Origin of the sequence: Albidovulum sediminicola (genome assembly GCF_025751575.1) — a bacterium.
GTDB classification, from domain to species: domain Bacteria; phylum Pseudomonadota; class Alphaproteobacteria; order Rhodobacterales; family Rhodobacteraceae; genus Albidovulum; species Albidovulum sediminicola.
In genome coordinates this window covers 1-57,671 of the sequence record NZ_JAOWLA010000015.1, presented here as the reverse complement: position 1 = coordinate 57,671, position 57,671 = coordinate 1, and the positions used below count along the sequence as shown (strand labels likewise).

Here is a 57,671-nt window from a genome sequence, read left to right as displayed (position 1 = left end):
GGACGACGTTGGCCGCCGATGTGGCCGAGCCCGGCAATGGCCTGCCGCAGGAGTTGCGCGCGCGGCTTTTCTACCTGTCCGAGTTCACCGCCCATCATTCGCGCAAGGTGCTGGCTGGCGAAGCGGACGCGGGCGCGCTGATCGCGATCAACACAGCCGTCATGCGCGGCCTGGCCGGTGAGGAGGCGAAGGCGTGAGCGGACTTGTCCTGAAACTCGCCCCGCATGAACGGCTCCTGATCAACGGCGCGGTGATCGAGAACGGCGACCGCCGGTCCCGGCTCGCGATCCTGTCGCCCAACGCGAACATCCTGCGCCTGCGCGACGCAATCCATCCCGAAGAGGCGAATACCCCCGTCCGGCGGGCGTGCTACATCGCGCAACTCGTGCTTTCGGGCGATGCGGACCCGGTGCAGGCGCGCCAGCAGATCCTGCGCGGCATCGAACAGCTCAGCCAGGCGCTCCGCGACGAAGACAGCCGCATCCAGCTTTCGACGGCGACCGAGGCGGCGATCTCGGGCCAATTCTACGCCGCGCTCAAGGCCCTTCGCATGCTTCTGCCACGCGAAGCACGGCTGCTGGCAACACACACCACATGAGTTTCAGCCCGATCATACCGGCGGGTGGCCTCGTTGGTTGGCGGTTTCTCAACCGGACGCTGGAGCGGCAGCAGAGCGCCTTTTCGGACGACAAGACGCTCCAGCGCGAAGAGGCTTATTTCCGCGCGAATATCGGCAAGGTCCGCACCGCGGGGGAATTGGTCGCCGACCGCCGGCTCCTGTCCTTTGCCCTCGACGCCTTCGGCCTTGGCGGCGATCTGGCCAACCGCGCTTTCGTTCGCAAGGTGCTCGAAAGCCGAAGTGGGGACAGCGGCGCGCTCGCCAACAAGCTTGCCGACAAGCGGTATCGAGAATTCGCCGGCGCCTTCGGTTTCGCGGAGCCGGGCGGTCCGCGCACCACCCTGTCCGCCCGCGTTGAAAGAATCGTGAACCAGTGGCGGCAGGAACGGTTCGAACAGGCCGTCGGCACGGTAGACGAGGATATGCGCATCGCCCTGAACGCACGCTCAGAAATCGCGCGGATCGCAGATCAAGCCGGCACCGATGACGGGCGGTGGTACGCCGTTCTGGGGTCCGCGCCGCTGCGCGCCTTCATTCAGGCGGCCCTAGCCCTGCCCTCGAGTTTCGCTTCGATCGACCTCGACAAGCAGGTGGAAACGCTGCGCGGCCGGCTACGCAGCACGGTGGGCGAAAGCGAAGTGTCCGCCCTTTCGAACCCCGCCAAGCTTGAGAAACTCACTCGCTCCTATTTTCTGCGAAGCGATGCCGCGCCGAGCGCCTCTTCTGGCACGACGGCACTGACGCTACTGAGCCAAGCCGCCGCAAGCAACCGGCTGTCACGGCGCTTCTAAGCCATCCGAACGCAATTGAGGCCCCTCAAGCCGCGGGACCCGTCGCGGGGGCGGCTCAGGTGGTCGCGGGGGCGGCTCAGGTGGTCTCGGCGGAGGCCAGGATGCCCGAAAGCCGGTCGAAGCTTGCCTCGACGCCGCCGGGCGCGGGTTCCGCAAGGAAGGCGTCCAGCGCAGGCCAGACCCGGACGGCCGCATCGACCTCAGCATCCGAACCCGGAAGGTAAAGGCCGGACTGGATCATCAGCTCGGTCCTGGCATAGGCCCCAAGCAAGCGCCTGACGCACCTGATCTGCGTGTTTTCCTCGGCCGTCGCCGCCCTTGGCAGAGAGCGCGAGACGGACCGAAGCAGATCGATCGCCGGAAACCGACCGCGTTCGGCAATCGCGCGATCAAGGACCACATGCCCGTCGAGCACCCCGCGGAGCAGGTCTGAGACAGGTTCCTCCATATCGGACCCGGCGACGAGAACGGTGAAAACGGCGGTGATGTCGCCCTGACCTTCCGTACCGGGACCCGCACGCTCCGCCAGCGCCATGACGGTCTGGGCGAGCGAGGGCGGATAGCCGCGAAAGCTCGGCGCCTCGCCCGCGGCGAGCGCGACCTCGCGGTGCGCATCGGCAAAGCGCGTGACCGAATCGGCCAGAAGAAGCACATGCTGCCCCTGCTCACGAAAATACTCCGCGACCGCCATCGCGGACCAGGCGCAGCGGCGGCGCATCAGGGGCGATTGGTCCGAGGTCGCGGCTACGATGACCGTGCGTGCCATGGCCTTTGCGCCAATGACCTCTTCGGCGAACTCGCGCAGTTCACGCCCGCGCTCGCCCACAAGCGCGAGGATGACGACATCGGCCTCAAGCCCCCGCGCAAGCATCCCCAGGAGGGAGGACTTGCCCACGCCAGAGCCCGCGAAAAGCCCGATCCGCTGCCCCCGCACGATCGGCAGGACCGTGTCGAAAGCAGCCGAGCCGGTGGCCAGACGTGCGCCCAGGCGGCGCCTTCGGACCGGGTCGGGCGGCGGCGGGCACAGGTCTTGCGGCAGAGGCCCGGGATAGATCCGCCGCCCGTCCAGGGGCCGGCCCAGCGGATCGATGATGCGCCCCAGCCAATCCGCGCCGGGCCGCAGCGCCGACGGCCCCTGGCACTCGACCGCGTCACCGATCCGCGCGCCGCCGATCGGACCCTCGGCCAGCACGGCGGCCCCCTGCGCGTTCAACCCGATGACCTCACCGCCGGTTCCCCCGGCCGAAAGCAGCCGGACGCGATCCCCGATCGCCAGCTGCCCCTCGCCGGCAAAGACGCGGATGATTCCCTGTTCGATCGCGGTGATCCGCCCGATGATCCGCATGGGGGCGCAGGTCGCTATTTCGGCGCACAAAGACTCCAGCCCGGCAAGAGACATTCCGTTCTCCCTTGGTTCTCCCTTACCGTTTCTAAAGGAATCGGGGTTAAGGCTTGATTGAAAGCGCGGAGGAGAAGCCCCGATGGTCCAACAACCCCAGATCCTGACAATCGCATCGGCACTGGCCCGCCACACGGCCATCCGGCAGGCGCTTGTGGCCCAGAACATCGCCAACGCCGACACGCCCGGCTATCGCGGCCGCGACCTGGAGGATTTTTCCACCCTCTTTGCCAGGGGGGGCGATGGGGCCATGCGGGCCAGCCGCCCGGGCCACATCGGGCAGTTCGCAAGCTTCGGCCTGACGGAACCCCAGCCGGTCGCCGGGGGGGGCAGCATGTCGCCCAACGGCAACGATGTCTCACTCGAGGATGAGATGGTTCGCGCTGCCGCCATCCGCCAGGACCACGATCTCGCGCTGTCGGTCTACCGGACTTCGCTGGGCGTGCTGCGCACCAGCCTTGGCCGCGCCTGAGGGGGACATCGATGTCTGACCTTTTGCAGGGTTTCGCCATTTCGGCGGACGGGTTGCGCGCGCAGGCCATGCGCCTGCGCCACCTGTCCGAAAACATCGCCAACGTCGATACGCCCGGATACCGGCGCAAGCTGACCACGTTCGAGCCTGCGGCACTGGATGGGGGCGCATCCGTCCGTCTGGGGCCGGAACGCCTCGACCCGGGCGAATTGCCCCGCATCTTCGCACCGGGCCACCCGATGGCGGACGCGACCGGCTACTACGACGGGTCGAATGTCAACATCGTGATCGAACTGGCCGACGCGCGCGAGGCACAGCGCAGTTACGAGGCCAACCTGCGCATGTTCGACCAGTCGCGGCAGATGGCGCGCGACCTGATCGAACTGCTCAAGCGATAGGAGCTGACATGATCAACGCAAGCTTTTCCGCTCTTCGGGCCTACACGGCCAGCAAGACCGCGACCCAGCCCGCCGCCAGCGCGGCCGAGGGCAGCCCGTCGCCAATGGCCCGCGCGCTCGGCAGCTTCGCCGACACGCTTGCCGCACAGGAGGCCACCGCGATGCAGGCGATGACGGGCGGCGCCGATCCCCATGCCCTGGTCGAGGCCCTGGCGCAGACGGAGCTCGCCGTCGAGACCGCGGTGACGCTGCGAAACAAGGTCGTCGAGGCCTATCAGGAAATCCTCCGGATGCCGGTGTAGCATGAGCGAGTCCCAGTTCTTCGACATCCTGCGCCAATGCCTGTGGGTCGCCACCGCGACCTCGGCGCCGCTCCTGGCGGTGGCGCTTGTGGTCGGGGTGGCCATCGGCCTCCTGCAGGCACTGACGGCCGTTCAGGAAACCACGCTGACCTTCGTGCCGAAGCTCGGCGCGATGCTGGCGGTGTTCTGGGTTGCCATGACCTTCATGTCCCACAGCATCGTCGATTTCTTCGTCGCCGGCGTGCTGCCCCTGATCGAGAGGTCCTGAGATGGACAACGCGGGCTACACGACCCTGAACCGGCAGGCGGGCTTGATGCAGGAAATGCGCGCCATCGCCAACAATATCGCGAATGTCTCCACCACCGGCTTTCGCAAGGAAGGCGTCGTCTTTGCCGAGCACCTGGCCCGGCTGGGCGCGGATGAACCGACACTTGCGATGGCCGACGGGGTCGCGCGCGTGACTGACCTGCGCAGTGGCCCCTTGCTGCCGACCGGCGGCGCGCTCGACCTCGCGATCGAGGGCGATGGCTTCTTTCTACTGGCGACCGCCGAGGGCGAAAGGCTGAGCCGCGCGGGCAGCTTCGCGCTCTCGCCAGAAGGGGAGCTGGTCGCCGCAGACGGCGCGCGGCTTCTCGACGCAGGGGGCGCCACAATCACGATCCCGCCCGGCGCCGGCCAGCCCGCCATAGCCCGGGACGGGACCCTGTCGGTGGGCGGCACGCCCGTCGCCCAGATCGGCCTCTATGCAACGGCGGACATGGCATCTCTGATCCATGACGGCGGCACCCGTTTTGCCGTCACCGGCCCGATGGAACCCGTTGAGGCACCGCGGATCCACCAGGGGTTCCTCGAAGGTTCGAACGTCGAACCGGTTCGGGAGATCGCCCGCATGATCGAGGTGCAGCGCGCCTACGAAATGGGCCAGGGCTTTCTTGACCGTGAAGACGGCCGCATCCGCGCCGTCATTGAAACCCTTGGACGCTAGGAGGTGAACCATGCGCGCCCTTGATATCGCCGCGACCGGGATGAGCGCCCAGCAGCTGCGGGTGGAGGTCATCTCGAACAACCTCGCGAACATGTCCACGACCGCCTACAACGCCCGCCGTGCGGAGTTCGCGGATCTGCACTACCAGCAGCTGACCCGGCCCGGAACGGTCAACGCCAACGACGGCACGGTCATCCCGACAGGGGTGCAGATCGGACTTGGCGTCCGCCCCGCAGCGGTCTCCGTCGATGTGGCGCAGGGGTCGCTTGCGCGCACGGGCGGCGACCTCGACCTCGCCATCGACGGCTCGGGCTATTTTGAGGTCACGCTCCCCTCCGGCCTGTCCGGCTACACCCGTGACGGCGCGCTGAAACGCTCCGCCGACGGGCTCGTCGTCACCTCGGATGGCTACCCCGTCGCACCGGGCATCACGATCCCGGACGAGGCGCGGACGATCTCCGTCAACCCCGCTGGTGAGGTCTATGCCTATTTCAACGACAGGGTTGAACCGGAGCTTCTCGGGCAGCTGACGCTTGCTGGCTTTGCAAACGAGAAGGGGTTGGAGGCGACGGGGTCGAACCTTTTCCTGGAAACGACGGCCTCCGGGCCCGCGACCATCGCAGCGCCAGGCGAAAACGGGCTGGGCGGCCTGCGCCAGGGATATCTTGAGGACAGTTCGGTCGATCCGGTGCGCGAGATCACCGAACTCATCAAGGCCCAGCGCGGGTACGAGCTGAATGCCAAGGTGATTTCCGCAGCGGACCAGATGCTGGGCGCGACCACGCAGGTGCGCTGATGCGGTGGATTCCGCTCGCCCTGGCCCTGGCCGCGTCGCCAGCGATTGCGGAAACCGCGATCGCGGCCCGGACCATCCCGGCCCGCACGATCCTGTCCCAGGCGGATCTCGCCGCCAGCCCGGACGAGGTTCCGGGCGGGGCAAGCCTCGAAACGGCCTTGGGGCTTGAAGCCCGCGTCACGATCTTCCAGGGACGACCCATCCTGCGCGCCAATCTGGTGCCGCCCGCCTTGGTGGAGCGCAATCAGACGGTGCGCCTGCTTTACCGGCGCGGCGGGCTGACCATTGTCGCGGACGGGCGCGCGCTCGACCGGGCCGCGGCGGGCGACAGCATCCGTGTGCTGGCCTCTGGCACCCGGACGACGGTGACGGGCCGCGTAATGGGCGACGGGTCGATACAGGTATCAACATCTGAATAGGGGGGCTGGATGCGCAGCCGGGCACTTCTGCTTATTCTCATCGCAACCACGGCCTGCGGGCGGCTTGAAAACGTCGGACGGGCGCCGGCCTTCAAGGCCTCTGACCGCGGGGAGGAATTCACCGCCATGGCCGGGACGGCCCTGCCCTATGCGCAACCGACCCAGGCATCGCTCTGGTCAAAGGGGCGCGGATCGCTTCTGGGCGACAGGCGCGCGGTGCAGCGCGGCGATATCCTCACCGTGGTGATTGAGATCGACGACCGGGCAGAGATCTCCAACAGTTCGGCCCGGTCGCGGGCCGGGGCCGAAAGCCTGGGCGTGCCCTCGCTCCTAGGGCTCCCACAAATTGTGGACCGGGCGCTGCCCGATGGCGCCAGCATGGCCGACGCGGCCTCCGCCAAGTCGCGGTCGTCCTACAGCGGCGACGGTTCGGTCTCCCGCAAGGAGAAGATGACGCTGCGCGTTGCCGCGACGGTGATCGAGGCCACGGCCAACGGCGTCCTGCGGATCGACGGATCGCAAGAGGTGCGTGTGAATTTCGAACTGCGCGAACTCCTAGTCAGCGGCTTCGTCCGGCCCGAGGACATTTCCCGACAGAACGAGATCACCTATGACAAGATCGCGGGCGCGCGCATCTCTTACGGCGGGCGGGGCCAGATCACGGATGTTCAGCAGCCGCGGATCGGCCAGCAGATCACCGACATCATCCTTCCGTTCTGAGGCCAGCGATGGGCAAGCTTCTTCCGCTGCTTCTGGTTCTGCTTGGCCTTGGGGGGGGCGTGGGCGCGGGCTGGGCCCTTCGCCCCGCCCCGGGGGCGGAGGCGGATGAGGCCTCCTGTGGCCCGCCCCCCGAGGCGGAGGCCCATGCGGCGGCGCCGGACGCGCCCAGCGAAGTCGAGTACGTGAAGCTGAACAACCAGTTCGTGGTGCCGGTCATGGAAGGCGGGGACATTCGGTCGCTCGTCATCTTGAGCCTGAGTATCGAGGCGGAAGCCGGACAGGCCCAGGCGATCTACGCCCGCGAACCGAAACTGCGCGATACGTTCCTGCGGGTCCTGTTCGACCATGCGAACACAGGTGGGTTCGACGGCTCCTTCACCGAAAGCGGAATGTTGGAGCACCTGCGCCGTGCGCTAAAGGACGCGGCGCGCGACATCATCGGGGCGCCGGCGCAGGACGTGCTGATCCTCGACATCATCCGCCAGAAGGCCTGAATGCGCGGCATCGCGCCGGCCTGCGGGCTCAACACCGGCCGCCATCCCCGATCGCCGGGCCTTGACATGGCGGCCACGACGCGCGACCCCGTCGCAAATGACAGGAGGCGCCGATGTCCGAAAAGCCCCAGAAGCCGAAACGTCCGCAGCAGGTCTATACGCTGCTGGTCCAGGTCGGGCGCAGGACCGGTGACGGCTTGCCCAAGGGCGCGAACGGCGCGGCCTTGATGGTCTATGCCTCGGGCGTGGATGAGGACGAGGCGGTTCGCGAAACCGTCGCGATCCTGAAGCAGGCCGACCTCAACCCGCTTGACGTGACCGGCTACGGCACCCTTGAGGAACGTATCGCGCAGGGGCATGAGATCGAGGCCGAAGAGCGTGCGCTGATGGACCGTGCGTTGGCGGAAAACGCGGTGATCGTCGCGCAGATGACGCCTTTCTTCGACAGCCCTCAAGGGCGGGGCTGACTCAGTCGGCAGGCCCAAGATCGACGGCCTCGGGGCGCGACGATTCTCACGCGGTTCCCGCGCGACCCGACGGTCCATCCTAAAGGAAGCGATCTCCCGCGTTCGCCGGCGCCTGCCCATCTTGGAACCGGGCTTTGTTCCCGGAACGGTCCCGGCCCAGAACCCCTCGAACGATAGCCGCCTAGGACCGGCCCGCGATCAGGGCAGCGACGATGGCCTGCGCCTCGGGCCCGTCCCAGACAGCATCGCCGATCAGGCGCGCGATCTCTCGCCCCTCGGGGTCGATCAGGACCGTGATCGGCAGGCCAAGGACGCCCATGGCGCGGGCGAACGCCTGGCGGGTGTCGCGCAGGATCGGCAGCCGGGTGATCCCCTCTTCCGCGAAGAGCTTCTGGATCGCCGGCACCGGATTTGGGCCCGTCGCCACGGTCACGACCGCGAAATCCTCGCCACCCAGGGCAGCCTCCAGCCGGTCAAGCGACCCCAGTTCGGCCCGGCAGGGCGCGCACCAGGTCGCCCAGAAGTTCAGGAGTACATAGCGGCCCGCGTATTCGGACAGGCCGTGCTCTGCCCCCTCGGCATCCAGCAAGACCGCCTCGGGAACCGGCTGCGGCGCGTCGGAAAACACGAGCTTTTGCATGTCACCTTGACGCAGCGCCTCCAAAGCCTCGGTGTCCGCCGTCTGGGCGTTTGCACCGAAGGCCAGCGCCGTGTAGAGGACGGCGGACAGAAACTTGCGCATGTTGCCTCCGAAAGGCCCGTTGACGATGACCGACAGCACGAAATCCTCCAACGCGATGTGGGGCGGGCGCTTCGCCGCCGGACCGGACGCGATCATGGAGGCGATCAATGCCTCCATCGGGTTCGACCAGCGGCTTTACGCCCAGGATATCCGGGGCAGCCGGGCCCATGCGGCGATGCTGGCCGCCCAAGGCATCATCACCTCTAAGGATGCGGAGGCGATTGGGGAAGGGCTGCTCACGGTCTTGTCAGAGATCGAGGGCGGAAACTTCGCCTTTTCGACCGCGCTGGAAGACATTCACATGAATGTCGAGGCGCGGCTGAAAGAAGTGATCGGCGAGCCCGCCGGACGGCTCCACACCGCGCGGTCGCGCAATGACCAGGTGGCGACGGATTTCCGGCTTTGGGTGCGCGACCAGGCGGACGCGGCGATCGCGGGCTTGAGCGCGCTGGTGCGCGCGCTGCTGGCGCAGGCGGAGGCCGGGGCAGACTGGGTGATGCCCGGATTCACCCACCTTCAAACCGCGCAGCCCGTCACCTGGGGCCACCACATGATGGCCTATGTCGAGATGTTCGCCCGCGACATCGGCCGCTTCACCGACGCCCGCGCCCGGATGAACGAATGCCCGCTGGGCGCGGCCGCGCTGGCCGGAACCTCGTTCCCGATCGACCGTCACGCGACGGCTGCCGCCCTTGGCTTCGACCGGCCGATGGCCAATTCTCTGGATGCCGTGTCGGACCGCGACTTCGCGCTGGAATTCCTCGCCGCCGCCTCGATCTGCGCTATGCACCTGTCGCGCTTCGCCGAGGAGCTGGTGATCTGGTCCTCGGCCCAGTTCCGCTTCGTGGCGCTGTCGGACCGGTTTTCGACCGGCTCCTCGATCATGCCGCAGAAGAAAAACCCCGACGCGGCGGAGCTGATCCGGGCGAAGATCGGGCGCATCATGGGTGCCAATGTCGCGCTGATGATGGTGATGAAGGGGCTGCCGCTCGCCTATTCCAAGGACATGCAGGAAGACAAGGAACAGGTCTTCGACGCCGCCGACAACCTGATGCTGGCCCTGGCCGCGATGGAAGGCATGGTGCGCGACATGACCGCGAACCGCGCCAATCTGGAACGCGCGGCGGCCTCGGGCTTTTCCACCGCGACCGACCTCGCCGACTGGCTTGTGCGCGAGCTTGGCCTGCCCTTCCGCGAGGCGCATCATGTCACCGGTGCGCTGGTGGCGCTCGCCGAGAAGAAGGGGTGCGACCTGCCGGAACTGACGCTCGCTGACATGCAGTCCGCCCACGCCGGGATCACCGAGGCGGTCTATTCCGTGCTGGGTGTCCACAACTCCGTCGCCAGCCGGCAAAGCTACGGCGGAACCGCGCCCGACCAGGTGCGCGCGCAGGTCGCCCGCTGGAAGGAGGCGCTGAAATGAGGACCCTCTGGGCGCTGGCAGCGCTTGCCCTCCTGGCCTCGTGCGGCGCCGACGGCCCCCCGCACCCGCCCGCGCCCATGTCGAGCGTTTCCGGCTAGGCCGGGCGCCTAGTCGAGCGTCCGGCGGAAGCGCATCAGCGCGAAGGCCGCAAAGCCGATCGCGAACAGCGTCAGCGCCGCCATCGGCTGCGCGACGGCGGCCATGTCGGCGCCCTTCAGCATCACCGCGCGTACGATGCGCAGGAAATGCGTGAGCGGGAATAACTCGCCCAGCGCCTGCGCCCAGCCGGGCATGCCCCGAAAGGGGAACATGAAACCCGACAGCAGGAGCGAGGGCAGGAAGTAGAAGAAGGTCAGCTGCATGGCCTGCATCTGCGTCCGCGCGACGGTCGAGAAGAGATACCCCAGGATCACCAGCGACGAGACAAAGATGAAGACGCCGCCCAGAAGAAGCGGCATTGGCCCCAGGAACGGCACGCCGAAGATCGCTTTGGCGGCGATCAGGACAACCGCGACCTGCACGGCGCCCACGCCCAGGTAGGGCAGGATCTTTCCCAGCATGATCTCAAGCGGGGTCGCGGGCATCGAAAGCAGGTTTTCCATCGTCCCTCGCTCCAGCTCTCGGGTGAGCGCCATGGCGGTCATCATCACCATGGTCATCTGCAAGATCACGCCCAAGAGGCCTGGCACGATGTTGTACTGCGTGACACCCTCAGGGTTGTAGCGGCGGTGCACCACGACCTCCAGCGCCTCGGCCGCGCTTTCCCGGGCCTGCGCCTCGATCCCCTTTTCCCGCAGCAGCGCCTCGGCGGCGACGGTCGAAAGGGTCGAGATCGCGCCGGAGGCGACCGAGGGGTCGGTGGCGTCGGCCTCGATCAGCAGGGTCGGATGGTCGCCCCGGTCCACCCGGCGCCCGAAGTCGGAGGGCAGCGTCACGACGAAGGACACGTCGCCCCGCGCGATCAGCGTCTTTGCCTCTGCGGCCGAGGCATCGGGATGGGTGAAGCGGTAATAGCCCGTCAGTTCCAGCGCCGTGACGATGGCCCGGCTGTAACGGTCCTGGGTGGGCGCGACCAGCGCGGCGGGCAGGCTTTTCGGATCGGCATTGATGGCAAAGCCGAAGAGCATGAGCTGCATAAGCGGGACGCCCAGCATCATCGCGAAGGTGATCCGGTCGCGCCGCATCTGGATCAGTTCCTTCGCCAGAAGCGCGCTGAGGCGGGTGAGGGAGAAGACCCAGGTCATCGCATATTGTCCCGCGCCGTGCCCATGAGCTGGATGAACACATCCTCAAGGCTGGTTTCGCTGGGGCTGAGCGTGCAGCCGGTTTCCGCCGCGACCGTTTCGGCGGCCCGGCGCAGCGCCACGGCATCGCGCCCGACGACGTGCAGCGTGTTGCCGAAGGGGGCAACCTGATCGACACCTGCCATCCCCCGGAACCGCTCCGCCGCCCGCGCGGTGTCCTTTCCGGACAGTACGAATGTCGTGAGCCCGGCGTCGCGCACCACCTCCGACACCGTCCCCCCGGCGACGAGCTTGCCGTAGGAGATGTAGTTGATCCGGTGGCAGCGCTCCGCCTCGTCCATGTAGTGGGTGGAGACGAGCACGGTCAGCCCCCCGGCGGCAAGCTGGTGGATCTCGTCCCAGAAATCGCGCCGTGCCTTGGGATCGACGCCTGCGGTGGGTTCATCGAGCATAAGGAGCCGGGGGCGGTGCATGATGCAGGCGGCCAGAGCGAGGCGCTGTTTCCAGCCGCCTGAGAGCGCGCCCGCAAGCTGGCCCCGCCGCGAGGTCAGACCCAGGTCGGCCAGCGTGCGCGCCACCGCGTCGCGGGCGGGCTTCAACCCGTAAAGCCCGGCGACGAAGCGCAGGTTCTCCTCAATCGTCAGATCCTCATAGAAGGAAAAGCGCTGGGTCATGTAGCCGACCTCGCGCTTGATGGCGCGGCCCTCGGTCAGGATGTCGTGGCCAAGCACCCGACCCTGCCCGGCGTCAGGGGTCAGCAGGCCGCACATCAGGCGGATCGTCGTGGTCTTGCCCGATCCGTTCGGACCCAGGAACCCCATGATCTCGCCCCGCGCGACCGAAAGAGACACGTCGTCCACGACGGCGCGCCCGCCGAAACGCTTCACCAGTCCGTGGACTTCGATGGCGGGGGCCTCGGTCATTGCCCCGAACCCGGCAGGCGCACATCGACGATCTGCCCGGGCTTCAGGCCGGCGCCATCGGCGGGCGCGGCCTCTACCAGGTAGACGAGTTTCTGGCGCGTCTCGCGGGAATAGATGACGGGCGGCGTGAACTCCGCGGTGTCGGCAACATAGGTGACGGTGGCAAGGGCCGGGCCGGGGCAGCCATCGCAGCGGATTTCGAGGCTGTCGCCGGGATGGATCAGCGCCACGAGGGGCTCAGGCACGTAAAGCCGCAGCTTGACCGCGCCGTCCGGCAGCAGCGACAGGACCGGGGCGGCGGGGCCCGCGATTTCGCCCGGCGTGCGAATCACGTCGGCCACCAGCCCCGGCGCGGGGGCCGTCAGGCGGCGCTTGGACAGTGTCCACTCCGCCCGCGACAGCGCAGCCTTCGCCCCATCGACCGTCGCCTGGGCAGCAGCGATCTGCTGGGCGCGGGCAGGCAGACGCGCGACGGCAAGGTCGGCCTCAGCCTGCGCGACGCGGGCGTGGGCAACCTCGGCCGCAGTGGCGGCATCGTCGCGCTGCGCCTCCGTCGCGGCCCCGCGCGCGGCGAGGTTTGCCAGCCGTTCGGCGGCGCGGTCGCTTTCGGCCGAGGACGCCCGCGCCGATGCAAGCGCGGCTTCCAGGACCCGGATCTCCTCGGGTCGCCGGCCTTCCTGGAGGTTGGCAAGCTCACTCTCGGCGCGCGCCAGCGCGGCCTTGGCCTCCGCCAAGGCAATCTCCGCATCCTGCCGCTCCAGATCCGCCAACACGGTCCCGGCCGCCACGCGATCGCCACGCCGGACCGGGATCGCCGCGATCTCCGCCGTCGCGACCGGGGCGATCAGGACGTACTCGCCTTCCACATAACCGGTCGCGAAGGGCGGCGGCGGGGTGCAGGCCGTGAAAAGCGAGGCGACAAGGGGGATCGAGCACAGGATCATGGCGCTGGCCTTTCGGCAAGGATGGCACGCAGGTGCAGGGTGAGCCGGTCGGCGATCTTTTCCGCCTCGGCCGGGCCGATTTCGGACCAGCCCAGACGGCGTTCCACGATGGGGCGGCCGATGCGGAAGTAGATCGCCTGCCCGATGAAGGCGAAGACCGAAATCCGCACGTCCTCGCTTTCAGGGTCTTGGCCGGTCGCGGCGGCCCAAAGCGCGCAGACCGCGCGGTGGCGGGGCTCGATCAGGTCCTGATAGACATCGGCGAGGCCCGGTCCCGCCTCAGCGATCTCGCGCAGCATGAAGGCGACGAGGTCGGCCGATTCCTTCGCGGTGGTCAGGAAGAAGACAAGCGCGCGCAGCATGCCTTCAAGCTGTCGCGCCGCGGCCTCGGGGGTGCCGGGGATGCTGTCGGCCCCGGACAGGACCGCGCGCATGCGCCGCGCGACTTCCTTCAGGCAGGCGTGGCGCAGCCCCTCCTTGCCGCCGAAGTGATAGGCGATGGAGGCAACGTTCGCGCCCGCCCGTGCCGCCAGGTCGCGGGTCGAGGTCGCGGCGAAACCGTTACGCCCAAAAAGGTGCAGGCCCGCAGCGATCAACGCGGCCTGCGTCCCCTCGGGCGCCGGAAGGGGGGTGTCGGTCATGGGGCCTCCGAGTCGCAGCAACTTTAATCAAACGATTGATTGATTTCAACCTGCCTCAGGACGCTTTCCTTCGCGTCACGGATCGACTAAGCCTCGGCCCCGAATTGGGAACGAGGGTGCGCGACCATGGACCATTTCCTTTACCGCGACGGTGTCCTTCACGCCGAGGACGTGGCGATCCCCGAGATCGCAGCCGCCGTGGGCACGCCCTTCTATGTCTATTCCACCGCCACGCTCGAACGGCATTACCGGCTTTTCGAGGAGGCGCTGTCGCCCCTGCCGCACCTGGTCTGCTTCGCGGTGAAATCCAACGGCAATGTCGCGGTCCTGAAGACGCTGGCGCGGCTCGGGGCGGGGATGGACGTGGTCTCGGGCGGGGAATACCTGCGCGCCAAGGCGGCCGGCGTTCCGGGCGAACGCATCGTCTTTTCCGGCGTCGGCAAGACCCGGGCCGAAATGCGCCAGGCGCTTGAGGGCGGCATCCGCCAGTTCAACGTCGAAAGCGAGCCGGAGCTTCTGGCGCTGTCCGAGGTCGCCTCGGCTCTCGGCGCTGTGGCGCCCATCGCCATCCGCGTGAACCCGGACGTGGACGCGAAGACCCATGAAAAGATCGCCACCGGCAAGAAGGAAAACAAGTTCGGCATCCCGATCGCCCGCGCGCGGGAAGTCTATGCCGAGGCCGCCCGCCTGCCCGGGATCAATATCGTGGGCATCGATGTTCACATCGGCAGCCAGCTGACCGATCTGGAGCCCTTCGAACTCGCCTATACCAAGGTCGCCGAACTGACACGCGCGCTGCGCGCTGACGGCCATACGATCACGCGGCTCGACCTCGGCGGCGGGCTCGGCATCCCCTACGAACGCTCCAACTCGGCCCCGCCGCTTCCGGTGGAATACGGCGCGCTGATCAAGCGCACCGTCGGCGACCTGGGCTGCGAGGTCGAGATCGAGCCGGGGCGGCTGATTTCGGGCAACGCGGGGCTGCTGGTCGCCTCGGTCATCTACCTCAAGCACGGTGAGGGCCGGGATTTCCTGATCCTCGACGCGGCGATGAACGACCTCGTGCGGCCCTCGATGTATGGCGCGCATCACGACATCGTCCCTGTGATCGAGCCCGCGCCGGGCCTGGAGCCCCAGCCCTGCGACATCGTGGGCCCGGTCTGCGAGACCGGCGACACCTTCGCCAAGGCGCGGCCCCTGCCGCCGCTCGAGCCGGACGATCTGGTGGCCTTCCGCTCCGCCGGGGCCTATGGCGCGGTCATGGCGTCGGAATACAACACCCGCCCGCTTGTGCCCGAAGTGCTCGTCCATGGGGATCAATTCGCCGTCATCCGCGCCCGTCCGAGCTTTGACGAGATCATAAAGCGCGATAGCATCCCCGAGTGGCTCTGACGCGCAGGCCCGCGCGGTCGCGTCACGGACGGGGAGAATGACGCAACAGACACCGACCCCAGGCCCCGCGATGCGGGACATCCGCTGGCCGCTTCGCATCACGCGGGCGGGCATGGCGGCCGAGCGCATCACGCGCGGCTTCTGGCCTGTCTGGACGATCCTGTCCTCGCTGATCGCGGCGCTGGCCTTCGGGCTTCAGGATCGCCTGTCAGTCGAGGTGTTCTGGATCGGTTCGGTCCTCTGCCTGCTTCTGCTTGGGACGAGCCTTTGGCGGGGCGCCCGCCAGTTCCATTGGCCGAGCCGGGACGAGGCGGCGGCGCGACTGGACGCCACCCTGCCCGGCCGCCCGATCGCGACCCTGACGGACCATCAGGCGGTGGGCGACCAGGACCCCGAAAGCGCGAAGGTCTGGCGGGCACATCTGGACCGGATGGCGGCGCGGCTGTCCGGGGCGCGGCCCGTCGCGCCGGATCTGCGGATTGCGCGGCGCGATCCCTACGCGCTGCGCTATGCCGCGCTGACGGCGCTGGTCATGGCGCTGCTTTTCGGCTCGATCTGGAAGGTCGGCAGCGTCGCGACCGGCGCGACGGGACCTGCGGGCGCATCCATTCCCGCCGGTCCCTCCTGGGAAGCCTGGCTGGAGCCACCCCGCTACACAGGCAAGCCCAGCCTGTATCTCAATACGATCGAAGCCGAAGGCGTCACCGTGCCCGAGGGCACCCGCGTGACCGTCCGGCTTTATGCCCCGGCGAGCGAGCTTTCTCTGTTCGAAAGCGTCTCTGGCCGCGACGCGGCGGGGGAACCGCCGGGCGACAGCACGGCCGCGATCCCCGTCCGCGCCTATGATTTCGAGGCCGCGCGCTCCGGCACCCTCAGCATCTCCGGCGACGGGGGCCGGGAATGGCAGCTGACCGTCTCCCCCGACACGTCCCCAAGCGTCGAGTTCGCGGGCGCGATCAACCGCCAGGCGGACGGGGTCATGTCGCAGCCTTTCACCGCGCGGGACGACTACGCCGTCCTGCGCGGGCGCGCGGAATTCACGCTGGACACGGACCGGCTCGACCGGCGCCACGGCCTTGCCACGGACCCGGAACCGCAGGAAACCCTGGTCTACGACCTGCCGCTGCCCTTCGCGGGAAGCCGCGCCGACTTCACCGAAACGCTGGTCGAGGATGCCTCGAAGCATGTCTGGTCCAACCTGCCGGTCCGCATGCGCCTGTTCGTCGAGGATTCCCGCGGCCAGTTCGGCCAGAGTGATCTGCGAGACATCCTGCTGCCGGGGCGGCGCTTCTTCGACCCGCTCGCCGCTGCCGTCGCGGAGATGCGGCGCGATATCTTGTGGTCGCGCGAAAACGGCAGGCGCTCCGCCCAGATCCTGCGTGCCATCACCCACCGGCCAGAGGGCTTCATTCGCAATGAACGCGCCTATCTGATGCTGCGGGTCGCGATGCGGCGGCTTGACGGCGGGCTCGCCCAAGGGTTGCTGACACCCACGATGCGCGACGAGATCGCCGAGGCCTTGTGGGAGGTCGCGATCCTGATCGAGGACGGCGGGCTTTCGGATGCGCTCGAAAAGATGCGGCAGGCGCAGGAACGGCTGTCCGAGGCGATCCGCAACGGTGCCAGCCCGGACGAGATCCAGAAGCTGATGGACGACCTCAAGCAGGCGACCAACGACTACATCCGCGAGCTTGCCGAAAACGCCCAGCGTCAGGACAATACCGACGAACCCGACCGGCGTGCGGAAAACGGTCAGACGATGACCGGCGACCAGCTTCAGCAGATGATGGACGAGATCCAGCGCCTGATGGAAGAAGGCCGCATGGCCGAGGCGCAGGAGCTGCTCGACCAGCTCAGCCGGATGATGGAGAATATGCAAGTTACCCAAGGCGAAGGCGGCGAGGGCGAGCAATCCCCCGGCGGTCAGTCGATGCGGGACCTTCAGCAGACCCTGCGCGGGCAGCAGCAGCTTTCCGACGAGGCGTTCCGCAGGCTTCAACAGGGCGGGCGCGGCGGCGACCAGCAGCAGGCCCGCCCCGGGCAGCCGGGCGGCGAAGGCGAGGGAACCGCCGAACAGACCGACCCGCGCGGCGGCACGGGCGAGGGCGACCCGCGCAGCCTGGCCGAACGCCAGCGGGCGCTGCGCGACCAGCTGGCCGAGCAGCAAGGCCGCCTGCCCGATACCGGCGGCGGAGATCTGGACGAGGCGGCCCGCCAGGCCCTGCGCGACGCCGGTCGGGCGATGGAGGACGCCGAGGGCGCGCTGCGCGACGGCGACATGGCTGGTGCGCTGGACCGCCAGGCAGAGGCAATCCGCAACCTGCGGGAGGGCCTGCGTTCGCTGGGCGAGGCGCTGGCCCAGAACCGCCCGGACCAGCCGGGCAACCAGGGGCAGGCGCAGGCCGATGGCACGCGCGAGGTGCCGCGCGATCCGCTGGGCCGGACGGCGGGCAGCATTGGCGGCATCGATTCCGGCCAGAACATGCTGCAGGACAAGGACGTTTACCGTCGCGCGATCGACCTGCTCGACGAATTGCGCCGCCGTTCGAACGACCGAACCCGTCCGCAACTGGAACTGGATTATCTCAGACGCTTGCTGGACCGGTTCTGACCAAGGTCACGGCCGGGCCGAGCGCCACCTGTTAGCGGTCGGGTCCGCCCATCGCTTCCGCTGCGGCGAGGACAACCGTCTCAAGCCAGCGGCGGAACCCGTCAACGGCCTCGACATAGGCCGCCATCCGGTCTTCGCTGCCCGGGAAGGCGCCCACGATGGCCGGGGCCAGCGCGTAAAGCAGCACCAGCGTCGCGACCGCGGCCAGCGCGCTGATCAGGCCAAAGCGAAAGGCGCCGCGATGGCGGCGCAGGTTCTGGGGCGCGTCCTTCAGCACCGCATCATCGGCACGGCCAGAGGTCGAGCGCAGGGTCGAGTTGATCTGCTCGATATCGGGCAGAAGCTCCTTGCGGGACTGGCGATCGTCTTCCTCCGCCCCATCAACTGCGGCTTCGACCACCAGCGCGGGGGCGGGCTCTGCCGCCGGTTCCGGCTGAGCCTCCTCCGCCGCGCGGATATCCATGCTGCGTTCGGGGGCGGGTTCATGATGGGGCACGGCCGGTGCTGTGGCGGTCCCCTCGGCAACGCGGGCCTGCGTTTCACGCTCCGCCTCTTCGCGCAGGACGCTCAGCGTGGCCTCGTCAATTGCGCGCCGTTTGAAGACCGGCTCAGCCGCCGGGGCTTCGGCCTGGGGCTCAGGTTCCGCTGGCTGCGGGTCCGGTTCGGCCTGGACCGCTGCCGCTAGCGCTGGCGCGGGTTCGGGCTCCGACGACGGGATTTCTTCCGGCTCTGACGCGCGCGGCTCTTGGGCGGGGGCGTCTGACGCACCGGCAAGATCGGTGCTTTCCGACCATTCCATCGCCGCGCGGCTGGCCTCCGCCTCTGCCGTCAGAGCGGCCGCGCTTTTCTGAAACCACGCCGTCCCGCAGTCGGAACATTGGACATCTCGCCCAGCTGCGGGAATGAGGCTGTCCTCAATCTCGTACTGCGCGCCGCATTTGGGGCATACCAGCCGCATCTTGTCACCCGATTTACTGCCCGAGCCCGAACGCTCATCGCCATTCTGGCCTTTGTTGTTAGCCTGTTGTAGCAAGCATGGCGCCGCGATCCAAGCATTTGCGATGCATGGCGGCCAAACGGGCGGGCACCGGGGCCGGAATGTCACGCCATCAACGGAGGTTTAGGGTGATCGAACTGCGCGACGCAAGCTACGGCTACGCTGGCAGAACGCTGCTTTCGGATATGACCTTGACCCTGCCGCCGGGGTCTTTCCACTTCCTGACGGGCCCGTCCGGCGCCGGCAAGACGACCTTTCTGAAGCTTTGTTACGGCGAGCTTCGCCCGGTTTCAGGCAGCCTTTCGGTCTTTGGCGAAGAGCTCGCGCGGCTCTCTCGCGACGGGCTGGCCGGGATGCGGCGGCGGATTGGCTTCGTGCATCAGGACTGCGAATTCCTCGACCACCTTCCGCTTGCGGAAAATGTGGCCCTTCCGCTGGTCATCGCGGGCCGCCCGGTGGTGGCGGAAGAACTCAGGGAGCTTCTGGCCTGGGTCGGCCTGCGCAGCCGCGGCGAGGCGCTGCCGCCGGAGCTTTCGGGGGGCGAGCGCCAGCGCGGCGCCCTGGCCCGGGCGATCGTCACCTCGCCCGATGTCATCCTCGCCGACGAGCCGACCGGCAACCTCGACTGGGAAATGTCGCAGCGGCTTCTCTCGCTGCTGATCGAGCTGAACAAGATGGGCAAGACCGTGTTGATCGCCACCCATGACCTGAACCTGATCAGAACCGCGAAGGCGCAGGTTTCGGCCCGGGTTCTGAGGATCAAGGACCGGCGGCTGCAACTGGCGGGGGCGGATCTGTGATGACCCTGCCGCCCTTCCTGTCGCGCCGCCCGAAGCTGGCCCCGTGGATCGACCGGATCGTCCCGCCCTCCGGCAGCAGCGCCACGCTGACGGTTTTCACCGCGGGCGCGATGGCCTTCCTCGCGGTCTTCGCGCTGGCGCTGGCGCTTTCGGCGAACCGCCTGGCCGACAGCTGGTCCGCCGCGCTGCTCGATACCGCAACGGTGCGGATCTCCGCCGCGCCCGAGCAGGCCGAAACCCAGGTCAAGCGCGTCCTGGAGGTTCTGGAGACGACGCCCGGCGTGACCGGCGCGCGCGCGATCCCGGAGGAGGAGACCCGCGCACTGCTCGCCCCCTGGTTCGGCCCGGACCTGCCGGTCGAGTCGCTGCCGATCCCGCGTCTGGTGGAGCTTTCCACCGCGCGCGCGGGTTTCGACGGCACGGGGCTTGCGCTACGCCTTGCCGCCGAGGCGCCCGGCGCGCAGCTCGACGATCACACCCGCTGGCGCAGGCCGCTGGTTGAAACGGCACTGGGCCTCAGACGCCTTGCGGTGCTGTCGCTGATCCTGATCGGGGGCGCGACGGTTGCCATGGTGACGCTGGCTGCGCAGGCCGCACTTGCCGCGAACGGGCAGGTGATCCGCGTTTTGCGCCTGATCGGGGCGCGCGACGTGACCATCGCGCGCGCCTTCGTCCGACGCTTCACCCTTCGCAGCTTCGCGGGTGCGCTCGCCGGAACGGCGCTGGCGGGGTCGGCGGTTGCCTTCCTGCCGGTGGTCGCCGACGGTCAGGTTCTGGCGCATCTTGGATTTTCGGGCCGCGAATGGCTCTGGCCGCTGGCCGTGCCGGCGATCGCGGCCCTTGCCGCCCTTCTGGCGACCCGCGCCGCCGCACTCGGCCGGCTGAAAAGCGAAGCATGAGGCACCGAACATGAGACTTGCGCTGCAATATCTTCTCTCTGCGATCTTCATCTTCCAGATGTACCTGGCGCTTGCCATCTATGCGCTGGGTTGGCTTCCCGCGGTGCTCTGGAACAAGGACAACGCGATCCGGGCCGTTCACGGCTATACCCGCTGGGTCCGCTGGTCGGCCGCGGCCATCGTAGGTCTGCGCTCCGAAATCCGGGGGGAGGTGCCGCAGGACGAGGTGCTGATCGGGGCGAAACATCAGAGCTTCTTCGACATCATCCTGATCATCTCTGTGGTTCCCCGCCCCAGGTTCATCATGAAGAAGGAGTTGCTGTGGGCGCCGTTCGTCGGCTGGTACGCCAAGCGGCTGGGCTGCATCCCGGTCGATCGTGGGCGCGGCGGCGAGGCGATGCGCAAGATGGTGGCGGACGTCAAGGCCGCCCGGAGCGATCAGCCCGGACAGCTGATCATCTATCCTCAGGGAACGCGCGTCGCCGCAGGCGCCACCAAGCCCTACAAGGTCGGCGTCGGGGTGCTTTACGCGCAGCTCAAGCGGGACTGCGTTCCCGCGGCCACCAATGTCGGTGTGTTCTGGCCGCGCCACGGGCTCCTTAGAAAACCGGGGCTTGCCGTGGTGGAGTTCCTGCCGCGCATCCCGGCGGGCATGCGCGTCGATGCCTTCATGACCCGGATCGAACCCGCCGTCGAGGATGCCTCGAACCGGCTGATGGCGGAAGCGGGGTTCAAGATCCCGGACTAGGCCGAGGCCCCCCGGGCCCGCACCCAGCCTACGCGGTCAGGCGCGCCGGGGCGTCGGTCCGCCTCCGGCGGGGGTATTTGGACAATGAAGAAGGGGCCGGGCGGCGATCAGGCCGCGAGGCTTTTCATCCCCATCTCTAGGAATTTGCGCCGCCGGTCCTTGATGAGTTCGGCGGGCTTCTTGCCGGACAGGTCCTTCAGCATCGCCTCGATGGCCTTGCCGACGGCCTCGATCGCCTCCTTGCGGCCCCGCTGAGCGCCACCCAGGGGTTCCGGCACGATGCGGTCGATGACGCCGAGCTTGAGCAAATCCTGCGCCGTAAGACGAAGCGCCTCGGCGGCCTCGCGCATCTTCTCGGCATCCTTCCACAGGATCGAGGCGCAGCCTTCGGGCGAGATGACCGAATAGATCGAGTGTTCCAGCATCGCGACCCGGTTGGCTGTGGCAAAGGCCACCGCGCCGCCGGAACCGCCCTCGCCGATGATGATCGAGATCAGCGGCACCCCGATCTCAAGGCATTTCTGGGTCGCGCGCGCGATCGCCTCGGACTGGCCGCGCTCTTCCGCGCCCTTGCCGGGATAGGCGCCGGGCGTATCGACAAGGGTCACCACCGGCAGGCCGAAGCGATGGGCGATATCCATCAGCCGGATCGCCTTGCGGTAGCCCTCGGGACGGGCCATGCCGAAGTTTCGCTCGATCCGGGTCTTGGTGTCGTGGCCCTTTTCGTGCCCGATGACCATCACCGGCTGGTCGTTGAAGCGGGCGATGCCGCCCATCACCGCGTGGTCGTCGGCGAAGTTGCGATCGCCGGCGAGCGGCGTGAACTCGGTGAAGAGCGCCTCGATGTAATCCTTGCAGTGCGGGCGGTCGGGGTGGCGCGCGACCTGGCATTTCCGCCAGGGGTCGAGGCTCCGGTACAGGTCCTTCAGGATCTCGGCCGCCTTCCGGTCAAGGGCGGCGGCCTCCTTCTCGACGTTCATCTCCTCGTTCTTGCGGGCCAGCGCCCGAAGCTCCTCGGCCTTGCCTTCGATCTCGGCGAGGGGTTTTTCGAACTCGAGATAGTTCATGTCGCACTCCGTTCAGGACCCCGGTTATATGAAGCGAGGCCCCGGAAAATGCAACTCCGCCGGTCTTGTCAGCCGCCGATGATCTCGGCCTGCCGCACGATCACCTCCGCCTGGCGCATGGAGGCGATGTCGATCAGGCGTCCCTTGTAGGTCGCGGCCCCCTGGCCCGCGGCCTTGGCGGCCTCCATCGCGGCGAGGATTTCCCGCGCCTCGGTCACCTGAGCCTCGGACGGGGTGAACACCTCGTTCGCAAGCGCGACCTGCTTGGGGTGGATCGCCCATTTGCCGACCATACCGAGCGTCGCGGAGCGGCGCGCCTGCGCGCGGAAGCCCTCATCGTCGGAAAAGTCGCCGAAGGGGCCATCGACCGGCAGGACGCCGTGGGTCCGGCAGGCGGCGACGATGGCGGCCTGAGCCCAGTGCCAGGGGTCGGACCAATGCTTCACGCCCTCGCGGACCATATAGTAGTTTTCCTGCGTCCCGCCGATGCCGGTGGTCTGCATCCCCATTGAGGCGGCGAAGTCCGCAGCACCCAGGCTCATCGCTTGCAGACGGGGCGAGGAGGCCGCGATTTCCTCCACATGCGCGATGCCGGCGGCGGTTTCGATGATCACCTCAAGGGCGATGCGCTTCTTGCGGCCCTTGGCCGCTTCGACCGCCGTCACGAGCGCATCGACCGCGTAGACGTCGGCGGCGCAACCGACCTTCGGGATCATGATCTGGTCCAGGCGGTCAGAGGATTGTTCAAGAAGATCAACGATATCCCGGTACCAGTAGGGGGTATCGAGGCCGTTGATGCGCACCGAAAGATGCTTGCTGCCCCAATCCACGTCACCGATTGCCTGGATGATGTTGCGGCGCGCTTCGGACTTGTCACCGGGCGCGACCGAGTCCTCCAGATCGAGGTTGATGACATCGGCCGCGGAAGCCGCCATCTTTTCGAACAGCGCGGGGCGGGACCCGGGACCGAAGAGCTGGCAGCGGTTCGGACGGGCAGGCGCGGCGGGCGGAAGACGGAAGCTCATGCTGATTTCTCTCGCAAGGAAGTTTCGTGACGGGTCGTTTTGGGGATATGATATTGCGCTGCGGTGCGCAAGGCGCGTTTTGCAATTGCAGCAATTCAGCCGCGTCCTCGGCGGCCGCCCGCACGCCCTGCGAGGCATCGTGCGGGCCGCAGTCGGCGCATGGCGCCCCTTGCCGTCGCTGTACCACGGGCGCGTCGCTTGGCCCCGCCTCTGCCCCCGTTATTTTCAGTGGGTCACGGCCAACCGGCACGGCACGGCGCTCGCGGCGATGCGCGCCTTACGCGAATTACAGCGGCTCGCTTCGCGCTCAGCGCGCGCTAAGGACAGCCTGGGTTTGATGATGCACCCATCGCCCCGCACCGGGATCACGCCCCGAGCCCTTTGCGCCGACAGCTCTTTAACACGCTGCAATGAAAAGGTAATTTCAGAAATCGTTAACAAGGCACCCACTAGGAACCGTACCATCAGGATTGTTGCGGCAATTTCCATGACTCCTGGTCTTTCGGCTTCATAGATGCTGGGAAAATCGCCCAGTTCCTGAAGCCTATGAACCAGTTCTTAACAGATCGTTAACGCGCGAGGCGCCCCCCCGTCAGCGAACGACCTCGATTGAGACCCGATTCTTGCCCGCACGCTTGGCTGCAAGGGCAAGCTCACCCGCACGGATCTGGGCCTGCGCCGGGTCGGAATATGCCGGACAGTGAACCGCGCCGATGGTCACCGTGGCAGAGGTTTCCTCCGCGATGCGGGCCGACAGGCGCTTCAGGATCTTTTCGACCAAGGGCTCGGGAACGTTGACGAGGCAAAAGGCGAACTCGTCGCCGCCAACTCGGCCCGTGATGTCGCCGGCGCGGAAACTGCGATCAAGCTCGCGCGCCACACCTTTCAGGGTCCGGTCCCCCTGCTGATAGCCGCCGCCGTCGTTCAGGCGCTTCAGGTTGTCGACATCTACGACGCCGATGACGTGGCCGGTCTCCGTCCCGGAATGCGAACGGAACGCGGTGGCGGTCAGCCGCTCGAAGCCCCGCCGGTTCAGCAGTCCGGTCAGGGGATCGGTCGTCGCCTCGATCCGGAGAAGGGTTTCGCGCGTGATCTGATCGCTAAGGTCCTGCAGGAAAGCCACCACCGCGCCGTCCGCCCGCGATACGGAAAGCCGCAGCGCCTGAGCCCCGACATAAGTCGTCACGGCGCCCTGCCAGTCTTCAGCCTGACCAAAGGTCGCGAGCAGCGCCAACAGGCCCTCGCGCCCGAGGCTAAAGAGCGCCTCGTCGCCCTGGGCTCCACGCAGCGCCCCTTCAGCATCGAACAGAAGGAGGGCGAACCCCCCCGCTTGGCTCAGGCACCGCGACACGACCTCGGTCGTATCGGCGAAAACCATCAGTACTCAGCGCCCACGTTGACCCTGAAAACCGCGTCGGAGATCTGCCCCGCGCTGTTGCCAAAGGTCGTTTCGTAGCGTGCATCGGCGCCGACGTAGATGTTGTCCATCACGAAGTACTTCATGCCGACGCCAATACCCAGGGTCGTTTCGGAATCCGATCCGCCGCCCAGGGCTTCCGAGACGGTCTCCAGCGCATATTCGCCGCCGATGTCGCCGTTGATCTCCCAGCGGTCATTCAGGTTGGCGCGGGCGCCCACCTTGAATTCCTGCGTGACCTTGGCGCCGACGCCAACCGCAAGCGTGTCATCGAGCGTGGTTTCGGTCGAGGCAAAGATCGCGTAGTCGCGGCCATCGGGCGACCAGGTGGCCGAGGCGTTCACCGTCGGCACGATGATCGTATCGTAATCGTCATTGTCGAAGGACCGGATCGCGACGCCGATGCGCGCATCAGCCTCTAGCGAGCCGTCTGCGGCCGTGTGGCGGTAGCCGACGAAGGGCTCGATCGTGGTGCTGTTGCGCGCGGGGTTGTAGCTGACATCCTTCTGGAAGCTCGCGACTTCAAGTTTGACGCCGCCGAAGATCTCTCCCTCGAGCGAGAGCTTCTTTCCCGCTTCCGCGCTCGCATAGACCGTGGTCTTGTTGCGCAGCTCGTTATCGATGCCCGGAAGCCCGCCGTAGACGGCGGCGGCCGCCAGCGGATCGCCGGTCGCCTGGATGCCGTCATAGTTCACGAAGCTCAGCCCGACGGCCGCGCGCGATGTCCATTGGTCGCCCGCGTATTTGAAACCCGCCTCGACATGCCCTTCCAGCGAGGTCCGCGTCTCGGTCGGGGTCAGGCCGGGCTGCGACAGGTTGGCCTCGATCGCGTGCTCATCCTGCTTGAGGCCCGCATCGACGAAGATCGAGCTGCGGTCGCTCAGCCCGAACTCGGCCTTGCCGCGCACGAACAGGTCCACCTGGTCGTTGATCGGGTTCGAGGAATATTTGGTCAGATCAGCGCCAGCCTCGATCTTGCCCTTCACGCCGCCGGTGTTGACGCGCAGGACGGCGCGCGGCGAGGCGCTGAAGACGAAATCCGAAACCTCGGCGCCGTTGGCATCCTTGAAGATGTTGCTTTGGAACCCTGCGCCGGTCTTGCCCTCGAAGGCGAGGGTCACGGCCGAGGAGACCGGCCCCTGGCTGACCGAGGCCTCATAGGGCTGATCGGGCAGTTGCGGGATCGCGTAATCGGACGACAGGAAGGATTGCGCGAAGGACGGCGAGGCGGCGACCACACCAAGCGCGGGCGCGGCAACACAAGCCAGGAGCGCCTGGGAATAACCCAAGTGTTTCTTTCCGTTCATACCCATCTGCCCTGCTCTTTACCTCAGCCACCAACGATTACGGTGTAGCATTTTATTGCATGGTGAGTAATAACATTTCTTGAATTTATTGCCATTATTTTTTTAGCTTAAGGGTAAATGATCGCGCGGTTTGGGCAGCTGTGTGGGCCTTTTGCATCGTTTTGTGATCCGTCAGTGTCCCTGCCCGGGAAGGAGTGCTCAACGTGCTGAAATCTCTAACGATGTTGGCATTATTTTGCGCACTATCTGCTTTTTTCGGGGCAACTGAGGCCCGATCGGCCCCCGGCCGCGTGCTGGCCCAGATCGAGGCCCTGGGCAACGTCGTCGTCATGGACTACTCGCCCGGGGAACAGTCGGTGAACCTCAGCCGGATCGACCCCAGCGGGCGCCAGATTGATAGCGGCCAGTTACGGCTGAACCTCTTCGCCAATCCCCCGGAAGTCATGTTCTTTTACGCCCGGCGGGGCGGGGACATCGACCTCGTGGTCGAGGCCAGCACCCGGGACGTTCGCGAAACCGCCCTTCTGCGGCTGAGCCCCACCGGAGAGTTGCGTGACATCGCCTATACGTCGACCGGCGCGGTCATGCACGGCGCGGGCATGGTTCAGCACGGCGCGGGCGTCATCGTCGTGGGTGAGATCGGCCGGCCCGACCGTGGCGACAGCGCAGCGGCGCTCACCTATCTCGTCCCAGGGCAGGCGCCGCAGGTGGTCGTGCAGGACACGCCGCTGAGCAACGACCGCTTCCTTGCGGTATCGCGCGTATCGCCCGACCGGATCCTGGTACTGGGGGCCGCGCAGTCCGGGGCCACGCAGGCAACGGCGCAGACGGGGCTATATCTCTCGCTCTTCGATGGGCAGTTCAACGCCGTCCGCAATGTCACGCTTCCGTTTTCGACGCGTCAGGCGATGGACCGGATCTTCGCGGTGCCACTACGCGCGGCGGGCTTTCTGCTGCTGCTGCCCGACGACGACCGCGGCCCCTTTGCCTACAGGCTGATCCATATGGATGACGGCGGCTCGGTCCTGTTCGAGCAGCCGGTCGATTTCGCCATGCCCACCCGCCCCCGGGGGATCATCGACCTGCGCGACGGGCGGTTCCTCGTCGATGCCGAGATCGTCACGGCCGCGGATCCCGTGACGCCCCAGGGCCGCCTGCTGGCGCTGATGAAGGCGGGACCAAGGGCGCCGATCTTGGCCCTGAGCGATCTTTCCGCCGCGATCGTGCCGGCCAGCAAGGATCCTTCCCGGGTCGCGGATCTGATCGTCCCGACAGCGGATTCGATCTTCCTTCAGGGGCTCGACGCCAATCAGTTCGAGTTCGATCCGGGCTTCGAACATGCCGGGCTGCCCGTCGCCGGGGTGGCGGATATCCGCGTTCTGGACAGCCCCGATGAGGGCTTCACACTAAGCCAGTCGCGGCAGGGGGCCTGCATGCTGGAGTTGACCCGCCAAGGGCAGTCGGCGCCCACGGTTCTGGCGCGGCTCTCGGACCGGCTGACGGCCATCGGGTTTTCGGACAACACGCTGGCCCTTGTCGGACCCGAGATCGCGGCATCGGGCCAGCGGCTCCTGCCCCGGCTGGACCTCGTCCTCCCGCAAACGCTGAACAGCCGGCGGCTGGCGGCGCAGATCCGAAATCTCGCCGCCAGATGCGCGGGCCCCTAGAGCCCGACCGAGTAGCCCGCCGCGCGGGCCTTGGCGAGCCATTCGTCCGCGAGCCGGGTATCGACAGGCACGCCCAGGCCCTGACGGTAGAACATGCTGACCCAGTACATGGACTCGCCATTGCCGAGCTCGGCGCCGCGCTTGTAGTAGGACAGCGCCCGGCCAAGATCGATCCCGACCCCATCGCCGAAGGCATAGATCGCGCCAAGCTTTTGCGCCGCCTCGCCGTTCCCGCCCGACGCCGCCTGGTCCAGCAGCCGGCGTCCCCCTGCCCCGTCCCCGGAGGCGAAGGCGCGCTCTGCCAGCCAGATCATGGCGACGGTATCGCCATTGCGCGCGGCCTCACGATAGGCCGCCTCCGCCTGTGCGGGGTCGGAGCTTTCCAGCCCGCGCGCCTGATTGCGCAGTTCCTGCGGGTCTCCGGAAAGGCGGGCGATATCGGCGTAGTAGTCCGCAAGCGCGGTATCGACGACGCCCTTGCTGCCGTCGCGGAGTGCGCGCGCGATTTGCCCGGCCTTGGACGGGTCGCGATCGACCGCGGACTGGAAGTAGCGATTGGCCTCCACCATGTCGCGCGGCACGCCGTTGCCGGTCGCATAGGCCCAGCCCGTATCGACCAGCGCCGAGGATGACCCGCCCTTGGCCGCGCGCTCGGTCCATTGCAGCGCAAGGTCCTGGTTGGGCGCGACGCCGCGCCCGGTCCGGTACGCCTCGGCGAGCGCGTTCATCGCGGTGACGCTGCCACGGTCGGCCGCGAACTTGAAGAGCCGCACCGCCTCGGTCGGGTTGGCCGGGCCACCAAGCCCATCCCAATAGGCCTGTGCCAGGAAGACCGCGGCCGAGGTCGAGCCGCCCTTGATGCCCTTTTCCAGGTAGGTCCGCGCCTTCGTCCAGTCCTGCGCGACCCCGTTGCCCTCGGCATAGGCCCGCCCCAGATAGGCGTCCGCCTCGTTGTAGCCCGCGCGCGAGGCCGCATCGAGAAGCTTGACCGCGCCCGCATAGTCGCGCCCGACACCCTTGCCTTCGAACAGGAGCCGCCCAAGGCGCATCTTCGCCTCCGGCAGGCCGGCATTGGCCGCGGTGCGGTAGTATTTTGCCGCCGCCCCCAGGTTGCCGCCGTTTTCGCTGATCTTGCCCAGTTCCATCGCGGCCTTGGCCGAACCGCTGGCGGCCGCCGACTGGAGGTATTGCGTGGCCTGACTGCGCCGCTCGGCCGAAACGCCACCCATGCGCAGGGTCGAGGCGACGCGGCTGACCGTGGAGTCATCGTAAGAGGTCGCGCCCCTGAGATAATAAGCCAGCGCGCGATCCCGGTCGGCCTGGGTGATCGTGCCGTTGCGGTAGAGGTCGCCCAGCAGGATCACGGCGCGGCCCACATCGCGGTCGGCCCCCATCTCAAGAAGCCGCAGCGCCTTTTGCCGGTCTGCGGGCGATCCGTTCATCCACATCTCCGCAAGCTCGGTCACGGCCTTGGTCTGCCCCTGGCGCACTGCCATCGAGTAGTAGCGTTCGGATTCCGCGCGGTTCGCCGGAACGACCAACCCGTCCCGATAAAGCTGCCCCAACTGACGCGAGGCATTGGCATCCCCCTTGCGGCTGTCAGCCTGAAGTTTGGAAATGGCGGCCGACGCCAGGCGCGACGCCTCGATCGGGCTGCCGAGCGCGGGGTTCTTGCGGATCAGCGTGGCAAGGTCCAACTGCGCCCCGGCATGCCCCCCCTGGGCGGCGGCGCGCAGGTATTGCGTCGCGCGAAGCTCGTCCTTCCGCACCCCGTCGCCCTCGGCATACATCTGCCCAAGCTTGGCCTGCGCCGGGGCGTAGGTGGCCGAGGCGCTTCCCAGAAGGCCGAGCCCTTCTTGTACCCGCGAACTGTTGGTGGGCTTGCTGACGAGGATGCGGCCAAGTTCGTATTCCGCGACCATGCGCAGCTTGGGATCGCGCGCGTCGTAGATCGCCTGCCGGAGCAGCGCCTCGGCCGAGCGGGAATCGCCGCGCGTCTGGCTGGCCACGCGGGCCTCCCGGATGTCGGCGGAGGTGCGGTTTTCGACCAGGGTGACTTCGCAACCCGAAAGGCCCAGGAACGCCCCGACCACAAGCATGGACGTTCCGGCCCGAAGCGCTTTGAGTTTCGTCATCCTCGATCTCCGATCAATTGAAAAGCTTGGCAAGATCGCCCCCGAGGCTCGTGAACGCCAGAGGCTGGGGCAATTCCAGGTCGAACCCGGCTGCGAAATCCGGGTCGATCTGTTGCAGCAGAACGAACCACGCCATCTGGTGGCCCTTCGGCGCGCCATCCTCGCCGGTGAACGCGATCTGTTCCTCGCCGGTCTTTTCGGCAATCGCGCCGGGGTCGGCGACCGCATCAAGGGTCTGCGCCACAAGACGCCGCAGCGCCCCGTTGTGGTCGGCCATGACGTCCCGGCCCCGGTTCTTCTCCATCAGCGCGAGCAGCATCAGCGGGGCGAGCGCATAAAGGTGATAGTCACGGGCGCGCGTGCCCCGGTCGAGCTCCAGCGGGAGGTATCCCTCGGCCGTCACCTGCGCGAGCGCGATATCTAGCGCGCTGGTGCCCCAGGCATAGAGATCGCAGCGCCCGGTCGCGATCCCGCTCGCCGCCACTGCGGCGCCGGCCCAGTAGCGGTGATTGTTGCGCCCCGAGGGTTTGTCGTTGCGGTCGCCGAAATAGGTCACGATCTCTTCGGCCCGCGTTGCAAGCCAGGCCTCGACCTCCGTCTGTTCCAGGGGCTTGTCGTTGCGGTCGCGCACCTGAAGCCAGGCGAGCGCGATCGTGCCGACATAGATCGAACGGTGCTGCTGCGCGGTGTGGCTTTGCATGTCCGAAAGCGCATCGGCGCGGACCCATTCAACGATATAGGCGCTGGCGCAGTCGGCCGCGGATTGTGCCTGTTCCGGCTTCAGCCGGCTGGCATTGGCCGCCCGGACGACAAGCTTCTGGAACTCCCGCAGGCCTTCCATTTCCGCCTCGAAGGCGGCGGCGGCCTCCGCGTCCAGCTTGTCGCGGTTCGGGCTTTCTTGGTCGTACTTGCTTATTGCGTCGAGCGAGACCACCGGAGCCGGAGCCTCGGCGCAGTCATAGGCCTCGGGCGCGGCAGACACCGGCATGTCCCTGTCCGGAAACGGCGACCGGAGCGCCGCGACGCAGCCTCCGGTCGCGGCCAAGGGACCGGGCGCCAAGGTCAGGCCGCTGGCCGTGATCGCCATCATGACCCGTTGCCCCCACCTTGTTGCGCCCATGTCATCTCACTCTTGCTTCACTTGCGTTGCGTCGGCCTTCATGGCGTAACCCTTGGAGCCGGACAAGCGGAACCAGCGCTGCGCTTCGGCCTCGTCCTGCGGCACGCCAAGGCCCAGAAGATAGGCCAGCCCCAGGCGGTGCATCGCCTCAAGGCTTCCAGCAGCGGCGCCGGTTTCCAGCCACTTCACAGCGATATCCGGGCGCTGATCGACCACGAAACCGACGGAGTAGACATTGGCCAGATCCAGGATCGCCTTGGTGTCGCCCATGCTCGCCGCGCGCTCCAGAAGCGAAAGGCCCTCATCGACGTTTTCGGGCCGGCCCAGTCCGCGCAGATACCAGTGGCCCATCTCGCGGAAGGCTTCGGGGATGCCCGCCGCCGCTGCCCGTTCCATCGACGACCATGCGGCGGCGTAATCGGGGGAGCCGCCCACGCCCTGAAGGTAGGCCCGGCCAATATGGATATAGGCCGACACCTCGCCCGCAGCCGCGGCCTGATTCAAAAGCTCCATCGCCTTTTCGAAGTTCAGCGGAACCCCGTTGCCCTCCATGTAAAGTTGGGCAAGTTCGATGTAGCCGCGGATCGAGCCAAGCTCCATCGAGCGTTCCAGCAACTCGATCCCGCGACCGACCAGCGTCTGGTTCGGCGATCCCTTGAGAAGCGCGCTGCCAAGCTGCGCGACCTCGTCCGGCGTCGGACGGAAGGTCTCGATGGCGCGATTGGCCATGTCGAGCGCTTCCTGATCGCGGCCCGGTCCGCCCACCCCGGAGGCAAGCGAGGTGACGACCGCGGAACTCAGGCTCATCGAGCAGACGCCCCGCTTGATCACGTTGTCGAGCACTTCGCGCGCGGCATCGGGTTCCGGCTGGCCGGAGATCAGCCCCTTGAACGCCCATTCGGCCTTCAGAACCTGCGCGGTGTCGAGCCCGGCGACGATGGCATAGTCGAGCCAGCCGAGCGCCTCGGGCAGGTTGCCGGTCGAACGGAAGTACTCCGCAAGCTCGCGCATTGCGTCAGAACTCCCGCGCGAGGAGGCCTGGCGAAGAAGCTCGACGCCGGCGTCGATGTTCTCCATTCCGTCGTCGCCCGGGCGGATATGATATTTGCCCAGGCGCGTCGTGGCCTTGACGTAGCCCATCTCATGCGACTGGGTCAGCAGCTGCTGAACCCGGACCGGGTCCCACTCATGGGCGGTGTTGGTCCGGAAGGCCTCGGCCAGCAGATAAAGACCGACCTCCTGGTTCGGACCCGGACGGATCGCGAGCGCCTCCCAGCGGGCCGCCAGTTCCGCGTTCTTCTCGACGCCCTCGCCGCGCGCAAAGATCTCGCTCAGCCGGATCATCGCCTCGCGGCTGTTGTTCGCGGCGGCGCGAAACAGCAGTTGCAGCGTGCGCTGCTGATCCTCTGCGTTCAGTTCCTTGACGGTGCGGTTCGAGAGCACGATCAGGCTGTCCACATCACCCACGGCAGCCGCACGACCGAGCCAAAGGTCGGCCATCGCCGCGTTGGCCTCGACGCCGATGCCGCAGCGATACATGTCCACGATCACCGAATAGGACGACAGGTCGCCCCGCTCCGCCGCCTGGCGGAAGATCTGCAGCGCGCGTTCGGGATTACGCTCCACGCCATTGCCGTTGAGATAGGCGCTCGCCATCTCGCGCAGCGCCGAGCGGTTGCCAAGGCGCATCGCCTGGTTGAACAGGTTGAAAGCGCGCGCGGGGTCAAGGGCGGTGCCTTCGCCGCTGATCAGGGCACGCGCCAGGTTCATGATCACCGACACGCGGGTCGGGTCGGCGGCATAGGCGCGCTCGGTCCAGAAATAGGCCTGTTCCGGGTCCGCCTGGGACACCGCAAGCGCGGAAAGCTCGCCACGGTAAAGGCTGGCAAGATGCACCATCGCGCTGACGTTGCCGCCCTGGGCGGCTTCGGTCAGCCAGCGCGTCGCCTCCTGCGCGTTCGGCTCCACGCCGTCGCCGGTCGCATAGATCATCCCGATATTGGCCTTGGCGTCCATGGAGCCAAGCTCGGCCGCGCGGCGCCACCACTGGATGGCGAGCTGCACGTTCGGCTCGACGCCGATCCCGCCGTAGTAGCGCCGGGCGATGGCGGCCATCGCACGGGCATTCCCGGTGGAAGCCGCGGCCTCGTACCAGGCGGCGGCGGCCTGCTCGTTCGCCGCGACCAGGTCGCCTTCCTCGTAAAGCCTCGCGACCGTCACCAGCGCCGAGCAGCGGCCCTGGTTCACATCGCTGAGCAGCGTGATCAGGCCTAGCTTCGCCAGGTTCAGCGCCGCTTCCTGAGCGCCGTCCGAGATCAGGTTGTCGGCATAAAGCCGCGCCAGGGAGAAGGCGCTTTCGGCATCCCCTTCCGAACCGGCGATGCGGTAGTATATCGCCGCCTGCTCGAAATCCTGCGGGACGCCGCGGCCGATCTCGTAAAGCGCGCCAAGTTCGCGCGCCGCGCCGGTCACGCGGGCATTCGCCGCCTCCGTCAGCATCTGCGCGGCCAGGCGATCCATCTCGGGCGAGCCCTGCGTATCGAGGATCATCACCGCCGCGAGGTATTTGGCGCGGCTCTGGATCGGCGAGGGGCGCTCGGCCAGGTAGCGGAAGAGGCGCGTCGCGAGTTCTGCGTTTGCGGGAACGGTGGCGCCACCCTTGGAATAAAGGATCCCGACTTCAAGCAGCTGATCGGGGGAAATCGAAAGCTGTTCGCCCTGCCAGGCCCCAAGGTTGTAGGGATCGCTGCTCAGCGTCACGGTCCCCGCGCAGCTTTCGGAATAGTCGGAAAGCTGCGGGAACAGGGGAAGATCGACCGCCCCCCGCTCCTGCGCGGCAGCCATCCCGGTGGTCGCGACGGCGAAGGCAAGGACAAGGCAGGTGCCGCGCGACAACCGCGCGCGCAGTCCCGATGTGATCAATTCAAGGCGTCCGGCGTGGTGCATGTCTGCCTCCTATTTGCGGCAAAGTTCGACGCGCGTGGACGCCGGGGTTTCGCTCAGCTGTTCGAGCGTGATGCCCACCACGGGCGAGGTCGTCTCTTGCGAGAGCGAGATGTAGTAGATCCCGCTGTTGTCGAAGCGGCCGCTGCGCTCGACCGGGATCCACTCGGAATCGCCGTCCTGATAGGCGACGGAGACGACGAAGTTGTTCATCGCCGGGTTCGAGGTCGAGACCTGGACATAGTGATCGCGGCCGGTGACATTCTGGGCCGAGGGCACGTCAAGCTGGGTGATCCCCCCCGCGCTGCCCGAGGCATTCTCGACACGCGCGATGCTGTTGTTCTGGCAGTTCGCGGCGGTTGCGGTGATCAGCTGGCGCAGGTCGTTGCGGGCGTAGTTCAGATCGAAGGCGGCCTGAAGCTCCCAGATCAGGACTTTCGGCGGTCGGGCGTGGAACTCGGGCGAGGACAGGTAGGCCTCGATCGAGTTGAACTCGCGCAGGCTGGCCGAGGCGTGGTTCGCCACCGGCAGCCCAAGCGACTGCGACAGGAAGCCCGCGAAGTTCAGGCGTTCGTCGGCAGAGAAGCTGCCGCCGACAAGAACCACCGCGCCTTCGGTGTTGCCGAAGCCGACGCCCGTGGCCATCGGCTTGGTGACATATTCCGAATACCGTTCCGGCGGCAGGTTCTGGGTGCAGTGCTGCTGGGCGGCCTGTGCGATCACGCCCTTGAACTGGTTTTCCCCGATCACGCTGGTCTGGAAACCGCTCGCCATCAGGCCGGTCAGCGCGCCGTTCTGGCGCAGTTCCTCCGCGACCTGGGCCGCGGTGAAGCGCGCGCCCTCGGGCCGCCAGTGGACGTCGCGCTTGAAGTAGAACAGCGGCGCCTGGCCCGGATCGACGCGCAGCGCATCCATCAGGTTGGGCACGACCGCGCCGGATTTGCGCAGATCCTGGATATAGCTGTCGAACATCCAGCCGCCTTCGGAGATCGACAGGATCGGGCTGCGGTCCTGGTTGAAATCGACGAAGTTCTGCGCGATCAGGCCACGCGGCGGGATCGGTAGCAGCACAAGCTCCGTCCCGCGCGCCTTCAGCTCGCTCGTCAGGTCGCGGATCAGGTTGTTCACCTCGTCCGAGATGAAGAAGCCCCAGTTGAGGTCGGGATCGGTGCGGAAGAAATATCCGCTTTGGCCTTGGGTCAACGTGCCGAGCGGGTCCGTCGGGCTGGGCCGCGCGAACTCAAGGTTCTGGCAAGGATAGGGCCCTTCGAGCTGCTGGGCCGCGGCAGGGGACAGCGCCAGCCCGCCAAGGATCGCGCCGCACATCAGCGCCGCGCGGGCGATCGTACCGGATTTTGGCATTCGTGCTTTCATTGCTCTCTCCTACTCCGTGCCGCCTTGGTCTTCGCTCGTTGGCTCCGACTCGGCGGGCGCTTCGCCTGCCGCCGCATCGGCGTCAGGGTCGGTGTCTGCTTGGTCCGTGGGGGCCGTGTCCGATCCGGCCTCGGCTTCAGCCGCCGCCGCTTCTGCGGCCGCGGTCTCCGCCGCCACCAGATCGCTTTTCCATATCTTCGCTTCCTTGACCCCGCCCTCGGCCGCGTAGTCGACCATTTCGCGCAGGTCCGGGGTCAGCTCGCCGGTCTCCTTGAAAAGCGCGCTGGCAAGCTCGTAGGTGGCCTGGTAGTGCCCGCTCTTGGCGGCCCGCTCCAACCACACCCGCGCGTAGGAGGGGTTGGGCGCAAGCTCGAACCCCTCGCCGTAAAGCACCCAGAGGTCGCGCATCGCACCCGCGTCGCCCTGACGGGCAGCCCGCTCAAGGAAGGCCACGCCCCGGTCCAGGTCACGCGTGGTTCCGACGCCGGCGATGTAAAGGCGCGCGGCCTCTCGCATCCCGATGGTGGACCCTGCGTCCGCCGCGCTGAGGTAAAGCTCGAAGGCGCGTTCTGAATCGAGCGGGGTGCCGTAGCCCATGGCGTGAAGCTGTGCCAGTTCCAGCATGGCGGTCACGTTGCCCGCGCGCGCAGCACGGTCGTACCAGGCGACCGAGACCTCCGGCGTCGATTTCACGCCGACGCCGCGCAGATAGGACCGGGCCGTCCGCACCATGGCAGAGATGTTTCCAAGGTTCGCCGCCCGTTCGTAATACTGAAGAGCCAGGGATTTATCCTTCTCGAACCCGAGGCCGAGTTCATAAGCCCGGCCAATGGCGATCGCGGCGGTCGCGCTGTTGGGGTTGCTTTCCAGCGCCTTCTGCATCCAGCCGAGCGCAGTGTCGGTGTCGCGCTCGGTTCCCAGCCCCTCGTTATAGGCCTCGCCGACGTAGACCATCCCGGACACACTGCCCGCCTCGGCGGCGGCCAGGGCCCAGCGGAAGGCTTCCGCGTCGTCCTTGGGAACCCGCTTGCCCTCGGAGAAAAGCGTCGAGAGATACATCATGGAGGACGGGTCGCCCAGTTCCGCGGCGCGCCGGTAGTAGCGCAGGCCCTTCTCCAGGTCCGGGCGGCCGAAGGTTCCGTTCACGAAGCTGGCGCCAAGCTGGCGCAGGGTGCGCACGTCCAGCTGGCCCAGTTGTTCGGCCTTGGCCAGCCAGCGCAGCGATTCCTGTTCGTCCTGCTGCACGCCGAGACCGGCGGAATAGGCGCGGGCAAGCTCCAGCGTGGCGCGCACGCTGCCCAGATCCGCCGCGCGCCGGTAGGTCTGGACGGCAAGCTCCAGTTGCGCGGTCGCGATGTAATGTTCCGCAAGGTCGATCATCGCTGAGACCCGGCCACCATCGGCGGCCTCATTCAGGAACGCGATCGCGCGGGCGACCTCCTCGGGGTCCTTGGTTTCAAGCAGGATGAGGTTGCCGATCAGGTGCTTGGCCGACAGGCTGCCGGCTGCGGCCGCGCGCACCAGGTAACGGCCGGCACGGTCGCGCAGGATCGCCGCCTCGGCCGGATCGACGGCCAGCGCGCGGTCCAGCAGCATCTGCGCCAGACGGGTCTGCGCGGTCGAACTGCCCTGGTCGGCGGCATCTTCCAGCAGCGTCTCGCCCCGCTCCTGATCGAAAAGCGGCTTGCTGTCATCCATGTAAAGAAGCGCGAGGCGCGTCAGGCCCGACAGGCTGCCGCGATCGACGGCCCTTTGCAGATAGGCTTCGGCCTGGTGCAGGCTGTCTTCGCTAAAGGGCGGCGACATGAGGATGTCGGCCATCTCGACCAGCGCGCTGACCGAACCGGCGGCCAGGGCGCGCTCGATCCACTGCCGCGCCTCCGCCGGATCGGTGTCGCGCAGCCGACGGCCGTGTTCCAGCATGCCCGTCGGGTCATTCGCAAGGGCTGCGCGCTCGAACCACATCGCCGCACGATCGTCATCGTACCACGGCGCGCCCGAGGACTGGTAGATGCGCCCCAGCGACGCGGCGGTGCGCCCGTCGCCCGTCCAGGATTTCTCCGCCGCGCGGAAAGCGGTCTGCATTTCGCGCGGGTCATAGGCGGGGAAGCCGGTCTGCGCGTCCACCGCGCGCATCCAGATGACGACGGCGCGCAGCTCGTTCAGTTGCAGGGCCCGGCGCAGCCAAAGCACCGCTTCCTCGTCCGCGACGTCCCTCACCTGGTCTTCGGTGCGCATCCGGACCAGCGACAGCGCCGCCGAAAGGCTGCCAAGCTCCGCCGCGCGGCGGTAGTGCTCGACCGGGGTGCGGGAGTCGTTGGGAAACTCCCCCCGCAGGATGTCGCCCATCAGCTCGAATTCCCGCGCGCGCCAGCACGGCTCGATCTTGAGGAGCCATTGGCGAGCCTTTTCCAGGTCCTGCTCGACAAGCACGCCCCGGGCATAGGCGGAGGCCACAGAGGTGGCCGCGAAGGCGTTGCCCTTGCTGTAGTCGGTCTCGTAGGTGGCCAGGATGCGCCGGGTCAGATCCTCGGCCGTCTCGCTCAGGTGCGGGGCGATTTCGGGCCGGTCCAGCAGTTCCAGGACGAACAGCGTCATCGCGGTGCTGTTGGGGCGGGCGGCGCCCTGAAGCAGAAGTTCGAGCCGCGCGAGGCTTTGTTCCGGGGTCGTGGAGATGTCTGAATTCGCAAGCTCCCGCGCCAGTTCGATCAGCGCGGGCTCATAGCCCATGGCCGCCGCCATGCGGCGCAACTCGTTCTGGCGGTCTTCCGTGTAAAGGCCGGTGTCGCGCCCGATCTCCGACAGCAGGAAAAGCGCCTGCGGCACATGGTTTCCCGCGATTTGCGCCGCCTTCTCCAGCGCGGCGATCGCAAGTTCGGGTTCTGGTGCGCGCAGCGGCCCAGCCTTGGGAAGGCCGTCCATCGCCAACTGGGCGACATCCATCAGAAGCGAGGGATCGGGGATCGCGGTCAACGAACGCAGATCGGTGGTCGCACCTGCGACCTCACCCGCCGCCGCCCGGGCGAAGGCGGCCTCGACGCGTGGATCATGGGCCTGGCAGACAGGCTGGGTTTCCTGCGCGAAGGCCGGGAGCGCCGCGGCAAGCCAGACGGCGCCGATCGTGAAGCCAAGCGCCCTACGCATTGCCGCCCCCCCAGAAGCAGCTCGCGTTGCCGCCGCTGAATTCGTCGATCATCGGGAACGCCGCCGCCGGGAGGGTGCCAATCAGCCGCTCGATCCGGGTCTTGAGGAAGGGGTCGATGACCAGGTGGTCCGCCAGCGCCAGGAATGCCATGTAGTGGCGCCCGTGCGGCCGGGTCTGCAGGAAGCTCATGTCCTGATTGGCGTAGTCCTCGGACGGGCCGGGGATATAGTTCTCCGCCGCGTATTTGGTGACGATGATCGGGGCGTCGATCCCGTCGAGGAAGAAGCTCATCGCGGTTTCGTAGCCGCGGCGGATGCCATCGTCGGCCAACACGTCGCGCCCGCTGTTTTCCAGCGTCGCGATGATGAAGCCGAGGCTCGAAAGCGACTGGCGCGTGTACCAGAGCGCCCGCGCCCCCCGGCGCGTTTCCAGCGGCCAGCTGCCGTCCTCGCGCAGCTGCCCCGTCAGCGCGAGGCGCAGCCGCGCCTCAGCCTTGTCGAGAAGCCCCGCGTCCTCAGTCAGCGCCCCCCAGGCCACCAGCACGGAATCCGCCAGATAGCGGTGGTTGTTCTGATCGACATCGCCGCCGAATTCGGTTCCCGCGATCTCCACCAGGCTGCCAAGCCAGCGGTCGAGGATCGTCTGCGATGCCGCCGGCAGGTCGGCCCGGATGATGCTGTAGCTGACGATGGTGGGCAGCAGCGTCCGCTTGAGCGCATAGACCGCGTCATGGACCCGCTCGGTGCCAACCAGCGCCTCGGCGTTGGCCCAGGTCAGCAGCAGCGCCTCAAGCCGGTCGCGGGCGGCGCCGTCGCCGCCCAGCGCATGACCGCCAAGCACCATGACCGCCCAGGCGAAATCCTGCGTCGCCTGGTCAGAGCCGTATTCCTCTGTCGCGTTGAGGGCATAGACGGGTTCAAGCTGCGCATCGGCCGGAATGTCGCCGCCCGCACAGTAACGCGCGAAATCGTTGGTGTCGGCGATCGCCGCGCGCAGGTCCATGTTCAGGACCTGTTGCGCCATGGCCGCGCCCGGCAGTGCCAGGCAAAGCCCAAGGACAAGGGGTCGCAGCGTCTTCATTGGCCGACGGCCTCCTCTGCCTGCGCGGGCTCCGCCGGGGCTTGGGGTTCGGCCGCGGGCGCCTCGTCATGCAGGCCCTGCTCGGTCGTGACCTCGCCATCGGGCGCTTCGCTGTTGTCATCCAGCAGCGCCTCGATCTGGGGCTCCATTTCGGCGGTCGGGATGCCGCGCGGACGCACTTCATCGGGAACGCAGCGCCCGGTATCGTTCAGCGCCTCCAGGATATTCTGGCCCTCGCCGCTCAGGTAGCCTTCCTCAAGGAAGCTGCAATGCACCCGCGGCACGGGCTGGGCGCATTGGTGGGCGATGCCCGCCGTCTTACCCTGCAAGGTCGCGGAGACGATCCCCCCGCCCAGCGACATCAGGTCCCCCGCAAACAGGCGCGGGGACTGGTCGCCCATGTGGTTGCTGCCGATCACCGCGCTGTTGACGCCCTGGAATTTCAGCCCGGCGCGGTTGTTGCTGAGCGTGTTGTCGAAGAGCTCGACCGCGGAGAAGCTGAAGTAGGGGTCAAGCTCGAAGTCGCGGGTCTTGTGCGCGCCCTCGGGGTCGAGCCAGCCTGAATAGACATCGATGCCAGCGGCGCCATGGCCTTCGATCTGGTTGCCGAAGACGCTCAGGTTCCAGCTGTTGCGCAACTTGATCCCGTCGCGCTTGTTGTCGAACAGGTAGTTGCCGACAATGAAGTTGCAGGAGCTTTCGAAGAACGAGATGCCGTCCTGTTCGTTGTCGAAGGCGGTGTTGGCGTAAAGCAGGTTCTGGATGCTGTCGCGATCCAGCATGTAGCCGGAGCCGTGGTTTTCGAACGAGACGTTGCCGACCATGTTGCTGTTGTCGACCTCGCGCGAGACGATCAGCCCGTGCTTCTTGTGGGTCCCGTAGGCGGTGTTGAACGACATGCTCAGGCGCTGCGCCCGGTCGTGCGGGTCAAGCCCGTAGACGATGTTGTCGACCAGCTCATTGCCCACGATCGCGACATCCACCGCCTCATAGGCGTAATAGGCATAGAAGTTGTTGCGGAAGGAGTTGCTGACGATCCGCCCATAGGGGCTGTCTTCCCACATCGGGCGGTTCTTGGTGAAGGTCGCGGGGCCCGCCGACATGGCAAGCCCGTAGGACTTGCCGCCCAGATAGCCCAGCCCGAAGACGGTGCTGTTCACGACATCGACATTGCCGCCGGTCCAGATCGTCAGGAACGGGCGGAACTTCTTCTTCACCTCGTAGGTGCGGTAGGCGCGCTGGTTGTATTCTTCCCGCCAGGTTTCGAAGACCGTATCGGCGATGCGGATCTGACCGGCGACCGTGATGAAGGCGCCGCGATCGTCCGACATGCGGAAGTTCGCCACATCCGCGCCCGAGATCACCAGCGTCGCCTCGGGCATCACCAGAAGCGGCAGCCGCAGGGTATAGATCCGCCCGTCGCGCTTGATTGCCTCCTCGTCGTAGCCCAGGGCGCGCAGCCGGCGGTAGAGGGAGGGGATGTCGAAGACGCCGCTTTCGACCATGATGAACTGAAGGCTGTTGCGGCCCTGCTTGTGGCGCAGAAGCGTCTGGCCCGGGATGTCCGCGATGAACTTCTCGGTGAAGTAGCTCGCCCGCATGAGCGACACGGAGGCGCGGCCGGGGTTGATCGGCTCCACGTCGTGCATGACCTCTTCCGCGGTGGTCCAGATGTTCTGGGGCGGGGGCGGCATACGCGGCGTGAGCGGCTCGGCCTGGATCGAGAAGAGCTTGGCGGTCCCGTAGCTCGGCCCGGGGGTCACGCTCTCCGCTTCGAATTCAAAGCTTTCGGGCTGCGGCGCGGAGGCTTTCAGAAGGTCGAGCGTGTCGAGCCGCAGCGCCTGTTCTTCGGCGATCTTGCGCATGAAGGTCACGCGGGTCTTGTCCTCGACGATCTGGCGCGCGAATTCTTCCGCGCGGGCGATGTCATGGTCACGGGCAAATCCCAGCGCGATATTTCCCAAGAGCTTGTCGCGCTGCTTGACCTCGCTCAACGCCTCCAGATAGCCGAGCGCCCGGTCGGGCGCCTTCTGCGCGACGACCGCGCCCATGTTGGCGATGGCCTCGGCGCGCAGCGCAGGATCGGCGACGGCCGTCGCGATCGCCTCGGCCAGGTCGAAAAGCCCCGCCTCGGCCGCGGTTTTAGCGACCTTGCGGCGGGCGGCGTCCGCCTGTTCCTGCGGCAGGGCCGCAAGGCTTTCGGCCAGCAGGGCGAAACGCGCCTCGCCCTGCGGGGCGTCGTCGTTTCGGACCAGCCACTTGGCGTATTTCGCCACGGCCTCAGCCGCGAGCACCGGGTCGGTGATCGCCTCGATCTGCGCCTCGACACCGGAGACGTCGCCGCGTTCGATCATCGCCTCGACCACGTCGTAACGCGCCTCGTTGGCGGCGCCCTCGTCGGTGATCTGGCCCAGCGCTTCCAGCGTGGCGGTATGGTCGCCATCGCGGGCGCGTGCGAGAGCGGTCGAGGCCAGAATGCCGGATTGCGCCGCGTCGGGCAGGGGGACCGTCGGCGTCAGGACCGGGTCCGCCGGCTGGTCGGCCTCGATCCGGGCCGCGATCAGACGCCCCTTGATTTCCACCACGCTTTCGGAAGCGTCCGACAGCGGCTTCAAGAGATCCTCGGCACGGTCGAGATTGCCGAAGTCGATATGGGCCTTGGCCACCTGGCCGATGTCGCTTTCGTCGCCGCCCGGTCCGGTGGCACGGGCCAGCGCGCGGGCCAGCGCATCGTCAGCCTGCTTGCCATAGCCCTGTTTCGACTGCGCCCGCGCCAGGTTGACCCAGGCGCGTGTCGCTTCACCCGCATCGGGGTTAAGCAGCGCCGCCAGGCGTGCGGCGCTAAGCTGCTTGGCGTCGATCGCCGCCTTGGTGACGACGGTCAGCATGTCGCCCTGTTCGGAATAGTCGTCATCGGTCAGCGCAAGCTCGATCGCATAGTCGAACTCGCCCAGCACGAGCAGTTGCAGAACCCCGTTTTCCGGCGTTCCCGCCTCGCCGACGCTGTCGCTCAGCAGCTTGCGGACCTCGGGCGCAAGCGCTTCATCGGCGCTGCGGGCCTGAACGACCAGACGGGCCAGCTGATGGCGACCACCGGGCGCGATCATGTTCGTCAGCTGGAAGGCCGCGAATTCCACGTCGCCGATCTTCAGCGCCGTCTCGCCGGCCGCCTTGAACAAAAGGCTCTGGACCTCCGACGTCTCAAGCGCCTCGGCGGCCTGCGTGGCGCGGCGCAGAAGCGTACGGACGTTGTCGGGCCGATCCAGCCGCAGCTCGGTCTGGGCGATCTGCCAGTAACCCCAGCCGGTATCCGCCGGGTCGGCCATGTCGCGCGCGGCTTCGCGGGCTTTCTTCAGCATGCCTTCGCGCCCGTCGCCAAGCCCGCCCAGCGCCGCTTCCAGCGCCTTTTGCAGCATCGCGTAACGCAGGTTTCTGATCCGGCTCGGCGGGATCGCGGCCGCGTCCTTTCCCGACAGCAGCGCCGAGACAGCCCGCGAATAAGCGAGGTAGGCCGAATGCGGATCGCTCGCGGCCTCGGCCTCAAGCTGCCACCCCTCGGGTGTGCGCTCGATCGTATCCGAGGCGAGGTAGTCCAGAATGCTGAACTCCCCCGACCCGGTCTGGGCGGCCCCGGCCTGGGGCAGGGCAACCGCGGTGCACAGAAGCACCGAGGAGGCCGACAGGAGGTTATGCCAGCGACGCGGAGCCATCGTTACCCCGCAAAGAAGCTGCGGATGCGCCCCACGATGGTGCTGCGGCCAGCATCCATGATGACGGTCGCGGGACGGCCGGCGAGCTCGGACGGAATCTCCTCCGAAGGCGCAAGCTCCAGCACCAGCATTTCGCGCGCGGCGTCGAAGATCGAGGCGCCCATCACGAGCGAGAACTGGCCCTCATAGCCGAGGATCTGCGCGATGAGGTAGTCGGGCTTGTTCTCGAACAGCCAGGGCGCGTTCGACTTCGACACATAGAGGCGGACGAAGGTCTTCGAGTCCGGGTGCAGAAGCCGCAGGACGACATCGCCGACCTCGACGAATTCGCGGACCGTATGGGCGATCGAGACGATGGTACAGTCGCAGGGGCTGTCCACGAAGATCTCTTCCCCGCTCGGACGGCGCACCCCGAGCAACGGGTTTCCGGTCGGGATCACGTCGCCTTCGTTTCCGGCGATGAAGGTGATCACGCCCGCAGCCGGCGCGCGCGCGGTCGGCGTGTCGGTCGTGACCTCGGCCGTGGCGAGGGTCCGGATATAGGCGTTGCGATAGAAGGCGTTGGAGGTCAGCATGAACGAGAAGGTCAGCACCACCGCGAGGATGATCCAGCTGATCGGCTGGCGCATGGCCTGAACGAAGCGCTGCGTCCGGGTCAGGTCCTCGGCCAGGCGCGCCGCGGATTTGCGCGGACGGGCGGAGTTGTCGCGCTGGACAAGGTGCAGCATGTCCCCGGCCGCGACCGCCTCGCCGGTGATATAGGCGCTGGAAACGTAGCGCAGCAGCGCCTGCGAGCGGCTCGACAGTTCCGAGAATTCAAGTCCGATGCGATGAACGTCCCGGCCCTCGTAGGTCATCTCGCGGACGTGGCGCACCTCGGCGTCGAACTCGACGCTCATCATGAAGCCGTCGAAGTTGAAGCCCATCTCGCCCGAGATGCGTTGCCCGACCTTGAAGTTGCCCTGCGTGGCGTTCAGCCCCAAGCCATTGACCGACCAGTCGTAGCATTCGACCTCGGCGCCCTTGATTTCGACCAGCGCGGGTACGCGGACACGAACATACTGTCGTTGAACCTCGGCCTCATGGACAATTGCATCATCTGCCATTTTGTACCCTTCCGTTTTCCGAACGGCGAATGTCTTACTGCCAGGCCTCTAGGACGCCTGAGAGGAATGCGAGCGACGTCATGAAGATCAGGATCCCGGACGTCATTGAGATGTTGGAGGACCAGGTCAGGCTGCGCTGTTTCCAACTGGTCAGGCCCCGGCTGATCGTGGTCGACTGGCGCGTCCATTTCTGCTTGTCGAGGTGATAGACCACATAGATCTTCACCATCGAACCGAAGACCTGGTTGAAGTAGAGCAGGAACGGATACGTCGCCGACACGTTGGGCCGCGCGGTCAGAAGCGCGAGCGTGAGCGCGTAGCGCGTCAGCAAAACCCAGAGCATGTAGCTCAGCACCATGTAGGGCGTCACGAAGACCGACACGAGAAGCGTGATCGCGGGGCCCGTCAGACTGGTCCACATCGAGATGCGCTGGTCCACGACGCAGATCCAGGGGAACCAGCCGATGCGGCCCGGACCCAGGGCAACCGCGCGCGAGTTGGTGCGCAGCATGTTGCCGAACCAGCGCCGCATGAGCTGCCAGGCGCTGCTCAGGAAGCGGTCGTCGGGCGGGGTCTCGATGGTCACCACCCGAACATCGGGGATGTAGAGCATATCCCAGCCCTTCGACAGGACATGGAACCAGGACGACTTGTCGTCGCCCGTCAGGAAGTCGAAGCGCCCGAGGCGCCAGTGGTTGATCCAGTCGTGCTGGACACGCTCGATGAACTCGCGGTCGGCAACGATGTGGGCGCGGAACATCGACATGCGGCCCGTCAGCGTCAGCACCTTGCGCGACAACCCGACCGAGGACATCAGGATGTGGCGCTGCGCAAAGCGCATGTTGTACCACTCCTTGAAGATCCAGCGGCCCTCGACCTCGCAGAACTCGTCGGTGGTCAGGGCACCGCACTTCGGGTCGAAGGCGAAGAAGCCCGCGGTCTTGCGGATCAGGCCCGGTTCCAGCATTGAGTCGCCGTCGATGACGGCGGCCACGTCGTTCGGCCCGGGGTTTTCGGCCGCGATCGACCGGAAGCCCACCGCCAGCGCGTCGCGCTTCCCGGTGCCGGGGATGCGCACGAACTTCAGCTTTACCAGGGGGTTGCCCTCGTAAACGTTCCAAAGCTCCTTGATCAGGCGCTGGTCGGCCATTTCCACGATGGAGGCGATCACCGTCGTCCTGAGGCCGCAACTGACGGCCTCGCGGAAGACGGAGTCATAGACCCGGCGGGTGGTCTCGGAGTCCTGGCGGAAGCTGGTGACGAGCAGCATGACATGATCGGGCATCACGTCATCGCCCAGCCGATTGATCGCGCGGCGCCACTCCGGAAAGACCCAGGCACGGTAGATGATGCTCCGCACGATGTGCAGCGCGCCCCAGCTGTAACGCCAGATGCCGATCATCCCGACGATGAAAAGATACTCGACAGTGCCCGGCTCCCAGATCGCATCGGGGAGCAAGGAGGCGAACACCATCACGCCAAGAATATACGACAGGTGACCGATCAATTGTTAACCCTCTTGCCGGAATCCGGGGCCTTGCGGCCGCCGCCGGGGCGTTTTCTCACCAACAGATGCCTTTGTAATTTCCACCTGTCCGCAGGTCCGCGCGGACGCGCACAAGGTCCACAACGGCCTTTTCGGCAAGCGCCGGCTCCGCAAAGGGCATGGCGGCGCTGTCGTTGCGCCCGAAGATAATCGTGTCCGCCCCGTCGTAAGCCGCTTGCGCAGAAGCCGCGAAACGCGTCGACAAATCGGGGAAGGCGGCGTCGAAGTAGGACTTAAACTCCTCCTTGCCGAACGCCTCCTGAATCGTGCTGTCGTAGATCGAAAGCTGCTTTCCGGCGGCGATCAGCTGGCGCGCGAGAGCGATCAGCGGGCTTTCACGCAGGTCATCCGTGCCGTCCTTGAAGGCCAAGCCCAGCAGGGCGACCTTGGCGTTGCCGGCCTCTTCGACAAGAGCTGCGGCATGATCGACCTGAAGTTCGTTGGCCGCGAGCGCCGCGTCGAAGACCGGCGTCGGCAGCCCCTTGGAGGCGGCAAGCGCCCGGATGGCGCGCAGGTCCTTGGGCAGGCAGGAGCCGCCGAAGGCGAAGCCGGGCCGCATGTAGGCGGTCGAGACATTGAGGCGCGTATCGAGGCACAGGATGCGCATGACCTCGATCCCGTCGATGCCGGCGGCACGGGCGATGTTGCCCATTTCGTTCGCGAAGGAGATCTTCATCGCGTGCCAGCAGTTGTTGGCGTATTTCACCGCCTCCGCCGCGTCGAGGCTGGTCAGCACCTCGCTGGAGGCCAAGCCCTTGTTGATCGCACGCAGCACCTCGGTGGTCTCTTCTTCCTCGACCCCATAAAGCGTGATCGCGGCGTCGAAGAAATCCTTGATCGCGGTGCCTTCGCGCAGGAACTCAGGGTAGATCGCCAGGCCGAAATCCTCGAAAGCCTTGAGGCCGGATGCGGCCTCCAGCGTCGGGATCACCAGCCCGCGCATGGAGCCCGGAACCATGGTCGAACGCATGATGACCGTGTGACGGTGGTCGACTTCCCTCAGCGCCGCGCCGATGGTTTCGCAGACATCCTTCACATATTGCAGGTCGAGGCTGCCATCCGCGCGCGAAGGCGTGCCGACGCAGACGATCGACGCCTTGGTCGACTTGACGGCCTGCTTCACATCGGTGGTCGATGTCAGCAGCCCCTTGTCCACGCCCGCCTTCAGCAGCTCATCGAGTCCGGCTTCGATGATGGGGGATTCGCCGCGGCCGATACGGGCCACCTTGTCCGCGTTCACATCCGCGACGACGATCCGGTTGCCCAGGTCGCTCAGACACGCGGCGCTGACTGCGCCGACATACCCGGCACCAAGAATAGATACTTCCACTGTTTCCGCTCCGTAGCCGGTCTCGCTCCGACCAATCTTCTCAAGGGCCGCAGACCGCAAGGGCACAGCAGACACAGCACCGCCTCTCCCTGTTTCACTGATCCGAGACGCGCTCGGCCGGGCGGTTTCACCTGTGTCCACATCGCCTGGCATGCCTGCGAACATCCGGGTTCGATTTTTGCATAGCCCACAATTTTCATCCTCGCAATCGACAGAACGCGCCCTGAAGCTCTGTGAAAAACCGTTTAAAATTCGATATTTGCCCAAATATTCCGAATATTGCCGCAATCGCCCGACCGCGGGGCGGCCCGACCTGTCCTTTTAGTCAGGTTGACTGCCACCTTCGTGACATATTCGGCTTCCGGGAGGGCCGTTTGGGGCGAAATCCGGGCCAAAAGACGTATAAATATGTCGTTGTGAATTTGTCGCTCGAATCCGAAAATTATTTCGTGCGCTGCAAATTTACCGCACGTTAACTATTTGGTGCCGCAACCTAAAGGTGAAACGGTGAGCGAAACGGCCGAAATTCGCCCAAAATTTAGGCCGCCTCTCCGCCAAACCATCAAGTGATTCGCGGAGGGCGGCCTAGGTCAGAAAGCCACGGAAGTGGTTTACTGTATCAAAGTGTCTGATCGTAGGCCCCGACCTGGGGCTGCTCGCGGATGATTGTATCCAGATCGCGGAAGATCGCCTTCATGTCTTCGGCGCTTTCCGGGCTTTCGCACACTACCACGAGGTTCGGCGTGTTGGAGGATGCGCGCACCAGCGCGAACCCGCCGTGATCCAGCATGACCCGGGCGCCGTTCACCGTGATGATGCCACTGATCCGGTGCCCGGCAAGGCCGCCGCTCTGGCTCTGCACCTCTTGCAGGCGCGCGATGATGCGCTCCAGCACGGTGTATTTTTCCTCGTCCGGGCAATGGGGCGACATCGTCGGCGTGATGAAGCTGGTTGGCAGCGCCTTCTTGAGGTCGGAAAATTTCGCCGCGTGATTGGCTTCCATCAGCTTGCAGATCTCGACCGCGACGCGCATGCCGCAGTCGAAGCCGCGGCCGACCGGCGGGGCGATGAAGTAGTGGCCCGATTTCTCGAACCCGGCCAGCGCGCCGGTTTCGCGGACCCGGCGCTTCATGTAGCTGTGACCGGTCTTCCAGTATTCGGTCGTGGCCCCAAGGTCCTTCAGGACCGGATCGGCGCTGTAAAGCCCGGTGGATTTCACGTCCACGACGAACTTGGCGCCCAGGTACTCGGCCGCGTACTTGCGGGCCAGGATCAGCCCCACCTTGTCGGCAAAGATCTCATCGCCCTCGTCATCGACGACGCCGCAGCGGTCCCCGTCGCCGTCGAAGCCCAGTGCCAAATCGGCGCGGGTTTCCCGGACGACGCCCGCCATGTCATGCAGCATGTGCATGTCTTCCGGGTTCGGATTGTAGTTCGGGAAGGTATAGTCGAGCTCGGTGTGAAGCGGGACAACCTCGGCCCCGATGCGTTCCAGCAGCCGGGGCGCGAACCGTCCGGCCGTTCCGTTGCCGCAGGCGCAGACGACCTTCAGCGGCCGCGTCAGGCGGAAATCGCCGACGAGGTCGTCCATATAGGCCTCTTCCACGCCCGGAACGAACTCGTAGGAGCCGCCAGGCGCTTCTTCCCAGGTTCCGCCCAAGACCATGTCACGCAGTTCGGACATCTCGTCCGGCCCATGCGTCACGGGGTAGTCGAGCCCCATCTTCACCCCGGTCCAGCCGTTCGGGTTGTGGCTGGCCGTGACCATCGCGACCGCCGAGGTCCGCAGATAGCCTTGCGCGAAATAGGTCATCGGCGACAGCGCCGGCCCGATGTCCCGGACCCGGATGCCCGCGCGCATCAGGCCGAGCGTCAGAGCCTGCTTGATCGCCAGCGAATAGTCCCGGTAGTCGTTGCCCACCGCGATCGTGGGCTCCAGCCCCCGGCGCATGATTTGGGTCCCAAGACCCAGACCAAGCGCGGTCACGCCCGGAAGGTTGATCTGGTCGGGATATTTCCAGCGCGCATCATATTCGCGGAAGCCCGCGGGATAGATCATTGCGTCGCGCAGGAACTCCCAGGTGTTCGGCCGGACGGCCGTCAGCGGTTGACGAGTCATGTCTGTTCCTCAAACCTTCGGTCACTTACGGGAGTAGATGTCCTCGTAGCGGACAATATCATCTTCGCCCAGGTAAGTGCCCGTCTGAACCTCGATCAGAACCATATTCACCTTTCCGGGATTTTCCATCCTGTGAATGGTCCCAACGGGAATATAGACCGACTGGTTCTCGGGAACGAGCTTCACTTCGTCGCCGACCGTGATGCGTGCGGTCCCTTCCACGACGATCCAGTGCTCGGAGCGGTGGAAGTGGCTTTGCAGGCTCAGCACGCCACCGGGCTTCACGACGATGCGCTTGACCTGGAAGCGGCCGCCGATAGCGAGGCTTTCGAACCAGCCCCAGGGCCGGTGATCGCGCGGATAGTCCTCGGCCTGGCGCTTGCCGCGTTCCTTGAGGATCGCCACGGCCTCTTTCACGCGCTGGTTGTCCGACATGTTGGCAACCAGAACCGCGTCCGGCATCGTTACGGCCACGATGTTCTCAAGGCCGATGCCGACAAGTTCCTGACCCGCGCTCTCCGAGCGCAGAAGAGAACGCTTGCAGTTGATCGCCAGCGCGTTTTCCGAAACGACGTTGCCGTCGAAGTTCGGGTTCGATTCCAGCCAGACCGCTTCCCAGCCCCCCAGGTCAGACCAGCTGCGGTTGAAGGGCATCACGACCAGGTTCTTTTCATGCTCCATGATCGCGTAGTCGATCGATTCCGACTCGACCTTGCTCCAGGGCTCTTCGGCGAGGCGCAGGAAATCCAAATCGCCATCGGCGCCGTCGAGCGAGGCTTTGACGCCTTCGATCATTTCCGGGACATGGCGGCGATAGGCCTCCAGGATAGCCTTGACCGAGAACAGGAAAATCCCCGCGTTCCACATGAACTTGCCGCTGTCGAGCATCTGTTCCGCGACCGCGCGCTGGGGCTTCTCGACGAAGCGCACGAGCGGCTTCGGACAGGGCGACTCCCTGTCGCGCGCGTCCTGAAGCTCCAGCCAGCCATAGCCGGTCTCGGCGCGGGTCGGCGCGATGCCGAAGGTGACCAGGGCGCCGTCCTGTGCCGCGTTCGACGCCTTCGCGACCGCCGCGCGGAATTCCTCGTCATCCGGGATGACGTGATCGGAGGGCGTCACCAGCATCAGCGCGTCCGGGTCATTGCGCTCGATCCAGAGCGCCGCGGCAAGAACCGCCGGCGCGGTGTTGCGCCCCTCGGGTTCGATCAGGATCGCGTCGGGCTCACGGCCGACCTCGGCCAACTGTTCGGTGACGAGAAAACGCAGATCCTCGCCGGTGACGACGATCGGGTTGGCGAAATTGGGACCGCGCAGGCGGTTCACGGAATCCTTGAACAGGCTCGACGAGCCCAGCACATTGGCGAACTGCTTGGGATAGCCCCTGCGCGAGATCGGCCAAAGCCGCGTTCCCGAACCACCACACAGAAGCACCGGATGAATCGTCAAGGGCGTCATTTCGCTTTCCTCGTTTCCCTTTTTGAAACGCAGCCCCAGTTTTTGCGCACACTGATCCCCACCCGGAACAAGTCCGGCTGTGCTCAATTTGCACTCTGAACAAGTTGCTGCGTTGACTTAGCCTCAATTTCTGTCTCAGGGATGAACAGTCACTGTGACCTTTTTAAGATTGTTTTCTCATTAAGTATGGCGATTTGGAGAAGGATCGCGGCCAAACGGTCGTTTTCGCGCCATCTTTGCCACGCTTTCTCCACCAAAGGGATAAGAAGCCCCTACCACAGCCTATGCGTGTCCTTCACCGCCAGACGACAATCACGAATCTGGAAACGCCGCGCGATGGGGTCGAACCCGTCTCAGATCGCCGGGCGCGTCAGGGTGGGGGCGCTGCCCTTTGCCCAGCCGTCATTTGCACTCTGCCGAGCGGTGCGGGCAGGGACTATGTGAACGGGTCCAGATCGTCCCTCAAGCCCCTCAAGGGATGTGTTGCATATCTGGTCTCACTGAAGACGTCACGATGACCGCTCCGACTTCAACTGAGACATTTGTTCCGAGCGCGGCATCCGGCAGGAAGGGCGGAAAGCCTGCGTTGGGAAGCTGTGGATCGTCCGTCCGGTTCGCCCAAAGAGCGGCCATGCCGAAAGGGCTTGTTCGGGCGTGTTCCCAACACTTCCCGTGCGTCGGGTGGGCTCAGTCCTGCGTCCCTCCGAACCGATCCAGCACATTGCGGGTGGTCCGGTCGACCTGCAGGTCGCCGCGCGCGAGGCCCGCGACCCATTCGCATGTCGCCGCGTTGAACACCGCGCCCTTGCCGCGCTGCCAATGGATCATCACGCCGTTGCCGCGGGCAGCGCTGGCGCGGGTTTCGGCGGTATCCATGCCCGTCAGGGACAGTGACCGAAAGACCGCATCCTCCCCGCCGATGTAGCGGGTCTCGCCCCAGGTTCCGTGGTCGGCTTCGACATTGGCCGCGAGGCCCATTGCCAGCACCTCGATCGCCGGGTCCGCACCGTCCGCGCCGGTGGCGAACGGCAACCCATCGCGGAACGCAAGGTCGAGCCCATCGACCTCGTAGCCGAAGACGCGGGACTCGCGCCCCAGGGTGTCGCCGTAACCAAGCCAAGTGCCGGCGAAGGCCCAGTGGTCGGGCCGGTAGACGGTGTATCCCGCCCCGCGCCCTGCGCAATTTCCCAGGCCGGCATAGATACCGCGCAGCGCGTTCGCGCCGAAGGTCTGGCAGCCGGGGCGGTTGACCGGCGCCGCTTCCCAGGCGCCGGTGACGCGATGGGCCTCGGGGGTGCCCATCAGCGGGTCATGCCGGGTTGCGGCGTATTTGTAGCATACCTGCCGGCGGCCTTCGGCCTCGATCCGGACCTGCCAAAGAAAGTTTCCGGCGAACCGCGCGACCTTGCCACCGGCCTCGACGTAGCGGTCCACCCTGTCGCGCATCTCCGCGCTCCAGTATTCGTCGTGGCCAACGAAGATCAGGCAGCGGTGGCGATCGATCAGGCCGGGGTCGCTGTGCAGGTCATGCAGCGTGGCGAAGTCGACAGGATATCCCGAAGCCTCCGCCCAGCGGGCGAAGAGACGCTCGTAGCTTGCCCAGCCGGCCGAGGCGTATTTCTTGGAATAGCCATAGGCATAGGCCCATTCCATGTAGGGATAACGCACCATCTCGCCCGGACGCGGCGGGTGGTCCGGCAGGGCCCGCGGTGCACCCTCTGGCAGCTTGCAGAAGCCGCGGGTCCAGGGTCGGTTCAGCGACAGGATGGGCGAGAATGCGTTGCCTTCCGGCCCCGCGATCCCCTCATAGGCGTTCGACCCGCCCCAGCAGTTGTAGGCGACCCAGGTGGCGGTGGCGCACACCAGAAGGTAGGGCGCGGCGGGCAGGTCGGGTGCCCGCCGCACGAGGATCAGGTGGTGTTCCTCGACCGCATCGTCACCCCGCCGGGCCCGGAAGGTGACGAGGTAGCCGCCGGGCCGCCAGTCGGACGGGATCGTCAGCCGGTGCTCGACGGGCCAACCGCAGCCCACAACCGAACAGTCGGCGGGCGTCGGGTGATGCCGGCCGGTCAGCCCCTTTGCCCGGTAGAGCGGTTCATAGGCCACGCCGTCGCGGCCGATCTCCAGCTCCCAAGTCTCGGCGGTGGTCGAGACGTGCAGCGCCACGCTGTCGCCCGGCGCATAAGTCATCCGGTCGGAATAGCCCCAGATCTCAAGCACCCGGTCGTCCCGTGCGGGGCCGATGTAGTAGTAGTCCAGTATGTGACGCGCGCGCGCCCGGGTGCGCGGGGAGATTGCGGGGCCGGGCCCCTCGGACATCGGATCAATCGCCATGGGCTATTCCGGCAGATAGCGGGCCGACCAGCTTTCCGAAGCGACCCCGTCAGCAATCATCGCGTCGATTTGGTCCTGTGCGTAGCCCGCACCTTCCAGCACCATTCGCGTATGGGCGCCGTATTTCGGGGCCGGGCCCGGGAGGGTGATTGGGGCCTTGTCCGGGCGCACGGCGTTGGGCGCGACAAGGTCGACCCAGCGGCCCATTGGGTGCCGGTCGTGTCGCACCGCGCGATAGGTGGCGTGGCGGATATCCAGTGGGCCTTCGCTTTCAATGTGCAGCGCGGCGTCGCGCGTGGCGTGGAGCGAGCCGAGCGGCACGATCCCGGCCGAGCCGCCGGCGAATGTGGTGGCCCAGTCAACGACCTTGCGCGCCGCGAAGCGCTGGGACAGCGCCGAAGCGAGGCCCGCGTCCTCCTCCCGTTCGGCCAGATCCGCCAGGTCCGGCACCCGCGAAAGCGCCGCCGCGCGCTCCGTCGGGGCGGCGAAGAACATCCAGCCATCGGACGCCCGGTAGCAGCGGTAGAACACATCCCAGCCCTGCGCGGTGCGCCCCGAGGGCTCGTTCCAGGGCCCACGCCCGGCAAAGTCATACATGAACTGCGCCTGGATCATCTCGCCCGCCGCGGCCAGCGCCGCCCGCGCCACGCCGCCCCGGCCGGTCACGCGCCGCCGCTCCAGGGCCGCGCCGAGCGCCACGCAGGCACAGAACCCCGTCAGCACGTCGATCGTGCCGAAATGCGCGTGTTCTTCCGGCGTTTCCATCCCGCCGCCAAAGCGCAGCATCACGCCCGTCGCGGCCTGCGCGAGGTCGTCATAGCCAAGGTGGTCGGACTTCGGCCCCCGGCGCGGACCGCCGAAGGCGTCAAGCTGGACCAGGATCAGCGCGGGGTTCAGCGCCGCCAGCCGGTCGGGTGCAAGCCCGAGCGCGTCGCGCTGCGCGTCGGTGCCGTTCATCGTCACCACGTCGGCCCCGGCCAGCAGCCGGTCGAGGGCCGCGCGGCCCGCCTCTCTGCCAAGGTCGAGCAGCACGCTTTCCTTGCCGCGCTGCGCCTGCAGACCGAAGACCACCGCATTCCACGGGTCGACCGAGGGTTGCACGGGCTGCACATGGGTCACCTTGGCACCGAACCGCGCCAGCGTCGCGCCGATGGTCGGCCCGGCGATGACGTTGGTCAGGTCGAGCACCCGCAAGCCTTCCAGCCAGCCGGTTGCGGGGCCGGCGACCACCGGGGCGGGCCGGGGCGGCTCGGCCAGGATCGCCGCAAGATCCGGGCGCAGGTCGTCCGGTTCCGGACCCGGCCGCTTCACCATCGCCCCGGCATCGTCGGCAAGCCAGGCGAGGTTGCCCATCTGCCGCATCCGGCCGTGGCGCGGATCGTCCACCTCCAGCACAAGACCGGAGGCAAGTGCGTGTGGGTCGCCAAGCCATTCTGCCGTGCTGCGCTGCGCCGTCCCGGGCGTCTTGGCTGCACCGAAAAGCGCCTCCCACTCCGCCGAAGTGCGGGTAAGGAATGCTGCCTGCATTGCCCCCGCAACCCGCGCGCGATCCTTCGGCCCGACGGGGAAGTTCCGCAGCGCCCAGTCAGCGGGCCAGTCCGCCCGGTCGAGATAGGCGTCGAAATCCGGCAGGTTCTCGGCCAGGTCGTGAAGCCCCAGAACCGCCAGCGCACGGCGCTGGTGGCCCTTGATCGAACACGCCACAACGTAGAACCCGCGCCCGTCCGCGCAGGTATAGGTGCGGTAGAACGGATCGAGGAGCGGCCAAAGGTCCTCGAAGGGCAGGTTCATCGGCAAGGATTCAGCGGCGCGGCGGTCAAGCTCCACCTCGCGCGGGGACTTGTAGCGCTCGGGGTAATCCTGAACCTGCTCGCTGTTGTAGACGAGCCCCTCGAACAGCGCCGAGGCCAGCGGGACCTCGATGTGCTCCCCGCCGTTCCGGTCCCGCGCCCCGAGGGCGAACAGCACCGACATCGCGCCGAAGGTGGCGCCATAGGCAGAGGCCATACCCAGGGGCGTGAAGGAGGGGTTGATCCCCATCAGGCGGCGGTTGAGCCCCATGTCGGTGAACTGACCGGTGCGGGCGGCGATCAGCGCCTCCCAGGCGGGAAGGCCCGCGAACTCCGGATCGGCGGAGGCGAAGCCGGGAAGGGACAGGGTGACGATGCCGGGATTGGCCGCGCGCAGGGCCGCGGGGCCAAGGCCGAGACGCTCCATCACGCCGGGGCGGAAGTTCTCGATCACCACATCGGCCCGCGCGGCGAGGTCGAGCGCCGCCTGTCGCCCGGCCTGCGTCTTCAGGTCCAGAACCAGCGACCGCTTTCCGCGCGACAGCATGTCGAAGGCAGGATCGCGCCAGCGCGGCCCGCCCGGCGGGTCGACGCGGATCACCTCGGCCCCCATATCGGCCAGCATCATCCCGACCATCGGCCCGGCAAGGTAGTGGCCGAAGTCGAGCACCCGCAGATGCGACAGGGGGCGATGCGTCATGGTCGGAAATCCTTGTGCCAGACCGGCGCCGATTGCGCCGTTGGCTCAGACTATACTTGCCAAGGGCACGTTGATTGACTGATCCTGCCGTCAAAATGACAGAAAGAGACAGATGCATGTCGCTTCGGGTTTCCATCCTGCTGTTCGACGACTTCTCGAACATGGTCTTGTCCTGCCTGATGGAACCCCTGCGCGTGGTGCGGGATCAGGCAGGCATCGATCTGCGGTTCGAGGTGATGACGCCCGACGATCGCCCCGTCACCAGTTCCAGCGGACTCCGCGTCACGCCCGATGCGGCCCTCGCCACTGCTGCGCGGCCGGACCTGTGCCTGCTAATCGGTGGCGACCGGTTCCGCGAGGCCGCCGTGGACCCCGCACTTTGGCGCCATCTGCGGCCTGCCCGGACCGCAGACCTGGTGATCGCGGCCGACACAGGCGCCTGGCTGATGGCGGCGGCCGGGCTGCTCGACGGGTGCCGCGCCACCCTTCACTGGCACCTTCTGGAAGAGTTCGGCGAAGTTTTCCCGTCGGTCACCGTCAGCCCGGACCGGCATGTCCGCGATGGCGCGCTCTGGACCTGCGGTAGCGCCGCGACCGGATTGGACCTTATCCTTGCCTTCATCCGCGAACGCTTCGGCCCCGCCGCGGCCTTCGAGGCGGAATCGATGTTCCTGCATGACGGCGCCCGCCAGGCAAGCGACCCGCGTTTCGGCCCCGGCCTGCGCGGCCGCAGCTCGGACCGCTTGCGCAAGGTGGTCGCCCGGATGGCCGCGACGCTCGAAGCGCCGCCATCGCTCGCGGAGCTTGCTCACGCCGCCAACCTGTCGGAGCGCAGCCTGAACCGGTTGTTCCAGCGCGAACTGGGCCAGTCGCCCGCCCGCTACCTGCAATCCCTGCGCCTGGCACGGGCGCGCGACCTTGCCAGCCATACAGATCTCGGTCTCGACCAGATCGCCCTGCGCTGCGGCTTCTCCAGCGCCTCTGCCCTGTCGCGGGCCTTCAAGCACCGGACTGGGCGATCGATCCGGCAGCCGACCTGATCTGGAGAGACCGGACCCTGCATCGTTTAGGAGGCGATCTGGCCCCTCGGTCGTTTCCCCTCTCAGCACCTTATGCGCAGGCCGTCATCCGCGCTCTCTGGATCGCTCCCGCCCCGCGCGGGGAGCCAGTCAGACGGGTTGAGGACGATTTCGGCGGCGAGGCCGTGGGGGGCGGCCTCATCCGGGGTGAGGGTGACGCCGCGGATCAGCATGCGGAGGTAGCCGTTGGCCTCCTCGACGAGGTCGGGGTCGCCGAGGAGTTCGCTCATCTGGTCGAGGGCGCGGGCATAGACCGTCGCTGCGGCCTCCAACGGCAGCGCCTGCTGCGCGATGCGGGCTTCGGTCTGGCGGATGCGGTCCCGAAGGTCCGCGATCTCGGCCTCGAGTTCGGCAGACCTTGCCTTGAAGGCCGCGAAGGGGGCGCCCTCGGCGATCGCGGCGATGATATTGGCCTGGGCGGCCTCGGCCTTGGCCAGCGCGGCCTTGAAGCGCGCGATCATCTCGGGGGCCATGAACAGCTTGCGCAACCCGGCGAAGACGCGCGCCTCGATGCGCTTGCGCGAGACCGGCACCTTGTTGTTGCAGGCCTGCTTGTGCGCCTCGCGACAGCCGTAGCTGATGCGGCTGGCGATGATGTAGGGCGCGCCGCAGCAACCGCAGGTCAGCAGCCCTGATAGAAGGTAGCGCGCGCGTTGGGCCGCGCGGGCGGCCTTGGGGGTGGCCGCGCCCTTGCGGGCGATGGCGCGCACCTCGGCGCGGACCAACAGGGCGACAAGCCCGGTCAGCGCGACGTTGGCAGCGAGGCAGCCGCCGGGGTTGTCGTTGGCGGCTTGGAGGGCGAGTGCGGGGGTGACCATCGTCATGCCTTTTCCTTCTTTGGAACACGGACCCAGAGGCGGGTAAGATCGACCTGTGATCGTCGCGGAATCCGGAGAAACATTTTTCGGGAAGTTTGAATCCGGGGGGATTGGGGGCGACCCGGACCGCCCCCGCTTGCACCGCTCAGGCGCGCAGGTCGGCGGCCAGTCGGAGCG

At 66.8% G+C, this 57,671-nt stretch carries 48 protein-coding genes (1 of these 48 running past the window's edge); 21 read left to right on the top strand and 27 right to left on the bottom strand.

Annotation, left to right across the window (positions count from 1 at the left end; genetic code table 11):
• The 3 genes in view from flaF to OE647_RS15275 are tightly spaced (each overlapping or abutting the next) and all read left to right on the top strand, a layout consistent with a single transcriptional unit that may run on beyond the window.
• Positions 1-197 carry the 3' portion of a flagellar biosynthesis regulator FlaF gene (flaF, locus tag OE647_RS15285; RefSeq protein ID WP_263722624.1) on the top strand. Its footprint begins 166 nt before the window's first position, so the window shows 197 of its 363 coding nt (coding positions 167-363); its start codon lies beyond the left edge, outside the window; its stop codon occupies positions 195-197.
• Complete coding sequence (gene flbT, locus OE647_RS15280) at positions 194-598, top strand: flagellar biosynthesis repressor FlbT (protein ID WP_263722623.1); 405 nt, start codon at positions 194-196, stop codon at positions 596-598. The genes flaF and flbT overlap by 4 nt, the downstream gene beginning before the upstream one ends.
• On the top strand, positions 595-1,410 hold the full coding sequence (locus OE647_RS15275; RefSeq protein ID WP_263722622.1) for a DUF1217 domain-containing protein: 816 nt from the start codon (positions 595-597) through the stop codon (positions 1,408-1,410). Before flbT ends, OE647_RS15275 begins: the two co-directional genes overlap by 4 nt.
• Positions 1,411-1,486: 76 nt before the next feature.
• Here the strand turns inward: OE647_RS15275 and OE647_RS15270 are convergent, their stop codons facing one another.
• Positions 1,487-2,809, bottom strand: coding sequence for a FliI/YscN family ATPase (locus OE647_RS15270; protein WP_263722621.1), 1,323 nt, complete (start codon positions 2,807-2,809; stop codon positions 1,487-1,489).
• Between the two features lie 82 nt (positions 2,810-2,891).
• Here OE647_RS15270 and OE647_RS15265 point away from each other — a divergent pair, with 82 nt between their 5' ends.
• From OE647_RS15265 to OE647_RS15220, 10 genes are all read left to right on the top strand, one after another.
• Complete coding sequence (locus OE647_RS15265) at positions 2,892-3,281, top strand: FlgB family protein (protein WP_263722620.1); 390 nt, start codon at positions 2,892-2,894, stop codon at positions 3,279-3,281.
• 11 nt (positions 3,282-3,292) lie between these two features.
• Positions 3,293-3,679 carry a flagellar basal body rod protein FlgC gene (flgC, locus tag OE647_RS15260; protein WP_263722619.1) on the top strand — a complete coding sequence of 129 codons (387 nt, stop codon included), beginning with the start codon at positions 3,293-3,295 and terminating at the stop codon, positions 3,677-3,679.
• An 8-nt stretch (positions 3,680-3,687) separates the two neighbouring features.
• Positions 3,688-3,981 (top strand): flagellar hook-basal body complex protein FliE, encoded by a 294-nt coding sequence (fliE, locus tag OE647_RS15255; protein WP_263722618.1) that lies wholly within the window; start codon positions 3,688-3,690, stop codon positions 3,979-3,981.
• Between the two features lies 1 nt (position 3,982).
• A complete protein-coding gene (locus OE647_RS15250) occupies positions 3,983-4,249 on the top strand; it encodes a flagellar biosynthetic protein FliQ (protein WP_263722617.1) in 267 nt (88 codons plus the stop codon).
• 1 nt (position 4,250) lies between these two features.
• Positions 4,251-4,967 (top strand): flagellar hook-basal body complex protein, encoded by a 717-nt coding sequence (locus OE647_RS15245; protein ID WP_263722616.1) that lies wholly within the window; start codon positions 4,251-4,253, stop codon positions 4,965-4,967.
• A gap of 10 nt (positions 4,968-4,977) precedes the next feature.
• Entirely contained in the window at positions 4,978-5,763 is a 786-nt protein-coding gene (gene flgG, locus OE647_RS15240) for a flagellar basal-body rod protein FlgG (RefSeq protein ID WP_263722615.1), read from the top strand.
• Positions 5,763-6,182 carry a flagellar basal body P-ring formation chaperone FlgA gene (flgA, locus tag OE647_RS15235; protein ID WP_263722614.1) on the top strand — a complete coding sequence of 140 codons (420 nt, stop codon included), beginning with the start codon at positions 5,763-5,765 and terminating at the stop codon, positions 6,180-6,182. Before flgG ends, flgA begins: the two co-directional genes overlap by 1 nt.
• Before the next feature lie 9 nt (positions 6,183-6,191).
• Positions 6,192-6,902: a flagellar basal body L-ring protein FlgH gene (gene flgH / locus OE647_RS15230; RefSeq protein WP_263722613.1), complete on the top strand. Its 711-nt coding sequence runs from the start codon at positions 6,192-6,194 to the stop codon at positions 6,900-6,902.
• Between the two features lie 8 nt (positions 6,903-6,910).
• The gene (locus OE647_RS15225; RefSeq protein WP_263722612.1) at positions 6,911-7,396 is read left to right on the top strand and encodes a flagellar basal body-associated FliL family protein; all 486 of its coding nucleotides are present in this window, start codon (positions 6,911-6,913) and stop codon (positions 7,394-7,396) included.
• 113 nt (positions 7,397-7,509) lie between these two features.
• Positions 7,510-7,863, top strand: a complete 354-nt coding sequence (locus OE647_RS15220; protein WP_263722611.1) for a hypothetical protein — start codon at positions 7,510-7,512, stop codon at positions 7,861-7,863.
• A 181-nt stretch (positions 7,864-8,044) separates the two neighbouring features.
• On the opposite strand, the gene OE647_RS15215 is transcribed toward OE647_RS15220, so the two are convergent.
• A complete protein-coding gene (locus OE647_RS15215; RefSeq protein WP_263722610.1) occupies positions 8,045-8,605 on the bottom strand; it encodes a TlpA family protein disulfide reductase in 561 nt (186 codons plus the stop codon).
• A gap of 25 nt (positions 8,606-8,630) precedes the next feature.
• On the opposite strand from OE647_RS15215, the gene argH reads away from it, so the two are divergent.
• Positions 8,631-10,028, top strand: a complete 1,398-nt coding sequence (gene argH / locus OE647_RS15210; RefSeq protein WP_263722609.1) for an argininosuccinate lyase — start codon at positions 8,631-8,633, stop codon at positions 10,026-10,028.
• A gap of 107 nt (positions 10,029-10,135) precedes the next feature.
• On the opposite strand, the gene OE647_RS15205 is transcribed toward argH, so the two are convergent.
• From OE647_RS15205 to OE647_RS15190, 4 genes are read right to left on the bottom strand one after another with little or no spacing between them, the layout of a single operon-like run.
• Complete coding sequence (locus tag OE647_RS15205; protein ID WP_263722608.1) at positions 10,136-11,272, bottom strand: ABC transporter permease; 1,137 nt, start codon at positions 11,270-11,272, stop codon at positions 10,136-10,138.
• On the bottom strand, positions 11,269-12,195 hold the full coding sequence (locus tag OE647_RS15200) for an ABC transporter ATP-binding protein (protein WP_263722607.1): 927 nt from the start codon (positions 12,193-12,195) through the stop codon (positions 11,269-11,271). Before OE647_RS15200 ends, OE647_RS15205 begins: the two co-directional genes overlap by 4 nt.
• Positions 12,192-13,139 carry an HlyD family secretion protein gene (locus OE647_RS15195; RefSeq protein WP_263722606.1) on the bottom strand — a complete coding sequence of 316 codons (948 nt, stop codon included), beginning with the start codon at positions 13,137-13,139 and terminating at the stop codon, positions 12,192-12,194. Before OE647_RS15195 ends, OE647_RS15200 begins: the two co-directional genes overlap by 4 nt.
• Positions 13,136-13,780, bottom strand: a complete 645-nt coding sequence (locus OE647_RS15190; protein ID WP_263722605.1) for a CerR family C-terminal domain-containing protein — start codon at positions 13,778-13,780, stop codon at positions 13,136-13,138. Before OE647_RS15190 ends, OE647_RS15195 begins: the two co-directional genes overlap by 4 nt.
• 126 nt (positions 13,781-13,906) lie before the next feature.
• On the opposite strand from OE647_RS15190, the gene lysA reads away from it, so the two are divergent.
• Positions 13,907-15,172 carry a diaminopimelate decarboxylase gene (lysA, locus tag OE647_RS15185; protein WP_263722604.1) on the top strand — a complete coding sequence of 422 codons (1,266 nt, stop codon included), beginning with the start codon at positions 13,907-13,909 and terminating at the stop codon, positions 15,170-15,172.
• Positions 15,173-15,209: 37 nt separating this feature from the next.
• Positions 15,210-17,783 (top strand): TIGR02302 family protein, encoded by a 2,574-nt coding sequence (locus tag OE647_RS15180; RefSeq protein WP_263722603.1) that lies wholly within the window; start codon positions 15,210-15,212, stop codon positions 17,781-17,783.
• 31 nt (positions 17,784-17,814) lie between these two features.
• Here OE647_RS15180 and OE647_RS15175 read toward each other — a convergent pair whose 3' ends face one another.
• Positions 17,815-18,741: a zinc-ribbon domain-containing protein gene (locus tag OE647_RS15175; protein ID WP_263722602.1), complete on the bottom strand. Its 927-nt coding sequence runs from the start codon at positions 18,739-18,741 to the stop codon at positions 17,815-17,817.
• Positions 18,742-18,908: 167 nt separating this feature from the next.
• Between OE647_RS15175 and OE647_RS15170 the strand changes: the two genes are divergently transcribed.
• The 3 genes from OE647_RS15170 to OE647_RS15160 are packed head-to-tail and all read left to right on the top strand — an operon-like array spanning position 18,909 to position 21,227.
• Entirely contained in the window at positions 18,909-19,580 is a 672-nt protein-coding gene (locus OE647_RS15170) for a cell division ATP-binding protein FtsE (protein WP_263722601.1), read from the top strand.
• A complete protein-coding gene (locus OE647_RS15165; protein ID WP_263722600.1) occupies positions 19,580-20,479 on the top strand; it encodes a cell division protein FtsX in 900 nt (299 codons plus the stop codon). The genes OE647_RS15170 and OE647_RS15165 overlap by 1 nt, the downstream gene beginning before the upstream one ends.
• Before the next feature lie 10 nt (positions 20,480-20,489).
• Entirely contained in the window at positions 20,490-21,227 is a 738-nt protein-coding gene (locus OE647_RS15160) for a lysophospholipid acyltransferase family protein (protein WP_263722599.1), read from the top strand.
• A gap of 107 nt (positions 21,228-21,334) precedes the next feature.
• On the opposite strand, the gene OE647_RS15155 is transcribed toward OE647_RS15160, so the two are convergent.
• The 5 genes from OE647_RS15155 to OE647_RS15135 all read right to left on the bottom strand — a co-directional run bounded on the left by OE647_RS15155 (position 21,335) and on the right by OE647_RS15135 (position 26,049).
• Positions 21,335-22,294 (bottom strand): acetyl-CoA carboxylase carboxyltransferase subunit alpha, encoded by a 960-nt coding sequence (locus OE647_RS15155; protein ID WP_263722598.1) that lies wholly within the window; start codon positions 22,292-22,294, stop codon positions 21,335-21,337.
• A gap of 68 nt (positions 22,295-22,362) precedes the next feature.
• Positions 22,363-23,319: an L-malyl-CoA/beta-methylmalyl-CoA lyase gene (locus OE647_RS15150; RefSeq protein WP_263722597.1), complete on the bottom strand. Its 957-nt coding sequence runs from the start codon at positions 23,317-23,319 to the stop codon at positions 22,363-22,365.
• Positions 23,320-23,544: 225 nt separating this feature from the next.
• Positions 23,545-23,808: a hypothetical protein gene (locus OE647_RS15145; protein WP_263722596.1), complete on the bottom strand. Its 264-nt coding sequence runs from the start codon at positions 23,806-23,808 to the stop codon at positions 23,545-23,547.
• Positions 23,809-23,911: 103 nt separating this feature from the next.
• Entirely contained in the window at positions 23,912-24,697 is a 786-nt protein-coding gene (locus OE647_RS15140; protein ID WP_263722595.1) for a GGDEF domain-containing protein, read from the bottom strand.
• Complete coding sequence (locus tag OE647_RS15135; RefSeq protein WP_263722594.1) at positions 24,697-26,049, bottom strand: outer membrane beta-barrel protein; 1,353 nt, start codon at positions 26,047-26,049, stop codon at positions 24,697-24,699. The genes OE647_RS15140 and OE647_RS15135 overlap by 1 nt, the downstream gene beginning before the upstream one ends.
• 284 nt (positions 26,050-26,333) lie before the next feature.
• Here OE647_RS15135 and OE647_RS15130 point away from each other — a divergent pair, with 284 nt between their 5' ends.
• The gene (locus OE647_RS15130; RefSeq protein WP_263722593.1) at positions 26,334-27,710 is read left to right on the top strand and encodes a hypothetical protein; all 1,377 of its coding nucleotides are present in this window, start codon (positions 26,334-26,336) and stop codon (positions 27,708-27,710) included.
• On the opposite strand, the gene OE647_RS15125 is transcribed toward OE647_RS15130, so the two are convergent.
• From OE647_RS15125 to OE647_RS15060, 14 genes are all read right to left on the bottom strand, one after another.
• A complete protein-coding gene (locus OE647_RS15125; protein WP_263722592.1) occupies positions 27,707-29,845 on the bottom strand; it encodes an SEL1-like repeat protein in 2,139 nt (712 codons plus the stop codon). The genes OE647_RS15130 and OE647_RS15125 overlap by 4 nt on opposite strands.
• 13 nt (positions 29,846-29,858) lie before the next feature.
• The gene (locus OE647_RS15120) at positions 29,859-30,965 is read right to left on the bottom strand and encodes an alginate lyase family protein (protein ID WP_263722591.1); all 1,107 of its coding nucleotides are present in this window, start codon (positions 30,963-30,965) and stop codon (positions 29,859-29,861) included.
• Between the two features lie 6 nt (positions 30,966-30,971).
• The gene (locus tag OE647_RS15115) at positions 30,972-33,911 is read right to left on the bottom strand and encodes a tetratricopeptide repeat protein (RefSeq protein ID WP_263722590.1); all 2,940 of its coding nucleotides are present in this window, start codon (positions 33,909-33,911) and stop codon (positions 30,972-30,974) included.
• Between the two features lie 9 nt (positions 33,912-33,920).
• On the bottom strand, positions 33,921-35,282 hold the full coding sequence (locus OE647_RS15110) for an alginate O-acetyltransferase AlgX-related protein (protein ID WP_263722589.1): 1,362 nt from the start codon (positions 35,280-35,282) through the stop codon (positions 33,921-33,923).
• A 9-nt stretch (positions 35,283-35,291) separates the two neighbouring features.
• Positions 35,292-38,426 (bottom strand): tetratricopeptide repeat protein, encoded by a 3,135-nt coding sequence (locus OE647_RS15105; protein WP_263722588.1) that lies wholly within the window; start codon positions 38,424-38,426, stop codon positions 35,292-35,294.
• Complete coding sequence (locus OE647_RS15100) at positions 38,419-39,507, bottom strand: alginate lyase family protein (RefSeq protein WP_263722587.1); 1,089 nt, start codon at positions 39,505-39,507, stop codon at positions 38,419-38,421. Before OE647_RS15100 ends, OE647_RS15105 begins: the two co-directional genes overlap by 8 nt.
• On the bottom strand, positions 39,504-43,217 hold the full coding sequence (locus OE647_RS15095) for a right-handed parallel beta-helix repeat-containing protein (RefSeq protein ID WP_263722586.1): 3,714 nt from the start codon (positions 43,215-43,217) through the stop codon (positions 39,504-39,506). The genes OE647_RS15100 and OE647_RS15095 overlap by 4 nt, the downstream gene beginning before the upstream one ends.
• Positions 43,218-43,219: 2 nt before the next feature.
• Complete coding sequence (locus OE647_RS15090; protein WP_263722585.1) at positions 43,220-44,323, bottom strand: PilZ domain-containing protein; 1,104 nt, start codon at positions 44,321-44,323, stop codon at positions 43,220-43,222.
• Between the two features lie 34 nt (positions 44,324-44,357).
• Positions 44,358-45,830: a glycosyltransferase family 2 protein gene (locus OE647_RS15085; protein ID WP_263722584.1), complete on the bottom strand. Its 1,473-nt coding sequence runs from the start codon at positions 45,828-45,830 to the stop codon at positions 44,358-44,360.
• Between the two features lie 55 nt (positions 45,831-45,885).
• On the bottom strand, positions 45,886-47,199 hold the full coding sequence (locus OE647_RS15080; RefSeq protein WP_263722583.1) for a nucleotide sugar dehydrogenase: 1,314 nt from the start codon (positions 47,197-47,199) through the stop codon (positions 45,886-45,888).
• Positions 47,200-47,818: 619 nt separating this feature from the next.
• Entirely contained in the window at positions 47,819-49,318 is a 1,500-nt protein-coding gene (locus tag OE647_RS15075) for a phosphomannomutase/phosphoglucomutase (protein WP_263722582.1), read from the bottom strand.
• A 21-nt stretch (positions 49,319-49,339) separates the two neighbouring features.
• Positions 49,340-50,773: a mannose-1-phosphate guanylyltransferase/mannose-6-phosphate isomerase gene (locus OE647_RS15070; protein ID WP_263722581.1), complete on the bottom strand. Its 1,434-nt coding sequence runs from the start codon at positions 50,771-50,773 to the stop codon at positions 49,340-49,342.
• Positions 50,774-51,460: 687 nt separating this feature from the next.
• Complete coding sequence (locus OE647_RS15065; RefSeq protein WP_263722580.1) at positions 51,461-53,107, bottom strand: N,N-dimethylformamidase beta subunit family domain-containing protein; 1,647 nt, start codon at positions 53,105-53,107, stop codon at positions 51,461-51,463.
• 3 nt (positions 53,108-53,110) lie between these two features.
• Positions 53,111-55,597 carry a CoA transferase gene (locus tag OE647_RS15060; RefSeq protein ID WP_263722579.1) on the bottom strand — a complete coding sequence of 829 codons (2,487 nt, stop codon included), beginning with the start codon at positions 55,595-55,597 and terminating at the stop codon, positions 53,111-53,113.
• A 116-nt stretch (positions 55,598-55,713) separates the two neighbouring features.
• Here OE647_RS15060 and OE647_RS15055 point away from each other — a divergent pair, with 116 nt between their 5' ends.
• Positions 55,714-56,637 (top strand): GlxA family transcriptional regulator, encoded by a 924-nt coding sequence (locus OE647_RS15055; RefSeq protein WP_263722578.1) that lies wholly within the window; start codon positions 55,714-55,716, stop codon positions 56,635-56,637.
• Positions 56,638-56,699: 62 nt separating this feature from the next.
• Here the strand turns inward: OE647_RS15055 and OE647_RS15050 are convergent, their stop codons facing one another.
• Positions 56,700-57,500 (bottom strand): recombinase zinc ribbon domain-containing protein, encoded by an 801-nt coding sequence (locus tag OE647_RS15050; RefSeq protein WP_263722577.1) that lies wholly within the window; start codon positions 57,498-57,500, stop codon positions 56,700-56,702.
• Between the last annotated feature and the right edge of the window lie 171 nt (positions 57,501-57,671).

Coding starts and splice junctions, on each gene's coding strand:
- OE647_RS15275 (WP_263722622.1), top strand. CDS start 595: ATGAGTTTCAGCCCGATCATACCGGCGGGTGGCCTCGTTGGTTGGCGG.
- OE647_RS15270 (WP_263722621.1), bottom strand. CDS start 2,809: ATGTCTCTTGCCGGGCTGGAGTCTTTGTGCGCCGAAATAGCGACCTGC.
- OE647_RS15265 (WP_263722620.1), top strand. CDS start 2,892: ATGGTCCAACAACCCCAGATCCTGACAATCGCATCGGCACTGGCCCGC.
- flgC (WP_263722619.1), top strand. CDS start 3,293: ATGTCTGACCTTTTGCAGGGTTTCGCCATTTCGGCGGACGGGTTGCGC.
- fliE (WP_263722618.1), top strand. CDS start 3,688: ATGATCAACGCAAGCTTTTCCGCTCTTCGGGCCTACACGGCCAGCAAG.
- OE647_RS15250 (WP_263722617.1), top strand. CDS start 3,983: ATGAGCGAGTCCCAGTTCTTCGACATCCTGCGCCAATGCCTGTGGGTC.
- OE647_RS15245 (WP_263722616.1), top strand. CDS start 4,251: ATGGACAACGCGGGCTACACGACCCTGAACCGGCAGGCGGGCTTGATG.
- flgG (WP_263722615.1), top strand. CDS start 4,978: ATGCGCGCCCTTGATATCGCCGCGACCGGGATGAGCGCCCAGCAGCTG.
- flgA (WP_263722614.1), top strand. CDS start 5,763: ATGCGGTGGATTCCGCTCGCCCTGGCCCTGGCCGCGTCGCCAGCGATT.
- flgH (WP_263722613.1), top strand. CDS start 6,192: ATGCGCAGCCGGGCACTTCTGCTTATTCTCATCGCAACCACGGCCTGC.
- OE647_RS15225 (WP_263722612.1), top strand. CDS start 6,911: ATGGGCAAGCTTCTTCCGCTGCTTCTGGTTCTGCTTGGCCTTGGGGGG.
- OE647_RS15220 (WP_263722611.1), top strand. CDS start 7,510: ATGTCCGAAAAGCCCCAGAAGCCGAAACGTCCGCAGCAGGTCTATACG.
- OE647_RS15215 (WP_263722610.1), bottom strand. CDS start 8,605: ATGCGCAAGTTTCTGTCCGCCGTCCTCTACACGGCGCTGGCCTTCGGT.
- argH (WP_263722609.1), top strand. CDS start 8,631: ATGACCGACAGCACGAAATCCTCCAACGCGATGTGGGGCGGGCGCTTC.
- OE647_RS15205 (WP_263722608.1), bottom strand. CDS start 11,272: ATGACCTGGGTCTTCTCCCTCACCCGCCTCAGCGCGCTTCTGGCGAAG.
- OE647_RS15200 (WP_263722607.1), bottom strand. CDS start 12,195: ATGACCGAGGCCCCCGCCATCGAAGTCCACGGACTGGTGAAGCGTTTC.
- OE647_RS15195 (WP_263722606.1), bottom strand. CDS start 13,139: ATGATCCTGTGCTCGATCCCCCTTGTCGCCTCGCTTTTCACGGCCTGC.
- OE647_RS15190 (WP_263722605.1), bottom strand. CDS start 13,780: ATGACCGACACCCCCCTTCCGGCGCCCGAGGGGACGCAGGCCGCGTTG.
- lysA (WP_263722604.1), top strand. CDS start 13,907: ATGGACCATTTCCTTTACCGCGACGGTGTCCTTCACGCCGAGGACGTG.
- OE647_RS15180 (WP_263722603.1), top strand. CDS start 15,210: ATGACGCAACAGACACCGACCCCAGGCCCCGCGATGCGGGACATCCGC.
- OE647_RS15175 (WP_263722602.1), bottom strand. CDS start 18,741: ATGCGGCTGGTATGCCCCAAATGCGGCGCGCAGTACGAGATTGAGGAC.
- OE647_RS15165 (WP_263722600.1), top strand. CDS start 19,580: ATGACCCTGCCGCCCTTCCTGTCGCGCCGCCCGAAGCTGGCCCCGTGG.
- OE647_RS15160 (WP_263722599.1), top strand. CDS start 20,490: ATGAGACTTGCGCTGCAATATCTTCTCTCTGCGATCTTCATCTTCCAG.
- OE647_RS15155 (WP_263722598.1), bottom strand. CDS start 22,294: ATGAACTATCTCGAGTTCGAAAAACCCCTCGCCGAGATCGAAGGCAAG.
- OE647_RS15150 (WP_263722597.1), bottom strand. CDS start 23,319: ATGAGCTTCCGTCTTCCGCCCGCCGCGCCTGCCCGTCCGAACCGCTGC.
- OE647_RS15145 (WP_263722596.1), bottom strand. CDS start 23,808: ATGGAAATTGCCGCAACAATCCTGATGGTACGGTTCCTAGTGGGTGCC.
- OE647_RS15140 (WP_263722595.1), bottom strand. CDS start 24,697: ATGGTTTTCGCCGATACGACCGAGGTCGTGTCGCGGTGCCTGAGCCAA.
- OE647_RS15135 (WP_263722594.1), bottom strand. CDS start 26,049: ATGGGTATGAACGGAAAGAAACACTTGGGTTATTCCCAGGCGCTCCTG.
- OE647_RS15125 (WP_263722592.1), bottom strand. CDS start 29,845: ATGACGAAACTCAAAGCGCTTCGGGCCGGAACGTCCATGCTTGTGGTC.
- OE647_RS15120 (WP_263722591.1), bottom strand. CDS start 30,965: ATGGGCGCAACAAGGTGGGGGCAACGGGTCATGATGGCGATCACGGCC.
- OE647_RS15115 (WP_263722590.1), bottom strand. CDS start 33,911: ATGCACCACGCCGGACGCCTTGAATTGATCACATCGGGACTGCGCGCG.
- OE647_RS15110 (WP_263722589.1), bottom strand. CDS start 35,282: ATGAAAGCACGAATGCCAAAATCCGGTACGATCGCCCGCGCGGCGCTG.
- OE647_RS15105 (WP_263722588.1), bottom strand. CDS start 38,426: ATGCGTAGGGCGCTTGGCTTCACGATCGGCGCCGTCTGGCTTGCCGCG.
- OE647_RS15100 (WP_263722587.1), bottom strand. CDS start 39,507: ATGAAGACGCTGCGACCCCTTGTCCTTGGGCTTTGCCTGGCACTGCCG.
- OE647_RS15095 (WP_263722586.1), bottom strand. CDS start 43,217: ATGGCTCCGCGTCGCTGGCATAACCTCCTGTCGGCCTCCTCGGTGCTT.
- OE647_RS15090 (WP_263722585.1), bottom strand. CDS start 44,323: ATGGCAGATGATGCAATTGTCCATGAGGCCGAGGTTCAACGACAGTAT.
- OE647_RS15075 (WP_263722582.1), bottom strand. CDS start 49,318: ATGACTCGTCAACCGCTGACGGCCGTCCGGCCGAACACCTGGGAGTTC.
- OE647_RS15070 (WP_263722581.1), bottom strand. CDS start 50,773: ATGACGCCCTTGACGATTCATCCGGTGCTTCTGTGTGGTGGTTCGGGA.
- OE647_RS15065 (WP_263722580.1), bottom strand. CDS start 53,107: ATGGCGATTGATCCGATGTCCGAGGGGCCCGGCCCCGCAATCTCCCCG.
- OE647_RS15060 (WP_263722579.1), bottom strand. CDS start 55,597: ATGACGCATCGCCCCCTGTCGCATCTGCGGGTGCTCGACTTCGGCCAC.
- OE647_RS15055 (WP_263722578.1), top strand. CDS start 55,714: ATGTCGCTTCGGGTTTCCATCCTGCTGTTCGACGACTTCTCGAACATG.
- OE647_RS15050 (WP_263722577.1), bottom strand. CDS start 57,500: ATGACGATGGTCACCCCCGCACTCGCCCTCCAAGCCGCCAACGACAAC.